The sequence below is a fragment of the Streptomyces sp. BBFR102 genome (genome assembly GCF_051397025.1).
Taxonomy (GTDB): domain Bacteria; phylum Actinomycetota; class Actinomycetes; order Streptomycetales; family Streptomycetaceae; genus Streptomyces.
The window spans coordinates 2,763,532-2,820,672 of the sequence record NZ_CP195757.1 but is presented as its reverse complement, the minus strand read 5'-3'; the positions used below and the strand labels follow the sequence as shown (position 1 = coordinate 2,820,672).

Here is a 57,141-nt window from a genome sequence, read left to right as displayed (position 1 = left end):
ACGAGGCGGCGAAGCAGCGTGAGCGGTGGATCGACGGCTCCGTCGCCGTCACCACCGCCCTCCTCTCCGGCAGCGACGCCGACGAGGCGCTCACCGTCGTGGCGGAGCAGGCGCGCCACCTCGCCGACGCGCGGGCCGGTTTCGTCCTGCTGCCCACCGAGGAGGGCGGGATGGAGATCGTCGCCGCCTCCTCGCGCGCGGAGGAACCCCACGGCGCCCTGGGCCTGGTCATCCCCGCCGACAGCGAACTCGTCCGCGAACTGCTCGCGGGCCGCCCGGTCCTCGTGGACGACGCCACCAGCGACGCCCGCGTACGCACCGAGGTCGGCGCCGGGTTCGGGCCCAGCATGATGCTGCCCCTGGTAAGCGATGGCCGGGTGCTGGGCGCCCTGGTCACCCCGCGCTCCATCGGAGCCCGGCACTTCACCGAGACGGAACGGACCCTGGCCGGCCAGTTCGCCACCCAGGCCGCACTCGCCCTGCGGATGGCCGAGGCTCAGCGCGACCGCGAACGCCTCGCCGTCCTGGAGGACCGCGACCGGATCGCCCGCGATCTGCACGACCTGGTGATCCAGCGGCTCTTCGCCACCGGCATGATGCTGGAGACGGCCCAGCGCCGCTCCGACGCCCCCGCCGTCCAGGAGCGACTCGGCAAGGCGGTGGACGAACTCGACGTCACCATCCAGGAGATCCGCACCGCGATCTTCGCCTTGCGGCAGGGGCCCGCAGACGCCCCGACCGGGCTGCGTACCCGCGTCCTGCGGGAGGTCAACCTGGCCGCCGTGCCGTTGGGCTTCATCCCGGCGCACCACTTTCTCGGGCCCGTCGACACCCTCGTGGGGGAGACCACCGGCAAGAACCTGGTCGCCGCCCTCCGCGAAGCGCTCTCCAACGCCTTCCGCCACTCCGGTGCCGGCCGCATCGAGGTGGTCGTCGATGCCGGGCGCACCCTGTCCGACGGAACACCGGGAGTCCGCCTCACCGTGGCCGACGACGGGATCGGCATCACCGACGGCGGACGCCGCAGCGGCCTGCGCAACCTCAAGCGGCGCGCCGAATCCCTCGGCGGCTCCAGCTGGTACGGCCCCGGCATCGGCGAGGAGGGCGGCGGCACCTCGGTCATCTGGGAGGCCGCCCTCTGACGGCCGAGCCCGGCCCGCCGCCCCACCCTGTTCAGCGGTACGCGCCTGCTCCGTACGGGGCACGCCGTCCCTCGCCCGTACGAGTCCGGTGGGAGGGCGGGCGCTGACGCGGGAAGCGATCCGGGCATGAGCTCCCGAGACCGCCGCCACCTGTTCCTCCCGGTCCTGTGTGCGCTGCTCGCCCTCGGGTACCTCGCCCCGCACGATGCGAACGGCGCCACGCCACCCGATCCCGGTGCCGAGGTGGCGCGTCTCTACGAGGAGGCGTCCGCCGCCACCCAGCGGTACGAGGCCGGGCTCCGGGCCTCCCGCGCACAGCGCCGGGAGGCGAGACGGCTGGAGAAGCGCCTCGCCGAGGAGCGCCGCCTGCTCGCCACCTACCGGGCCGACCTGGGGCGGATCGCCAGTGCCCAGTACCGCGCCGGTGCCGGGCTGCCGTACACGGCGCGGCTGCTCCTGGCGGACGATCCCGAGGCCCTGATCCGCAGTCAGCACGCCGCCAGCCAGGCCGACCTGGCGGTCACCAACGCCCTCGGCCGCACACAGCGGGCCGAACGGCGGCTGGCGGCAGGCGAACGGAGCGCGGCCAAGGTCTCCCGGGCGCTGGCCCGCCGCGCCGACGAGCTGGGCAAGCTCAAGACGGGCATCGAGCACCAGCTGCGCGAGGCCCAGCAGCGGCTGGAGCGGCAGGCCGAGACCTCGGTGACGGCCGGCAGGTGCCGGGGAGCCGTCCGCCTCGGCAACGCCGGCAGCCCCGCCCGTACGGCACGGCCGTGGATGACGCCGGTCCGCTCCTACACCCTCTCGGCCGGTTACGGCGGAGAGGGCGCCCGGTGGGCCAACCGGCACAGCGGACAGGACTTCGCCGTCGCCACGGGGACCCCGATCCGCGCGATCGGCGCCGGGCGAGTCGTCCGGGTGGGCTGCGGTGGCGCGTACGGCATCGAGGTCGTGGTGCGGCACGACGGCGGTTACTACTCGCAGTACGCGCACCTCTCGGCGCCCGCCGTCGACCAGGGGGAACGGGTCCAGGCCGGGGACTGGATCGGGCAGTCCGGCAGCACCGGGAACTCGACCGGACCGCACCTGCACTTCGAGATCCGCCTGACCCCCTACTACGGGTCGGCGGTCGACCCCGGTCCGTGGTTCGCGGAGCGGGGCGTCGTCCTCTGACGGGTGCCGGGCGAGCGGGCGCCCGGGTCAGCTCCCCGCGAGGATGCGCTCGATGACGAGGGCCACGCCGTCGTCGTTGTTGCCGAGCGTGGCGCCGGTGGCGGCGGCCTGGACGTCGGGGTGCGCGTTGCCCATGGCGTACGAGGAACCGGCCCAGCTCAGCATCTCGATGTCGTTCGGCATGTCGCCGAAGGCGGCCACCTCCTCGGGGTGGATGCCGCGTTCGGCGCAGCTCAGCGCCAGGGTGCTGGCCTTGGAGACGCCGTGGGCGCTGATCTCCAGCAGCGCGGTGGGGCTGGACCTGGTCACCGACACCAGGTCGCCGAGGACCGCCCGCGCCTGGGCCAGGAACGCGTCAGGGGCCAGCTCGTCGTGGTGGGCGAGGAGCTTGAGCACCGGTTGGGGCGTGCCGCCGGCTGGCTCCGCCAGGAGTTTCTCGGCGGGAGCGACGCCCTGCGCCGGGTCCAGGTGCAGCGGCGGGTAGCTCGGCTCGTGGAAGAGGCCGCTGGTGCGTTCCACGGCGAAGCTGGTGCCGGGTGCGTGGGCGCGGAGGGACGCCACGACCGCGAGCGCCGTCTCCTCCAGGAGCGGGCGGACCCGGACGAAGCGCGGCCGTGCGCTCTCGTCGTCGCCACCGAGGTCGACGACGGCGGCACCGTTCCCGCAGATGGCGAGGGCGTCGGCGTGGGCGTGGTCACGGACCACCCCCATCCACCGAGCCGGCCGCCCGGTCACGAACAGCACGCCGATCCCCGCCCGCTCCGCGGCGCCGAGGGCGGCGCAGGTCCGTGGGGAGATGGTCTTGTCGTCGCGGAGCAGCGTGCCGTCGAGGTCCGTGGCGATCAGACGGATCGGGACGGACGGGGCGGCCGGGGTCCGTGGCAACGGCGTCGCTGAGGTCACTCTTCGATTGTGACGCATATGCCAGCACGCGTGTGCGGACCTCCGCACAGATGAGTGCTTTCGATCGGTCGGGCACCCGGATGGCTGAAACCGGGCCGGAGCCGTTCGTCAGCCCCTCCCAGCTCCGCGACCCGCTCGGTGCGCAGCGTGACCTGACACGGACGTATCAGCCATGGGGCCGGCACACCGAGGTACGCGTGCCGTCTGCGGGGCTTCTCCCCCGCGAACTCAGTGCCGTCCCGCGTCGAGCAGTTCGCGCAGGCGGTCGCCGATCACGGACCCCCCGGGGCGCGGCTCGCTCTCGTAGTACCAGGGCTTGCGCCGAGGCAGCAGCGCCTCACCGTGCTCGCCCCAGGTGAATCCGGGGCCTTCTCAGCAGCTTGCGGAACACGGTGTCCGTCGTCTCCGGGTGAGCGGCGGCCAGCCGACGGATCGGCAGTGGCGTGATCGACTTCTCGCGCAGGTACGTGCGCAGCAGAGCCTGGTGCCGACTGCGGCCCGGGAGGGCGGGGTCGGCGAAGAGGTCCCGCCGCATCCCGTAGTCGGCGTAGAAGTTGAGCCCGTCGATCCGGGCGTAGATGACGCCGCGGTGGCGACACCCCGACGCCGACGTGGCGTGCCGGAATGTGCGTTGCCGGTCAGAACAGCGGCGGCGGGGGGAAGCCCGCGTATCGTCGGGGCATGCGTCTGAGCACGGTGATCCTTCCCATCCATCGATGGGCCGAAGGACGGAAGACCTGGCAACGGGCCGAGGACCTCGGCTTCTATGCCGCGTACACCTACGACCACCTGTCGTGGCGGTCGTTCCGGGACGGTCCCTGGTTCGGCGCGCTGCCGACGCTGACCGCCGCGGCGACCGCCACCCAGCGGCTGCGGCTGGGGACATTGGTGACCTCGCCGAACTTCCGGCACCCGGTGACCCTCGCGAAGGAGCTGATCTCCCTCGACGACGTCTCCGGCGGGCGGGTCACCCTCGGGATCGGTGCCGGTGGCAACGGCTTCGATGCCACCGCGCTCGGTCAGCAGGCGTGGACGCCGAAGGAGCGCGCGGACCGCTTCGCCGAGTTCGTGCCGCTGCTCGACCGGTTGCTGACGGAGGACGCCGTCTCGCAGCGCGGCACCTTCTACTCCGCCGACGAGGCGCGCAACGTCCCGGGCTGCGTCCAGCGACCCCGGCTGCCCTTCGCGGTCGCCGCGACCGGGCCGCGCGGGTTCAGGCTGGCGGCGCGGCACGGGCAGGCATGGGTGACGACGGGCGACCCGAAGCTGTACGAGACCGGGACCCCGGAGCAGTCGGTGCGGGCGCTGCGCGGCCAGATGGAGCGGCTCGGGACGGCGTGCCAGGAGGCCGGGCGGGAGGTGGCCGGGCTGGAGAAGATCCTGCTCACCGGGTTCACGCCGGAGCGGGCGCGCCCGCTGGACTCCGTCGACGCCTTCGTGGAGTTCGCCGGGCGCCACCAGGAGCTGGGCTTCACCGAGATCGTGGTGCACTGGCCGATCCCCGACTCGGACTTCGCTGCCGACCAGCCCGTCTTCGAGAAGATCGCCACCGAGGCGGTCGGGCAGCTCTCCTGAGCCCGCACGGCGCGCGCGGAGGCGTGCGCCGTGCCGCCTCTCACCTCGCAGGGTACGGACGGCGAGGAGGAAGCTGGGCGGCTCAGCCCTGTCCCGCCCACGAGCCCGTGCCGATGGGCACGTCCCTGCAACTGTGCGTAATTCCATGGCGTATTGAGGTTTGATCCACAGTGAAGGTGCGTTATCCACAGCCGCTGCCGTCAACCCTGTGGATAACTCGCCGCGTCTGTGGGGAACTTCGAGCAGAACCAGCGTGAGGGGCCGTCAGGAACGCTTGGCAGCCGCCCTGTTGCCTCAGCTGCCGCGCCGGTCCGGCTGCCAGGACGCGACCGTTCACCACGACGCTCACACCGGTGGGTTGAACCGTGCGAAGGCCCGGGCTCCCTTCGGGGAGAGGCGGGCGAGCAGGCGGCTGACGCGGGCCTCCGGGGTGACCGGGACGACGGCGCCGTTGTCGAGCACCGCGCGCAGAATCGCGTCGGCCACCTTCTCCGGCGGGAAGTTGCGCATGGCGTAGAGCTTGGTGGCGCGCCGTCGGCGCCTCGCCTCCTGGTTCTCGCTCGCTCCGGCGAAGCGGGCGGTGCGGGTGATGCCGGTGTTGACGATGCCGGGGCAGACCGCGGTGACACCGATGGAACGCGGGGCCAGTTCGGCGCGGAGGCTCTCGCTCAGCGTGAGGACGGCGGCCTTGGAGGTGCTGTAGGCGGGCAACGTCTTCGAGGGGAGGTAGGCCGCGGCGGAGGCGAGGTTGACGATGTGGCCGCCCTGGTTCCGCTCGGCCATCTGGCGGCCGAAGAGGCGGCAACCGTGGATGACACCCCAGAGATTGACGTCGAGGACGCGCCGCCAGTCCTCGGGTGTGGTGTCGAGAAGCGGGCCGAAGAGGCCGACACCCGCGTTGTTGACGAGGACGTCCACCGTGCCGTACTCGGCAGCGACCTTGGCGGCGAACTTCTCCATGGCCTGTTCGTCGCCGACGTCCACGGTCTCCGCCCAGGCGCGGGGGGCCCCGGCCGCGAGGGCCGCGCGCGCCGTGCCCGCCGCTCCCGCGCCGTCCCGGTCCGCGACGATGACACGGGCACCGGCTGCGGCGAAGGCGAGGGTGGTGGCCCGCCCGATCCCCCCGGCGGCCCCCGTGACCAGGATGAGCTGCCCGGCGAACCTCTCGGCGTAACGGGCCGACGCGGTCCGCCGGCGGGCGCTGCCGCGGGGCCGGCCGCCCTCGACCAGGGTGAGGGTGGTGGCCCGCCCGCTCTGGCGCACGGCCTCCCGGCTGTCGACGAACTCGCCGATCCACGCGGCGAGCTGGTCGGGGCGGGTACGCGGCACCCAGTGCTTGGCCGGGATCGTGCGCCGGACGAGCTGCGGAACCCAGGACTCCAGCTCGTCGTAGAGCCGCTGGGACAGGAAGACGTCGCCCGTCGGCGTGATCAGCTGTACCGGCGCGTGGGCGTACGGGTCGGGGCGTGGGTGGCGCAGGCGGGCGCGGACGTTGTCGCGGTAGAGCCAGGCTCCGTGGGCGGCGTCGTTCCCCAGGGAGGAGGTCGGATAGGCGCCTGCGGGAACCTTCTCCAGCCGCTCCAGGATGCGGGGCCAGTGCGTGCCGAGGGGGCCGCGCCAGGCCCGCTCGGGGAGGACGGGCGTGTGCAGCATGTAGACGTACCAGGACTTGGCGCCCTGGCTGAACAGCTGCGCCAGGCGGCGCGGGGTGGGTCGGCCGGCGCGCTTCCTGATCCAGTGCCCGAAGTGGTCCAGGGAGGGGCCGGAGAGCGAGGTGAAGGAGGCGACCCGGCCGCGGGTGCGCTCCACGGTGGTGAACTCCCAGGACTGCACGGAGCCCCAGTCGTGGCCGACGAGGTGGACCGGGGCGTCAGGGCTGACGGCGTCCACGACGGCGAGGAAGTCGTCGGTGAGCTTCTCCAGGGTGAAACCGCCGCGCAGCGGCCGGGGCGCGCTGGAGCGGCCGTGGCCGCGGACGTCGTAGAGGACGACGTGGTAGCGGTCGGCGAGGCGGGTGGCGACGCCGGACCAGACCTCCTTGGAGTCCGGGTACCCGTGGACCAGGACGACGGTGGGCCTGCTGGCGTCGCCCAGTTCCGCCACGCACAGCTCCACACCGCCCGTCCGCACCCGGCGCTCACGCGCTCCGCTCAGACCCCCCATGGCCCTGTACTCCGTCTCTCTCGTCCGTCGCGACGGGTGGAATCCGCACCGTGGCACCGACGAATCTGGCAACCCGGGGTGGTCCCGTCAATAGGTGTGCACCGGCTCTGTGGACACCTCTTCCAACAGCCGACCGCGTTCACACACGTGTGCTCCGCGCTCCGTTCCGCGACCCGGACGCGCTCCCGTACCCGGGTACGGCTCCCCTACGGGCTCGTAGTACCGGAGTCTGACGCGAGGACAGCCCCGTGGTCTGACGACCCCTGTGGCGCGTGCCACTACGTTCGAGGGGTGACTGTGATCGCGACCGAAAGCCTGAGCAAGCGGTACCCCAAGGTGACCGCGCTTGACCGGCTGACCATGGACGTCGGGCCCGGAGTGACCGGCCTCGTGGGGTCCAACGGTGCCGGGAAGTCCACGCTCATCAAGATCCTGCTGGGCCTGGCACCGGCCTCCGATGGGCGGGCGGAGGTGCTGGGCCTCGACGTCTCCACCCACGGCGGCGCCATCCGCGAGCGCGTGGGATACATGCCGGAGCACGACTGCCTGCCACCCGACGTCTCCGCCACCGAGTTCGTCGTGCACATGGCGCGGATGTCCGGGCTACCCCCCACCGCCGCCCGGGAGCGCACCGCCGACACCCTGCGTCACGTGGGGCTCTACGAAGAGCGCTACCGCCCCATGGGCGGCTACTCCACCGGCATGAAGCAGCGCGTGAAGCTGGCACAGGCCCTGGTCCACGACCCGGACCTGGTCTTCCTGGACGAGCCGACCAACGGCCTCGACCCGGTCGGCAGGGACGACATGCTGGGCCTGATCCGCCGTATCCACGCCGACTTCGGCATCTCGGTCCTGGTCACCTCCCACCTCCTCGGAGAGCTGGAGCGCACCTGCGACCACGTCGTGGTCATCGACGGCGGCAGCCTGCTCCGCTCCAGCTCCACCCGCGACTTCACCGGAGCGACCACCACACTGGCGGTCGAGGTCACCGACACCGAGGCGCATCCGGACGGCACGGCCGCGCTGCTGGCGGCGCTCCGCGCCCGGGGAGTCGCGGTCGGCTCGGGCGGCGTTCTCCCCGGCTCCGGCCACAGCCTGCTGCTGGAGGAGGCCGACGACCAGACCCGCGACCTGGTCCGGGACCTCGTCGTCGACCTCGGCCTCGGGCTGGTCCGTATGGAGCAGGGCCGCCGCCACATCGCCGACGTCTTCCACGCGGACGCCGACGGCGGCGGGCAGCGCGCGCAGCACGATCCATCAGGGCCTCCGCCCGCCGCCGGCCAGGCGCCCCCGGCAGTGGAGTCCCTCCGATCCACGGCGGGAGGCGGTCGGTCATGACCGTGGACAGCACGCAGATCCACAACATCGGCTACCGGAAGTACGACGGCCCGCGCCTGGGCCGTGCCCATGCCCGGCGCGCCCTCTACTCCCAGAGCCTGCGCGGTGCCTACGGCCTCGGCCGCTCGGCCAAGTCCAAGGTGCTGCCGATGCTCCTGTTCGCCGTGATGTGCCTCCCGGCGGCCATCATGGTCGCCGTCACGGTGACAGCAGGCCTCAAGACCCTCCCGGTCGACTACACCCGCTACGCCATCGTCATGCAGGCCGTCATCGGCCTCTACGTGGCCTCGCAGGCGCCCCAGTCGGTCTCCCGCGACCTGCGCTTCAAGACGGTGCCGCTCTACTTCTCCCGCCCCGTCGAGCGCGTCGACTACGTCCTCGCCAAGTACGCGGCGATGGCCTCGGCCCTCTTCCTGCTCACCGCCGTCCCGCTCCTGGTGCTCTACGCGGGCGCGCTGCTGGCCGAACTCGACTTCGCCGACCAGACGACGGGATTCGGCCAGGGCATGGTCTCGGTGGCACTGCTCTCCCTGCTCTTCGCCGGAATCGGCCTGGTGGTGTCGGCGGTCACGCCGCGCCGCGGCTTCGGGATCGCCGCCGTCATCGCCGTCTTCACCATCACCTACGGCGCGGTCTCCACCGTCCAGGCCATCGCCTTCCAGCAGGGCGTCACCGACGCGGTCGGCTGGATCGGCCTGTTCTCCCCCATCACCTTGATCGACGGAGTGCAGACGGCGTTCCTCGGAGCCTCTTCGGCCTACCCGGGCGGAGCCGGACCGTCCACGGCGGGCGGGGCCGTCCATCTCCTTGTCGTCCTCGGCATCATCGCCGGCTGCTACAGCCTGCTGATGCGCCGCTACCGGAAGGCCGGACTGTGACCACCCTGAGCATCGACCGCGCCTCCCGCTGGTTCGGGAACGTCGTCGCGGTCAACGACATCACCATGACGATCGGCCCCGGCGTCACCGGCCTCCTCGGGCCCAACGGCGCCGGCAAGTCCACGCTGATCAACATGATGGGCGGCTTCCTGGCCCCCTCCACCGGCACCGTCACCCTCGACGGCGACCCGGTCTGGCGGAACGAGTCCGTCTACCGGCACATCGGGATCGTCCCCGAACGCGAGGCGATGTACGACTTCCTCACCGGCCGGGAGTTCGTCGTCGCCAACGCCGAACTCCACGGCCTCGACGCCGCCTCGGCCGCCCGCGCCCTGGCCACGGTCGCCATGGAGTACGCCCAGGACCGCAAGATCGCCACCTACAGCAAGGGCATGCGCCAGCGGGTCAAGATGGCCTCGGCGCTGGTGCACGAGCCCTCCGTGCTCCTCCTCGACGAGCCGTTCAACGGCATGGACCCCCGCCAGCGGATGCAGCTCATGGAACTGCTGCGGCGGATGGGCGAGGAGGGCCGCACGGTGCTGTTCTCCTCGCACATCCTGGAGGAGGTCGAGCAGCTCGCCTCGCACATCGAGGTGATCGTCGCCGGACGGCACGCCGCGTCCGGGGACTTCCGCCGCATCCGGCGCCTGATGACCGACCGGCCGCACCAGTACGTGGTGCGCTCCAGCGACGACCGGGCGCTTGCCGCCGCGCTGATAGCGGACGCCTCCACCTCCGGCATCGAGGTGGACACCCAGGAAGGGATGCTGCGCGTCCAGGCGGTCGACTTCGGGCGGTTCACCGAACTGCTGCCCAGGGTGGCCCGGGACCACGGCATCCGGCTGCTGGCCGTCTCGCCGTCCGACGAGTCCCTCGAATCGGTCTTCTCCTATCTCGTCGCGGCGTAAGGAGCCTTCAGCGATGTACGACCCCACGGTCGCCCGGCTCACCTACCGGGCGCTGCTCGGCCGCCGCCGGGCCCTCATCCTCTTCGTCCTCCCCGCGCTGCTCCTCGTCATCGCGGCGGCGGTGCGGCTGCTCACCGGAGCCGACGACAGCACGGCGCAAGCGGTCCTCGGCGGGTTCTCGCTCGCCGTCATGGTGCCGATCATCGGCGTCATCGCGGGTACCGGCGCCATCGCGCCGGAGATCGACGACGGCTCGGTGGTGTACCTGCTGGCGAAGCCGATCAAGCGGCCCACGATCATCCTGACCAAGCTGATCGTCGCCGTCGGCGTGACGATGGCGTTCTCCGCCCTGCCCACCCTGGTCGCCGGCTTCATCCTCAACGGCAACGGGGGCCAGCTCGCCGTCGCCTACACGGTCGCGGCGCTGGTCGCCTCCATCGTCTACGCGGCGCTCTTCCTCCTGCTGGGCACCATCACCCGGCACGCCGTGGTCTTCGGCCTGGTCTACGCCCTGATCTGGGAGGGGCTCTTCGCCTCGCTCATCAGCGGAGCCCGCACGCTCAGCGTGCAGCAGTGGGCCCTGGCGGTCGCCGAGAAGGTGACGGGCGGGGCCACCATCGCCTCCGACGTGGCGCTGCCGACCGCCGTGATCCTGCTGGTCGCGGCGACCGTACTGGCCACCTGGTACGCGGGCCGGAAGCTGCGGAGCCTCACGGTGGCGGGGGAGGAGTGACCGGGGCCGGCCCCCGCGCCGCCCCGCAGGTGGCCGGGGCGCGGGAGGTCAGCCGGTGAGCAGGCGCTCCAGGACGACGGCGATGCCGTCCTCGGCGTTGGAGGTGGTGACTTCGTCGGCGACGGCCTTCAGCTCGCGGTGGGCGTTGGCCATGGCGACGCCGTGGCCCGCCCAGCCGAACATCGGGATGTCGTTCGGCATGTCGCCGAAGGCGATGGTCTCGGCGCCCTTGGTGCCCAGGCGCCGGGCGGCCAGCGAGAGCCCGGTGGCCTTGGAGAGCCCCAGCGGCAGCAGCTCCACCACGCCGGGGCCGGCCATCACGACGCCCACCAGGTCACCGGCGATGCGCAGCGCGGTCGCGGCCAGCTCGTCGTCGTCCAGGGTGGGGTGCTGGAGGTAGGCCTTGCTGATCGGCTCGGCCCACAGGCCGGCCCGGTCGGTGGAGGGGACCGAGACGAGGGGGCCCTCCTGGACCCGGTAGCCGGGTCCGACGAGCACGTCGCCCTCCAGGCCGTCCCGGGCGGCGGCGAGGTGCAGCGGACCGGTCTCCGCCTCGATCTTCTCGACGGCCAGCACGGCGAGGCGGCGGTCCATCGTCAGCGAGGTGAGGAGCCGCCGCTCCCCCGCGTGGTACACCTGCGCGCCCTGGCTGCAGACGGCGATGCCGTTGTAGCCGAGGTCGTCCAGGACGTGGCGGGTCCAGGCGACGGAACGGCCGGTCACCACGATGTGGGCGGCACCCGCCGCGGTGGCCGCGGCGAGTGCCTCACGGGTGCGTTCGGAGACCGTGTCGTCGGGTCGCAGCAGCGTTCCGTCCAGGTCGGTGGCGACGAGCTTGTACGGGAACACGGGGGCGGGACGGACGGGGGTCACGTGGCGAACGGCTCCAGACTGGGTGACTACTGCGGGTCGAGGGTTTCGCGTCCGCCGAGGTAGGGGCGGAGAACCTCCGGCACCCGCACGGAGCCGTCGGCCTGCTGGTGATTCTCCAGGATGGCGACGATGGTGCGCGGGACGGCGCACAGCGTGCCGTTGAGCGTCGCCAGCGGCTGGACCTTCTTGCCCTCGCGCATCCGCACGGACAGGCGGCGGGCCTGGAACTCCGTGCAGTTGGAGGTGGAGGTCAGCTCGCGGTACTTGCCCTGGGTCGGAATCCAGGCTTCGCAGTCGAACTTGCGCGAGGCGGACGAACCGAGGTCGGCGCTGGCCACGTCGATCACCTGGAAGGGCAGTTCCAGGCTCTGGAGCCACTGGATCTCCCAGTCGAGCAGGCGCTGGTGCTCGGCCTCGGCGTCCTCCGGCTCGACGTACGAGAACATCTCGACCTTGTCGAACTGGTGGACGCGGAAGATGCCCCGGGTGTCCTTGCCGTACGTACCGGCCTCGCGGCGGAAGCACGGGGAGAAGCCGGCGTACCGCAGGGGCAGCTTGTCGGCCTCGATGATCTCGTCCATGTGGTACGCGGCGAGGGGGACCTCGGAGGTGCCGACGAGGTAGAAGTCGTCCTTCTCCAGGTGGTAGACGTCCTCGGCGGCCTGGCCGAGGAAGCCGGTGCCCTCCATCGCGCGCGGGCGCACCAGCGCCGGCGTCAGCATCGGGGTGAACCCGGCGGCGGTGGCCTGGGCGATGGCGGCGTTGACCAGGGCCAGCTCCAGCAGGGCGCCGACGCCGGTCAGGTAGTAGAAGCGCGAGCCGGAGACCTTGGCGGCGCGCTCGACGTCGATGGCGCCGAGCGCCTCGCCGAGCTCCAGGTGGTCGCGGGGCTCGAAGCCCTCGGCGGCGAAGTCGCGGATGGTGCCGTGCTTGGCGAGGACGGCGAAGTCCTCCTCGCCGCCGACCGGCACGTCGGGGTGGACGAGGTTGCCCAGGCGGAGCAGGAGCTGCTTGGCCTCCTGGTCGGCGTCGTCCTTCTCGGCGTCGGCGGCCTTGACGGCGGCGGAGAGTTCACCGGCCTTCTTCAGCAGCTCGGCCTTCTCGTCACCGGTGGCCTTGGGGATGAGCTTGCCGAGCGCCTTCTGCTCGGAGCGCAGCTCGTCGAAGCGGACGCCGGACGACCTGCGCCGTTCGTCGGCGGAGAGCAGGGCGTCGACGAGCGCGACGTCCTCTCCACGGGCACGCTGGGAGGCGCGCACACGGTCGGGGTCCTCACGAAGCAGGCGAAGGTCAATCACGCCCTCCAGGCTACCGGGGTCGTCCAGCGCCCCACGACCCGATAAGGCTCGCCGTGCGAAACGTCCCCCTTCGCCCTCGGCGGCGAGGGGCGGGGGCCCCGGGGCAGTGTGACGCGTAAGGCGGCAGGGAGCCCCGGGAGCCGGCCGGCGCGGATTCTCCGGTCCCGCACCCCTTCGTTTTCCGGAGTCCGAAATCGTGGAACTCCGGAAACGGCGGAGTCCAGGACCGAAATCCGTCCGAGGCCGTCTGCGGACGGTACGGGGAGGGTCGGGCGAAAAGCGGTGCCACCTGGCGTTCGCGCCGCCGGCCCCGCCGGGCGCGTCGGTGAGGGCCCGACTGCCGCGCGAAAACGCCCACTTGAGGTCTCCGTTCCTGTTGTTGTCCACAGGAATGGCTCAACGGTAAAAGTTATCCACAGGCTGTGGGATTGATCTGTGGACACCGGAACGCCGGCTTCCGGAAGGGATGAACCGGCCGCGGGATTCCCGGATCAAACCTCGCGCACCCGCGCTTTCGAGTGGAAATGGGTCGTCCCAAAGGGTTGATCGCAAGAATTGACGTGACGGGGCCCTCTTTTGCGCGCCGTGAAACCGTCGGAGTCGGTTCACTCGCTTGTCGACGATGTCGCACTCACGTGTCGACTTGTCCCCAGGTCGAGACCCGAGCCTGTGGATAACTCTGTGGACAAGAAGAACCGGCAGGTGAGGGACGCTGGACGTGGCCACACCTCTGGTGAGGGACGGCTCAGAACCGCCCGTCCTGGCACCGGTTCAGCCAGTCGGCCGCCGACACGTACTGCTCGTCCGACGTGCCGGGACGCAGCGGCGCCAGGTCCTCGGGCCGGACGCCGGCGCGCGGGTAGGACCCCAGAAAGCGCACGTCGGGGCTGAGCCGCTTGAGCCCCATCAGCGCCTCGGCCACCCGGCGGTCGGAGATGTGCCCCTCGGCGTCTACGGCGAACCAGTAGTTCCCGATACCCGCGCCCGTCGGACGGGACTGGATCAGCATCAGGTTGACTCCGCGCACCGCGAACTCCTGGAGCAGTTCCAGCAGCGCACCGGGCCGGTCGGGGCCGAGCCAGACGACCACCGAGGTCTTGTCGGCGCCGGTCGGTGCGGACGGCCGGGCCGGACGGCCCACCAGGATGAAGCGGGTCTGCGCGTTCTCCGCGTCGTGGATATCGGTGACCAGCGGCTCCAGGCCGTAGGTGGCGGCGGCGAACTCACCGGCGAACGCCGCGTCGTACCGGCCCTCCTGCACCAGCCGGGCGCCGTCCGCGTTGGAGGCGGCCGACTCCCACTGCGCCTCGGGGAGGTGCGCGGTGAGCCAGTTGCGGACCTGGGCCTGCGCCGCCGGATGCGCGGTCACCGTCTTGATGTCGGCCAGCTGGGTGCCCGGCCGTACCAGCAGGGCGAAGGAGATCGAGAGCAGTACCTCGCGGTAGATCATCAGCGGCTGACCGGCGGCCAGCTCGTCGAGGGTGGTGGTGATGCCGCCCTCCACCGAGTTCTCGATCGGTACCAGCGCGGCTGCCGCCTTCCCCGCACGGACCGCGTCCAGGGCGGCCGGCACGGAGACCATCGGGGTGAGTTCCCGGGTGGCGGCCTCGGGGAGCTGACGGAGCGCGGCCTCGGTGAAGGTGCCTTCGGGGCCCAGATACGCGTAGCGGGTGGCTGACATGTCCGAAACCCTAGTCTCCCCGGGGCCGCCGATCGTGGCGGCGACCACCCAACGGACAGCGCGCTCCGTCTCGCGCGCCTGCCCGCACGGTCACCCTTCCAGCAACTCCTGCCCGACGTACCCGCCCTCCGGCGCCCCGCCCGGGACGGCGTACAGGCCGCTCGCCTCGTGCCGGATGAACGCCGAGAGCGCGTCGCCGCGGTCGAGCTTGCGCTGGACGGGGACGAAGCCGCGCAGCGGGTCGGCCTGCCAGCACAGGAAGAGCAGCCCGGCGTCGGGCACGCCCTTGTCGTCGACGCCGTCGTGGTACGAGAAGGGGCGCCGCAACATGGCGGCCCCGCCGTTCTGGTCGGGACGGGTGATCCGGGCGTGCGCGTTGAGCGGGATGACCAGCTCCCCGTCCTCGCCGACCCGCTCCAGGTCCGGCTCGGTGGTCTCGGTGCCGCCGGTGAGCGGTGCGCCGTCGGACTTCCGCCGCCCCATCACGGCCTCCTGGCCGGAGAGCGAGAGCTGCTCCCAGTCGTCGAGGAGCATCCGGATACGCCGGAAGACGACGTACGAACCGCCCGCCATCCAGGCCGGGTCGCCGTCGGCGGGGACCCGCACCCGGGCGGCGAAGTCCTCGTCCGAGGGCGAGGGGTTGTTGGTGCCGTCGACCTGGCCCATCAGGTTGCGGGTGGTCATCGGCTTCTCGGTGGCGCCGGGGGAGCGGTTGAAGCCGTCCGCCTGCCAGCGGACCCTGGCTGCCCGCCCGGCGTCCTTCTGCACCGCGCGCAGCGCGTGGAAGGCGACCAGGGCGTCGTCCGCGCCGATCTGGACCCACAGGTCGCCGTTGCTGCGACGGGCGTCGAGCCGGTCCGAGGAGAACTCCGGAAGCGGATCGAGCGCGGCCGGCCGCTGCCTCTCCAGACCGGTCCGGGCGAAGAAGCTGTGCCCGAACCCGAAGGTCAGGGTCAGCGCGGACGGCCCCGCGTCCAGAGCGATGCCGGTGTCGTGGCCGCCGGCCGGGGCGGGCTCCCCGGCCATCAGCCGGGCCGCCGTCTGCGACCAGCGCCGCAGCAGTGCCCGAGCCTCCTTGCGCCCCGCCCCGGGAGCCAGGTCGAAGGCGATCAGGTGACCCCGGGCGTGCAGCGGGGTGGTGATGCCGGGCTGATGTTCCACGTGAAACATCTCGCGCCGGGAGCCCACCTCGGCCAGCGGTGTGACGGTGTCGGAGGGAGCCGCCGCCGTGTAACCGGCGGCGGCTCCTGCCACGCCGAGAGCGAGGCCGGTCGCCCCGGCGGTGCCGAGCAGGCGCCGCCGGGTCACCGGACGCTGGAGAGGGGTGTCCGCCATGGTGGTTCAGCCGATCCTTGCGTTCTTGCTCACGGTCACCTGATCGATGTCGGAGGTCCGGACGGTGACCGCGACCGTCCAGCGACCCGCCAGCGGGATCTGCACCCCGGCGGCACTCCAGTGTCCTTCGGAGACGCGCTCCAGCGGAGCGGTGAGGGGACCGAGGTCCTGTGCCTTCAGGGTCAGTGCCACCTTCACCTCCGGGACGTCCAGCGGCTCCTCGCCCGGGTCCTGGACGTAGACGTGCAGCGCGTTGTCGCCGCTGCGCCCCGGGTCGACGTCGAGCAGCACGGTGCCCTTGCCGTCCTTGCCACCCGTGTCGAACGGCATGGTGAGGGAGACCGGGCCCTGCCGCTGGGCGGCGGAGGCCGAGGTGCCGGCCGCCGCCTCCTCCTCGGTACGGCCCGGCTCGGTCGTCGTCAGCACCGTGGTGACCGCCAACACGACCACCGCGATCCCGGCCTCCAGCAGTACGGAGCGCCGCAGCCCCGCTCGCTCCGGGTCGCCGTCCCGCTGCTTCTTGCGAGCGGCGGACGAGGCGGCTTCCCGCTGCCGGCGCAGCTGAGCCTCCCGCGCCGGGTCGGCCTGGACGGGGACCCGCGCAGCCGGGGCGGACTGTGTCCCGGGCGGACCGGCGGCCTCCGCGTCATCGCCCTGGGCGACCGCCAGCCGCCCTCCACCGTCGTCGCGCGCGGAAGCTTCGCCCGTCGGCGCGACGGCCTCCGTACGCTCGCCGCTGTCGGTGTCCGTTGCCCGGCGCCCGTCGTCCGCTGTCGCGCCCGCGGCGAGCGGCTCCGCCGCGACCGACGACCTCCCGCTCTCCGCCTCGGGCCCCGGATCGCCGGCGCCCTCGGACACCGCACCGAGCCGCCCCGTCCACCGGCGGGACAGACCCGCCACCGCGACGAGCAGGGCGACCAACCCGATCTTGACCAGCAGCAATCGCCCGTACGAGGTCCCGGTCAGCGCCGACCAGGAGCCGACCTGGCGCCACGTCTGGTAGAGGCCGGTCAGCGCCAGTACCACCACGGACCCGAAGGCCACCCGGGAGAACCGCCGGACGGCCCCGCGCTCCACGGACGGCGCCCGGTACAGCGCGACCAGCAGCGCCGTCAGCCCGCCGAGCCACGCCGCGACCGCGAGCAGGTGCAGTACGTCCACCGGCATGGCGATGCCCGCCTGCGGCCCGGTCGACGCGTGCTCGGACAGCGCCCAGGTCGCCGCGAGCCCCACCGCGACCACGGTGCCGCCGATCGCCAGCCCGAAGGTCAGGTCGCGCCGATCCTTCGGGTCCTCGTGCCGGGCATAGGCGCCGAAGAGGACGGCGACGAAGAGCGCGGCGGCGGCCAGCAGCAGCAACCGGGAGACCAGGGCCGCCCCGGTCCTGGTCTCCAGGACGCCGCCCAGCACCTCCAGATCGAAGACGTCCGCCAGCTTGCCGGAGCCCGCGTAGGGCCCGCGCAGCAGCAGCATCGCGAGGGTCGCCGCCGTCAGCCCGACCCAGCTGAACGCCACCAGCCGCTGCGTCGGCCGCACCCCGGCCCCGCGCGGCCAGCAGACCAGCACGAACGCGGCCCCGCCCACCAGCAGCGTGAACCCGCCGTACGAGAGGTAGCGGGCGATGCCGTAGAGCGCGCCGACGGCGCCGCCCCCCGCCGCCTGGTCGGGAACGGCCGCGCTGGTCTCGGAGGGGGCGCCGACGGAGAAGGTGAACGCACCGGCAACCGGGTGGCTGTCGGCCGAGACGACCTGGTAGGCGACGGTGAAGGTGCCGTCGGGCAGCCCGGCGCGCAGCTCCACCGCGTACTGCGCGCCGCCCGAGCCGAGTGACCGGGGAGTCTGCCCGGTGTCCACGCGGTTGCCCGCGGGGTCCAGGACGCGGATGGCCTCCTCGTCCACGGCGATCTGCTCGGAGAAGGTGAGCGAGACCTCCTTCGGCGCCTGCTCGACCACCGAGTCCTGCCGCGGGTCGCTCCCGGTCAGCGCCGCGTGGGCCCCGGCCCTCCCGGCCCCGGCCAGCACCGCGAGCCCGGCCAGGACCAGGGCGAGGAGTACGGGCAGCAGCCGGGCGGCCACCGCGCTCCGTGGCGCGGCGCCCTCTCTGCGGAGGCCGGTTTCCGTGCAGGTCATCAGCGGTCAGCTCCTCACTGTGCCGTGGTGCTCCTGAGTGGTCCCGCTCTTCGCCGGATGCGCCGTGCCGTGCCCCTGCCCCGACGCCTTGGCCGGGTTGTAGGTGGCCTCCTTCACCGGGAGGGAGACCGCGATCTCCCCCGACTCGCTGAAGTGCAGGGTGACCTCGACGGAGTCGCCGACCGCCGGGCGGCCGGTGAGCTGCTCGAACATCAGGTGGTTGCCGCCACGGCTGAAGTCGAGGGTGCCGTCGGCGGGCACCTCGAACGCGTCCTGCTCGCGCATGGTTCCGTCCTCGGTGCTGTGCAGCGTGACCCGCTCGGCGGACGGGCTGGTCACCGAGGTGAGCTGATCGGCGGTGCCACTGTTGGTGACGGTGAAGAAGCCGGCGGCCATGTCGGCGTTGACGGGTCGCGGCATGAAGGCGCCGTCCACGGTCAGCCGCGGTCCCCCCGACGCCTCGGCGCCGCCGTCCGAGCAGCCCGCCAGGGAGGCCGCCGCGGCCAGGGCGAGCGCACCGCCGAGCAGCCGGCGCCTCACGGCCTGGCCCCGGTCAGGAGCTTCGGCAGGTCCGCCTGGTAGTCGTCGGCGGTGGCGTCGTCGCCGTACAGGACGTACCCGGAGTCGTCCTTGGGCGAGAAGGCGATGACCTGCTTGCCGTGCATCGAGACCCGCTTGCCGTTCTTGTCCTCGGTCGGCTCGTCGATGGAGATGCCGATCGTGCGGGCGCCGCCCTGGATGGTGGCGAAGTCTCCGGTGAGCCCGATGAAATCGGGGTCCTGGCCCTTCAGCCAGGAGCCGAGCACCTCGGGGGTGTCGTGCTCCGGGTCGGTGGAGACGAAGACCACCTGGAGTTTCTCCTGGTCGGCCTTGGGGAGCGCCTTCTTGGCGATGGCGATGTTGCTCATCGTCAGCGGGCAGACGTCCGGGCAGTTGGTGTAGCCGAAGTAGATGAGGGTGGGCTTGCCCGCGGTCCGCTCCCGCAGGTCGAACTTCTTCCCCTGGGTGTCGGTGAGGACGAGGTCCGGCTTCTTGAACGGCTGGTCGAGAACGGTGGCCGCCTTCTCGGTGGCGGCGTCGGTGGAGACCGACGTGACCGGCTTGTCGCTGTCCGCAGAGCCGCCACAGGCGGTCAGTGTGAGCGCGGAGGCCGAGAGGAGGGCGGCGGCGAGCAGGGTCTTCTTGCGCATGGTGATGTCCCAGGGATCGGGTGCGGTGTGCACCGGGTGACCGTTCCACGGCCATGATCCCGGTGCACACCGCAGGGTTCAGCTGGTGGTACGCCGACGGCCGGAGAGAACGCCGAAGGCGACGCCCGCGAGGCCGACGAGAATGCCGACGATCGCGAGGACGCGGGCGGTGGAGTCGCTGGAGCCCTCGGCGGCCTGCTCGGACGACGCCTTCTCGGCATCATCACCGTGGCCCGAGCTGGCCTTTGCCGCCTTGTCGTCCGAGTCGGCGCCGTGACCGTCACCCGAGGCTGCCGTCAGAGCCAGCACCGGGGCCGGGGACTCCGGCTCCTCGCCCTCCGTCGGCTCCTCGATCCAGCGCACGACCTCCTTGCTGTCGTACGTCTGGATGGCCTTGAAGACGAGCTGGTCGGCGTCCTCGGGCAGCGCGCCGAGGGAGACCGGGAACTGCTGGAAGGTGCCGGGCGCGACCCCGTCCTCGTCCGCGGTCCAGGTGACCTTCGAGACGGCCTCGGTGATCTTGTTGCCGTGGCTCTCCAGCGGCTTGTCCAGTTTCTCCTTGGTGACCTTCACGTCCCAGCCGGGGACCGGCTGCGGCATGACGGAGGTCAGCGGGTGGTCGGCCGGGAAGTTGATCTCCAGCTTCACGGTGGAGGAGTCGTCCCGCTCGTTGGGGACCTTGAAGTTCACCGTCGCGTAGCCGCCCTGGGCGGCCTCGCCCTGCGGCTGCACACCCACGTGGGCGGCGGCGGTACCGGTGAGCAGGGCGACCCCGGCGGTCGCGGCCACCGCGAGGACGGAACCGCGCGCGGCCCAGCGGCGGCGCGAGCCGGCGGCGACGGTGGGCACGTTGTCGACAGACATGAAGGAACTCCACTTTCGGCAGTGGTGAACGGGTGAGGCGGTACGTGTCCGGCGCCGGTGCGCGCGGACCTCGCGGCCCCCCGTCCCGTCCGGGCACACCGTGGATGTGCGCGCGGGCGTTGCGGAGTGCCGCGTCAGACTGCGAGTACGTACACCTCGGCGGCGGGGGGACCCCGCCTGCCCACCGAGTGCTGGAGTTCGGCCGTCCGGAGCCGGGGCGGCTCGGGCGGTGCCAGATGCCGGGTCCAGGGCGCGCGGCCCGCGCCGAGACCCGCGCCGAGTGCTCGGACCAGGCGCAGGGCGGTGCGCAGCGCGCGCACCGGCGCCCCGTGGGCACGGAGTTCGTCGCGGCCGAGTGCGGAGAGCCGCACCAGCCGGAAGAGCGCGAGGTCACCTCGGCGCAACAGCCAGCCCGCGACGAGCGCGGCCAGCAGGTGGCCGAGGAGCATCGGCAGCGAGGGCAGCAGCCCGGCGAGCCCCGTGTGCTGGTGCGGGGAGGAGCCGTGCGGGTCGAGCCCCGCCGTGATGAGGATCTGCTGCGCCTGGTGCGGGGAGATGGCCCCGCTGTGTCCGCAGGTCAGCTCCCCGGCGCGGGCCACCAGGGTCGCTTCGGAGGCGGCCTGGGCGGCGCTCTGCTGGGCCATACCGAACAGGGCGTGCAGGGCGATCTGCCCGGCGGCCAGTGAGAGGACGATCCCCGGCAGGGAGCGTTCCCGTCCGGCGAACGCCGCCGACACGAGGAAGACCCCGAGGAAGGCGGCGGCCAGGGTCCAGCCCGGAATGGCGAGGCAGGAGGCGAAGACGTGCCCGGCTGCGGACACCACGACGCAGACCGCGGTGAACACCGCGGCCCTCAGGAGCCGGAGACCTGTTCCGGCCCGCGCGTACGCGTGGGGGGCAGCCATGACCGGCTCATCATCGCACCGGCGCCGCCGCGGCGGTACGGCAGGTATCCGCAAAGTCCGGGTACCTCAGCTTCTCGGACCAGTGATGCGGGCGTATGCGCAGGTACCGCCCGCGGTCAGGCGGGTTTCACGTGAAACACGGACAAGCCCGTACCGACGGAGCCACGCCGTGTTTCACGTGAAACGCGACCCCGATGGATGTTTCACGTGAAACACCGCGAGGGTCGTCGTTTCACGTGAAACGACGACCCTCGCCAGGGGCGGCCCGGGTCAGCCCTTGAGCTGGGTCATCCAGCGCTCGACCTCGTCCGAGGTGCGCGGAAGAGCGGCGGAGAGGTTCCGGTTGCCGTCCTCGGTGACCAGGATGTCGTCCTCGATCCGGACGCCGATGCCGCGGTACTCCTCCGGCACCGTCAGGTCGTCCGCCTGGAAGTACAGGCCAGGCTCGACGGTGAGGCACATACCGGGCTCCAGGGTGCCCTGCACGTAGGTCTCGGTCCGCGCGACCGCGCAGTCGTGGACGTCCATGCCGAGCATGTGGCCGGTGCCGTGCAGCGTGAAGCGGCGCTGGAGGCCCAGTTCCAGTACCCGGCCGACCGGGCCTTCGAGGATGCCCCACTCGACGAGGCGGGTGGCCAGCACGCGCTGCGACGCCTCGTGGAAGTCCCGGTACTTGGCGCCGGGACGCACGGCGGCGATGCCCGCCTCCTGAGCCTCGTACACGGCGTCGTAGATCTTCCGCTGGAGCGGGGAGTACGTGCCGTTGATGGGCAGGGTGCGGGTGACGTCCGCGGTGTAGAGGGTGTGCGTCTCCACGCCGGCGTCGAGCAGCAGCAGGTCGCCGGAGCGGACCTGGCCGTTGTTGCGGACCCAGTGGAGCGTGGTGGCGTGCGGGCCGGCGGCGCAGATGGAGCCGTAGCCGATGTCGTTGCCCTCGACGCGGGCGCGGAGGAAGAAGGTGCCCTCGATGTACCGCTCCGAGGTGGCCTCGGCCTTGTCCAGGACACGGACGACGTCCTCGAAGCCGCGGACGGTGGAGTCCACCGCCTTCTGGAGCTCGCGGACCTCGAAGGCGTCCTTGACCAGCCGGGCCTCGGAGAGGAAGACCTTCAGCTCCTCGTCGCGCTCGGCGGTGACCTTGTCGGCGAGGGCGGCCTCGACACCGGCGTCGTAGCCGCGGACCACGCGGACGGGGCCGGTGGCCTCGCCCAGGGCCTCGGCCAGCTCGCGCACGTCCTTGGCGGGGAGCCCGAGCAGCTGCTCCGCCTCGGTCAGCGAATGGCGGCGGCCCACCCACAGTTCACCCTGGCCGTCGAGCCAGAACTCGCCGTTCTCCCGGTTGGAGCGGGGGAGCAGGTAGACGGTGGCCTCGTGGCCGGACGCGGTCGGCTCCAGGACGAGGACGCCGTCCTCGGTCTGGTCGCCGGTGAGGTACGCGTACTCGACCGAGGAACGGAAGGGGTACTCGGTGTCGTTGGAGCGGGTCTTGAGGGTGCCTGCCGGGACGACCAGGCGTTCGCCGGGGAAACGGGCGGAGAGGGCGGCACGGCGGCCGGCGGTCTCGGCGGCCTGTTCGATCGGCTGGAGGTCGTGCAGTTCGGTGTCGGCCCAGCCCTGCGTCATGTTCTCGGCGAGCTCGTCGGAGAGTGCGGGGTAGAGCCCGTTCTTCCGCTGCTTGATCGGCTGCTCGCCGGACTCCGCCACGGCCTCATCGATTTCCTTCGGGGTCTCCGAGAGTTCCTCGGCCACGGCATTCCTCCTGGGTGTGACATGGGATGTTCATCCATCGTATGTCCGTTCCAGGCGGCACCGAAGGGGCGTGCGGCTGTTGCTCCCGTCACCGGGGGGCGCCGGCTCCGGCGCCCCGTCCCCGCGTCAGTCGAAGCGGACAGCGAGCAGGACCACGTCCTCCTCGCTGTCCTCGATGCCGGTGCCGGCGGTCTCCTCGGGGAGCAGGGCGCCGAGGACGTGATCGGCGACGGCCCCCGGGTCCTCGCGGCGGCCCTTGGGGACGGAGGCGGCGGCCGAGTGCAGCCGGGCGAAGGCCCGGTCCATCGGGTCGCCGGTCCGGCGCAGCAGCCCGTCGCTGTAGAGGAGGACGGTGTCGCCGGCCAGCGGCCGCAGCTCGACGCTGGGCGCCTCCCAGCAGGCGAGCATGCCCAGCGGCGCGGAGAGGGAGGTCTCCACGAACTCGGCGCCGCGCTCGCTGACGACCACCGGCGGGCAGTGCCCGGCCCCCGCCAGTACGAGCCGCCGCTCTCGCGTGGGCCCGCCGGCCGGCCCGCAGTACCCGAAGAGCGCCGTCGCCGACCGGGCGGGCTCCGTGAGCCGCAGCAGCAGCTCAAGGTCGGAGAGGACGGCGACCGGGTCCTCGCCCTCCATCACCGCGTACGCCCGCAGCGAGGCGCGCAGTCGGCCCATGGCGGCCACCGCGCTGGGGCCGGAGCCGGTCACCGAGCCGACGGCCAGTCCGAGGGCGCCCTCGGGGAGCGGCAGCGCGTCGTACCAGTCGCCGCCGCCGCGCGGCCCGGTCCGGTGGCGGGCGGCGAGCCGCACCCCGGCCACCCGGGGGAGGCGGCTGGGCAGCAGTTCCTCGCGCAGGGTGGCGACGGTGGCGCGGGCCGCGTCGAGGGCCAGCAGCCGGGCCAGGTGCTCCCCGGCCTGGCGGAGGTAGAGCCCGGCGAGGTGGCGGCGGCGCTCGTCGGGCTCGGCGGGCTCGTCGTACAGCCAGACCACGGCGCCGAACCGCCCCTCGCTCCGGGTCTCCAGGGCCGCCGCGTAGCTCGCGGCCCAGCCCAGTTGGGCGGCTACCTCGCGGTGGCGTGGGTCGGCGGTGCGGTCCGCGGCGAGGTCGGGGTGGCAGATCTCCCGCCGTCCGCCGGGCGGTTCGTCGAGCAGCCGCCCGTGGCAGGAGGCGGCGCGCGGCACGGTCTCGATGTGGCCGAGGTCGGCGCGGCCGAGTCCGAGCCCGGTGAAGGCGGCGCGGGGGCCGCTGGCGCCGCCCGTCTCCAGGGCGGCGAGGCCGCGTCGCGCGCCGACGAGCGAGGCGCCGGCGTGCAGCAGTTCCCTCAGGGCGGCGTCGACGGTGGGGGTGGCGATCAGCCGTTCGGTGAGTTCGTGCAGCGTGGTGAGGTCGGAGACCCAGCCGGCGAGGCGGTCCTGGATGTCTGCAGAAGGGGGCGGGGCCGACGCGGCCTGAGGCTGCGGAGAAGGCGCGACAGTCTGCGCGGGGGTGGGCACAGCGGAACCGATTCCGGCCACATTGGGAAAGTGCGGGGCTGTCATGTTCTACGGTTTTCCGGCCGGTGCGTATTGCTCAAAAGCATCGCAAACCCCCAGGTGATTCCGCGCCGCCGACAATGGTCCACATCTACACGCAATGAAGACGGGATGTCCAGCATTGTCCTGTGGGGGTGCCCCAGGTTCCTGCGGCTGGCGCGGGCCAGGGGCCACCTGGACCAATAGGGCGAACTTGGCTCGAAAGCGTCAGCGGGAACCGCATATTGCGGTCGACTGACTTCGTTCGTCCGAGGGGTGCAGACAGTCCCCGGGCGAATGCTTCGGGAGGACGCGTCACAACGGCCGTGCCGGGTACGAACACCGAGAGGGTGTGGACCGGGGGCAGGCAGGGGCCCTGAGGGAACCTGGCGGCCACCCCGGGCGTCCCAGTCGACAGCGACCGCGCCCCATCCTCCCGCGGCGGAGGCGACAGGAGTCTCCGGTCCGGAAGTCGCGGTTCCGGTAAGCGCCAGGCGTCGCCGTCCTCCGCCTGGTTCCACGCACGGCCCCACGGGGCGCCCCCTGCCGCAGGCCGGGGATGTGATGCGCCAGTTTGTACGCACGGTGAAGTGACGCACGTCCAGTGTGATGACCCTCGGCGTTCAACGGAAAGGAACGAGCGCTCATGCGCGAGATCCTCGGAAGGCGACGCAAGCTCCGGTCCCGGCGCACCCGCGGGGGCGCCCCGGCGGCCTGTCCCGAACCGCCCCACCCGACCGACCGGCCCGACCTGACCGCTGTGGCGGTGGCGGCGATCCACCGGCACTGGCCGGTCGTCCCCGGCGCCCGGCCCGACCCCGCGAGCCCGAACGGCTGCGGCTGCCCGGACCCCGCGTGCGCCCTGCCCGGCGACCACCCGGCCGACCCCGGGCTCCTCGCGGCCACCACCGACGAGCGCATGGTCCGCTGGTGGTGGAACGAGCGCCCGGCCGCCCCTGTCCTCCTCGCCACCGGGTGCGGCGCCAGCGCGGTCAGCCTGCCCGCCGTGGCCGCCGCCCGCGCCCTCGCCGTCCTCGACCGGGCGGGCATCGTCACCGGGCCCGTCCTCGCGACGCGGGACCGCTGGGCCCTGCTGGTCGCCCCGTACTCCCTGCCGCGCCTCGGTGAGCTGCTGTACGCCAAGGACCACGTCCCCGGCTCGCTGCGCTTCCACGGCGAGGGCGGCTACCTGCTCCTGCCCCCCTCGGCCAAGGGCTCCGGCCGGGTCCGCTGGGAGCGTCCGGTGGAGGAGGCCCCGGGTGGCCCGGTCCTGCCGGAGATCGGCGTCGTACTCGACGCCCTGGTCGACGCGCTTGAGGAGACCGGCGTCAACGCCTCCGACCTGTAGCGGGTGACCGCCCCGGACCATCGGAGACCGGCCCCTGTGCGGTGCGGCCGAAGAGCGGCGGCGCCGGGGCGTGGGCGCCAACTGCCCCCGGGGCGCGGAGCGGTGATGGTTCTGCGGAGCGCCGCCCCGGGTCCTGCGGGCGTGGTGTGTGTGGGGGAGAACGCGGCGGCTTCGGCATCGCGCGTCGGCGCGGCGAAGGGCCCGGCCCCGTCCGGATGGCGTCCGGACATGGAAGTGCCCGGTTGCTGGCGACGGGGGATGCACCAGCAACCGGGCTACTCGAACCGTAACAAGAGATCGCCGGTTAGCAAATTCGATCGGGCCGCCCCGCAAGCCGATTTCCCTGCGCAAACGGGCGGGTGTGACAGGAGTCACCGCCCGTACGGCCGCCGGACGGGCGAAGTCCGGCGCGTGCGGCTGACGGGGGCCCGCCACGCGCGGGCCCCCCGTCAGCCGCCCCTCAGTTGAGCGTGACCTGCCGGTTGGTCAGGCCGCCCCGGGCCCGGCGCTCCTCGGCGGTGAGCGGAGCCTCCTCGGCGAGCGCGGCGGCGAGCCGCTCGGCGAAGGCAGCCGCCGGCTTCTCCACGTCCTCGGCCTCCATCCCGGTGGGCAGGTCCCACACCGGAACCGTCAGCCCGTGGGCCCGGAACGACCCGACGAGCCGCGTCCCCTCACCGAGCGAGGAGGCGCCCGCCGCGTGCAGTCGCGCCAGCGCGTCCAGCAGCCGCTCCTCGCTGTGCGGCATGACCCACCGCAGGTGGTTCTTCTCCGGCGTCCGGCACCAGTACGCCCACTCGACGCCGGTCAGCCGGGAGGTCGGGATGGCGGCCTCGTTGGCCCGCTCCAGCGAGGCCGCGACCTCCGGCGAGGACTGCCCGGCCCCGGCCTCCGGCACCCAGAACTCGAACCCGCTGCGCACCTGCGGCTCGAACGGCGCCTCGGGGTCCAGCAGGTCCTGGAGCCGGGGCCGTTCGGCGGCGGAGGCGGCGGACTGGGCGGGCAGCCGGCGTACCTCGACGGGCGTCCCCGGCTCGGCCTCCAGGGCGCGCAGCAGGGTGTCGGCCAGGTCGCGGCTGAGGTCGCCGGAGGGGGTGTCGTTCTGGAGGCCGAGCAGGACGGAGCCGTCCTCGCGGCGCAGCGCGGGCCAGGCCAGCGGCAGCACGGTGGCGAGCGTCACCGAGGGCACGCCCTCGGGCAGGCCGTCCTTCAGGGTCAGTTCGACGGTGGCGGCGGGCACCAGCTCACGCAGCGCCACCCAGTCCCCCTCGCCGGCCAGCCCCTGGAAGGGGCGCTGCACCAGCTCGGTCACGGCGTGCGAGGCGGCCCGCCCGTGACACGCCTTGTAGCGGCGGCCGGAACCGCAGGGGCAGGGTGCACGGGCTCCGACGACCGGGATCTCCCCGTCGGCGAGCTGTGCCTTCTTGCCCGGCTTCTGCGGACGCTTCTTGGCCATCGGATCTCTCCCCGGTACGGCTCGTCTGGTACGGCGCGAGCCTAGCCGCTCCCCCGCCGGGCGAAGGCGGCCTCGTCCGGGCCGTCACCCCCGCGTGCGCGCCGCCGGGCAAGGCCGTACCGGCGAACGCCCGCAGGGGCCCGGGGGCGCGTTCAGGCCAGGTCGTCGAGCGCGCCCAGGGCCTCGGTGAAGTCGAGCTCCGCCAGGGCCGAGACCGGCGGGGCGGCGATCCGCTCCGCGAAGTCCTCGCGCCGGTGCCCCGACGAGAGGAGGGCCCAGACGGTGAGTTCGCCGCAGGCGCCGTCACGGACGCCCCACTCCTCGGAGAGGGCCGTGATGATGTTGAGCCCCCGGCCGCCCTTGGCCGTCACCGACGGGGTGGACGGGACCGGGCGGGTCGGGCCGCCGCCGTCCGTGACCTCCACCGTCAGCCTGCCGCGGTCGTCGACCCGCCAGGCGGCCCGTACGTCGCCGTCCCCGATGGGGGCGTCGTCGAGCGGACGGCCGTGCCGGCAGGCGTTGCTCAGCAACTCCGACAGGATCAGTACGGCGTCGTCCACGGCTGAATCCGATACTCCGCTCATCCGCAGCTGCTCGCGCATGCGGCGTCGCGCCTTCCCCACGCCCGCAGGGCCGTGAGGAACAGCCATGCTCGACGACGTGGGCACTTCTTGTGCCACCACCAACGCCACCCCCGGACCTCCTTTGCCCCACGCCAGAGGGTGAATGCCCCATTGCATCCGACCGGAAACCGGCCAATCCGCTCCCGGTGACGCATTCGGCGGGCGCGGCCACGCAAAGAACGCGCCGGTGCACTCCCCGTGAGGACAATCAGAGAATTGTGGTGACGTTATGGGAGGCTAACGCCCGGTTTGCGCAGCTGGTGGACCGGCCCGGAAGCGAAACAACCGCTTCCGCCATCGTGTCCCCTTTCACACTTTCGCTCCCCCCTCGCGGGCGTGTGAGCAGCGGTTCCGCTTTGCAGCAGCGCACACCCGGCGCGCGAAAGGTGCTCCGCGCCCTCCCGGATGTGCGCCTCACGCGCCCCCGGCGGAGGGGGCGGTGGCAGCCCGGTCGAGTCGGTGGAGAGGGAAAGCGGCAGGGGCGGTTCTCAGCCCCGCCCGAGCTGCTTCAGCACCGCGCGCGGCCGGTTGGTGATCACCGCGTCCACCCCCAGCTCGGCGCAGAGGGCGACGTCGGCCGGCTCGTCCACGGTCCAGACGTGGACCCGGTTGCCGGCCCGGTGGACCTGGTCGACATAAGAGGGGTGCCCGCGCAGGATGCGCATGCTCGGCCCCGAGATGCCCACCCCCGGCGGCAGCCGGCCGTCCCGGTGGCGTACGCCGACGAACTGCATCAGATGCACCGTCGGCAGGTGCGGGGAGGCGGCGCGGACCCGGTGGAGCGAGCGGGCCGAGAAGCTCATCACGCGTACCGGTGACGCGGCGGACGAGTCCGGCGCGTCCAGACCGAAGCGGTGGAGCAGGGCCAGCAGCCGCTCCTCGACCTGCCCGGCCCAGCGGGTCGGGTGTTTGGTCTCGATGGCCAGCTCCACCCGGCGCCCCGCGTCGCTCACCAGCTCCAGCAGCCTTTCCAGGGTCAGCACCGAGGTGCGCTCCGCGTCCCATTGCGGCCGCTCGCTCACCGGCGGCACCGGAACGGCGGCGTCCGGCCCCGCACCCGGACCCACGGGGCCGACCCGGGTGGTGTCCTTCCAGGAGCCGAAGTCGAGGGCGGCCAGCTCGGCGAGCTCCAGGGCGGAGACGGCGCCGCGCCCGTTCGAGGTGCGGTTGACCCGGCGGTCGTGGACGCAGACCAGATGCCCGTCGGAGGTCAGCCGCACATCGCACTCCAGGCCGTCCGCGCCGTCCTCGATCGCCTTGCGGTACGCGGCCAGGGTGTGTTCCGGCACGTCCGCCGAGGCGCCGCGGTGGGCGATGACCTTGATCGGTTCCCGGGGTGTGGGCATCACCCGGTCATGGTGTCACCGCCGGCGGGCAGACGCGTAAAAGAAGCACCCGGCGCCGGTCTCCGGCAGGGTGGAGGAGCGTGGCGGGAACTTTCCCCGGCGCGCGCCCGTTTTGCCGGAAGTAAGAGGATGGCGGTGGGTGCACAGGGTCGCCTTACGGCGCCCTGACGTCCGGTGGGAAAAGCTGACTGCGAACATCTGGACAGTCGGGCCGTACCGGGCCGCGACCGTGACCGATCGCCGTGGACCGAGGAGAACCAGCTGTGAGCACCGAGAACGAGGGCTCAGGGACCGAGGGCGCCGGGGCCGAGGGTGCGCAGGTACCCCCCTCCGTGCCGCCCGCCCCGTCCGTACCCCCCGCCCCGGTGGACCCCGCCAGGGGTGACGCGCAGCAGCCCGCGGCCGCCGGGGACTGGCCCCCGCCACCGCCCCCGAACGCCCCCTCCCCCTATGCCGAACCGCCCGCCACCCCGGCGTACGCCGGCGGCGGTTCCTACGCGACCCCCGGCGGCGCCCCCGCCTGGGGCTCCTCCTACCAGCCGCCCGCTCCCGCCAAGGGCCGGCGCCGAGGGCTGGTCGCGGCGGTGCTGGCGGCGGCACTGGTCGCGGGCGGCGTCGGCGGCGGCATCGGGTACTGGGCGGCCAGCGACGGCGACGCAGGCTCGGGTTCCACCACCGTCTCCGCCTCCGACACGCCGACGAGCCTCAAGCGCGAGGCCGGCTCGGTGGCCGGCGTCGCCGCCAAGGCACTGCCGAGCGTCGTCACCATCGACGCCCAGGGCGGCGACGGCGAGGGCGGCACGGGCACCGGCTTCGTCTACGACAAGCAGGGCCACATCCTCACCAACAACCACGTCGTCGCCTCCGCCGCCGACGGCGGCAAGCTCTCCGTCACCTTCTCCAACGGCAAGCAGCACGAGGCCGAGGTGATCGGCCGCGCCGAGGGCTACGACGTCGCGGTGCTGAAGCTGCGCGGCAGCGACGGCCTCGCCCCGCTGCCGCTCGGCAACAGCGACAAGGTCGCGGTCGGCGACTCCACGATCGCCATCGGCGCCCCCTTCGGTCTGTCCAACACGGTCACCACCGGCATCATCAGCGCCAAGAACCGCCCGGTCGCCTCCAGCGACGGCGGGAACTCCAAGAGCTCCTACATGAGCGCTCTCCAGACCGACGCCTCCATCAACCCGGGCAACTCCGGCGGCCCGCTCCTCGACTCCGGCGGCGCCGTCATCGGCATCAACAGCGCCATCCAGTCGGCGGGCAACGGCATGGGCGGTTCCGGCCAGGCGGGTTCGGTGGGCCTCGGCTTCGCCATCCCGATCAACCAGGCGAAGAACGTCGCCGAGCAACTCATCAAGACCGGCAAGCCGGTCTACGCGGTCATCGGCGCCTCGGTCTCCCTGGAGGACAACCGCATGGGCGCCACCATCTCCGACGAGGGCCCCGGCGGTCAGCCCGCCATCTCCCCCGGCGGGCCCGCGGCCAAGGCCGGTCTGAAGCCCGGTGACGTGATCACCAAGCTGGACGACACCGTCATCGACAGCGGCCCCACCCTCATCGGCGAGATCTGGACCCGCCAGCCCGGCGACACCGTGAAGATCACCTACGAGCGCGGCGGAAGGACCGAGACGGTCGACGTCAAGCTGGGCAAGCGCGTGGGCGACGACTGAGCCGTTACTCTTGTCCCCGCGCCACCACGCCCGACGGGCGGCCCGTGGCGCGGGGTGGGTTGCCCGAGCGGCCTAAGGGAACGGTCTTGAAAACCGTCGTGGCAGCGATGTCACCGTGGGTTCAAATCCCACACCCACCGCAGAGGTTGAAGAACGTGGGCAGCAGAAGGGGTGTCTCCGGTGGGAGGCGCCCCTTCCGTGTGTGCGGGAGCGGTCGGCGCCAGGTTGGTGGCCGTGGCGGGCCGTTGGGGGCGCATGGCGGGTTTAGAAGGAACTGATCACACGTGAGGGGGAAGTGAGGGGTCTCGGGCGGTTTCCGGCGGTGGTGCTGGGCAGTTCTGGTCCAGCAACCGCAGCGCCTCCGGGCAGTCGGCCAACTGGCCGGGGGGACAAGGCACTTACCGGGGCAACCCGGGCTATGGAGGAACACATGGCAAGCATCCGCACCGCTCGCGTTCTCGCCGCCGTCGCCGCGCTTCCGCTGGCCGCGGCCCTCTGCACGGGGGTCGCCGTCGCCGACAACGGCTCGTTCGCGAACGACGGAGCGAACGCCGCCGTGGCGACGGTCGACGGCAGCGGGGTCGGCGACGACAACAGCGGCAACTCCGCCACCACCCAGCAGCAGGCCGTCGGTTCGGGCGCCTCGAACGAGAACAACTCCGCCCAGGTCGACGACTCGGCCTTCACCGTGATCGACCAGTCCGACAAGAGTGTCCAGGTGAACTTCACGCAGCTCTGGTAAGCCCCCTCCCAGGTTCCGTGGTCCGTACGGGGTCGAAGGCCATGGGTGACCTGCCTGCGCGGCGGTGCGCGACGCACCGCCGCGCAGTGGTGTGTGCGGGCACGGGCGCGGACCGCCCGCGAGCGGGCGCACGAGCTGGAGGCGCGGGGCGGGCCCCAGCACGTCCCGCGCGCGGGCGCGACCCGGGAGCCCGCGTATGAGGTGTTTCGCCACCCCGGATGGATGAAGCGGGGGCGCGCCCCCGCCGTGTCGCGCCCGGGGCGATTTTCACTCATCACATGAGACGCCGAATGATGATCAGAAGATGGGTCGCACTGGCGGTGGCGGTGGCCTCCGCCGCGGGTGCCGGGGCGACGACCGCGTACGGCGACACCGCCGACCCGCCGCCGACGCCGGAGCAGATCCTCGGCGAGCCGGCCCCCGGGGCCCCCGAGGTGGACGCCGCCCCCGAACCGTCCCTGCGCCCCCTCCCCGCCCCCCAGGGCCGGCAGGCGGCCCAGGCCCAGCCCGTCCAGGCCCAGCCCGTCCAGGCCCAGCCCGTGCCGGGCGTACCGGAGTTCCCGGCCTCCTGGCAGCTGCCGGAGGTCGGCCAGGAGCTCCTGGCGGAGGCGAACGTCTTCCGCGGCAAGGCGTTCGACACCTGCCACGCCCCGTCGGTCGGGGTCCTCCGGAACTGGCGCGCCTCCGACTACCGCGGTGTCGGGGTCTACTTCGGCGGGCGCGGCCGGGCCTGCCCGAACCAGCCGAACCTGACCCCGGGGTACCTGCGGGAGGCCGACCGCATGGGCTGGAGCTTCCTGCCGATCTACGTCGGTTCGCAGTCGCCCTGTGTCGTCGCGTCGAACAAGCAGAACGTCCGGATCACCGGCGACCCCGTGGAGCGGGGCGCGCAGGAGGGCGCGGACGCGGTCGCCCGCGCCGCCGCCCTCGGCATGGAGCGGGGCAGCGCCCTCTACCTCGACATGGAGGCGTACGACCACCGGAAGGCGGACTGCGCCTCGACCACCCTTGCCTTTGTCCGCGCGTGGAACCGTGAGGTCACCGGCAGCGGCTACCTGCCGGGCTTCTACTCCAGCGCCTCCTCCGGCATCACCCACCTGGAGAGCGAGCGGCGGGCCGGTACGCGGGACCTTCCGGCGGCCATCTGGTTCGCGCGCTGGCAGCAGCGGCCGGACCTCTGGGGCGAGCCCGTCCTCGCCCGGGACGCGTGGGCGCCGGACGCCCGCGTGCACCAGTACACGGGCAACGTCACGGAGACGCACGGCGGCAGCACCCTGACGATCGACCGCAACCAGGTCAGCGCCCCGGTGGCCCGTATCGGCTGAACACCGGGCGGACGCGGGGCCGTCCGGCCTCCGGGACGGCCCTGAGCGGCCCCGGGCGGGCCCTCCACCTTCAGGAGGTGCGCGGCGGGCCCGTCCTACACCCACAGGGGGACGGGGCTTCGGGACCTGTGGGCGATCCGCCGCCGGGGCCGCGCTCCTAGCGTGGAGCCATGACAGTGACCCAGGTGTCCGTCCGCACCGGCACGTCGACGTCGGGCGGCGCCTCCCCGGCGCGCTACCCGTCCTTCGCCTCCTACGTCGAGGCCCGCCAGTCCGTGCTGCTGCGGACCGCCCGCTCGCTGACGCCGAACCCGAACGACGCGGAGGACCTCCTGCAGACCGCGCTGGCCAAGACGTACGTGGCCTGGCCGCGCATCGAGGACCACCGGGCGCTCGACGGGTACGTGCGCCGCGCCCTGGTCAACACGCGGACCTCGCAGTGGCGCAAGCGCAAGGTCGACGAGTTCGCCTGCGAGGAACTGCCCGAGCCCGAGGTGCTCCCCGGGGTCGACCCGGCGGAGGCGCAGAGCCTGCGCGACGCCATGTGGCGCGCGATCCTGAAACTGCCGACCCGTCAGCGCGCCATGGTCGTCCTGCGGTACTACGAGGACCTCAGCGAGGCCCAGACGGCGGCGGTACTGGGGGTCTCGGTGGGGACCGTCAAGAGCGCCGTCTCCCGCGCGCTCGGCAAGCTGCGCACCGACCCGGAGCTGACCGCCGCCCGCTGAACGCGTGCGCCGGGGCCCGGAGCCACCCGGTACCGGTCGACACGTCGCCCTCGTCCTCGGCTGCCCTGTACAGCACCCTTCGCTCGGATTTCAAGACCCCCGGACTAGTGACATACCAAGCGGTATGGGCCGAGAATCAGGCCAAACCTACTGCCGCGTAGCGCCCCCGGGAGGACGCCGTGCTGAGCACCATGCAGGACGTACCGCTGACCGTGACCAGGATTCTCATGCACGGCATGACGATCCACGGAAACTCGCAGGTCACGACATGGACGGGAGAGGCCGAGCCGCAGCGCCGCTCCTACCGTGAGATCGGCGAGCGGTCCGCACAGCTCGCCCACGCCCTCAAGGACGAGCTGGGTGTCCGGCCGGACGACCGGGTCGCCACCCTGATGTGGAACAACGCCGAGCACGTGGAGGCGTACTTCGCCATCCCGTGCATGGGGTCGGTCCTGCACACCCTCAACCTGCGGTTGCCCGCCGAGCAACTGGCCTGGATCGTCGGCCACGCGGCCGACAAGGTGGTCATCGTCAACGGCTCGCTGCTGCCGCTGCTCGCCCCGCTTCTGCCACACCTGCCCACCGTCGAGCACGTCGTGGTCTCCGGCCCCGGCGACCGCTCCCTCCTCGAAGGCGTGGCCCCCCGCGTCCACGAGTACGAGGAACTGCTCGCCGGCCGCGCCACGCACTACGACTGGCCGGAACTGGACGAGCGCGCCGCCGCCGCGATGTGCTACACCTCCGGCACCACCGGCGACCCCAAGGGCGTCGTCTACTCCCACCGCTCGATCTACCTGCATTCCATGCAGGTCAACATGAGCCAGTCGATGGGGCTGACCGACGCCGACACCAGCCTCGTGGTGGTTCCCCAGTTCCACGTGAACGCCTGGGGCCTGCCGCACGCCGTGCTGATGACCGGCGTCAACATGCTGATGCCCGATCGCTTCCTCCAACCCGGTCCGCTCGCCGAGATGATCGAGGCCGAGCGGCCCACCCACGCCGCCGCCGTCCCCACCATCTGGCAGGGTCTCGCCGCCGAGCTTGCCGCCAAGCCCCGCGACGTCGCCTCGCTGACCCAGGTCACCATCGGCGGCGCGGCCTGCCCGCCCTCGCTGATGGCGGAGTTCGACCGGCTCGGCATGCGCGTCTGCCACGCCTGGGGGATGACGGAGACCTCGCCGCTCGGCACCATCGCCCGGCCCCCGGCCCACGCCGTGGGCACCGAGAAGGAGATGGCCTACCGCCTCAGCCAGGGCCGTTTCCCCTCCGGCGTTCAGGCCCGGCTGTCCGGACCCGGGGGCGAGTACCTGCCCTGGGACGGCACCTCCGCCGGTGAGCTGGAGGTCCGCGGGCCGTGGATCGCCGGTGCCTACTACGGGGGCGCGGACGGTCAGCCGCTTCGCCCCGAGGACAAGTTCAGCGCCGACGGCTGGCTGAAGACCGGGGACGTCGGTGTCATCACCCCGGACGGCTTCCTCACCCTCACCGACCGCGCCAAGGACGTCATCAAGTCCGGAGGCGAGTGGATCTCCAGCGTCGAGCTGGAGAACGCGCTGATGTCCCACCCCGACGTCGCCGAGGCCGCCGTGGTGGCGGTCCCCGACGACAAGTGGGGGGAACGCCCGCTGGCCACGGTCGTCCTCAAGGAGGGCGCCACCACCGGCTTCGCCGAGCTACGTGAGTTCCTCGCCGGCTCGGTGGCCAAGTGGCAGCTGCCGGAGCGGTGGACGGTCATCGAGTCGGTTCCGAAGACCAGCGTCGGCAAGTTCGACAAGAAGGTCCTGCGCCGCCAGTACGCCGAGGGCGGGCTGGAGATCACGACGCTGTAGCCGGGCGGACACGGAAGATGGGGCGGGGTCCGCGGACCCCGCCCCATCTCGCTGTCTCTCCGGTCAGCCGTCCGCCCGGCTCAGTTGGTACCGATCTTCGCCAGCAGGTCGACGATCCGGGCCTGGACGTCCTCGCTGGTCGACCGCTCGGCCAGGAAGAGGACGGTCTCCCCGGAAGCGAGCCTCGGCAGCTCCGCCGGGTCGATCCCGGCAGCCGTGTAGACGACCAGCGGGGTGTGGTTGAGCCGCCCGTTGGCCCGCAGCCAGTCCACGACCCCGACCCGCCTGCGGCGGACCTGCATCAGGTCCATCACCACGAGGTTGGGGTGCATCTGGGTGGCCAGGTTGACCGCGTCGGTGTCGGTGGTGGCCCGGGCGACCTGCATGCCCCGGCGCTCCAGCGCCGCCGTCAACGCCAGCGCGATCTCCTCGCGCTCCTCGATGAGCAGGACCCGCGAGGGGTGCTGCTCACTGTCGCGCGCGGCGAGCGCCTTCAGAAGGACGGCCGGATCGGCACCGTACGCCGCCTCGCGCGTCGCCTGTCCCAGACCCGCGGTCACCAGGACCGGGACCTCGGCGGCCACCGCGGCCTGGCGCAGCGACTGGAGGGCGGTCCGGGTGATCGGCCCGGTCAGCGGGTCCACGAAGAGCGCGGCCGGGAAGGCGGCGATCTGCGCGTCCACCTCCTCCCGGGAGTGCACGATCACCGGACGGTAGCCGCGGTCGCTGAGCGCCTGCTGGGTGGAGACGTCGGGCGCCGGCCAGACCAGCAGCCGCCGGGGGTTGTCGAGCGGCTCGGGGGGCAACTCGGCGTCCTGCGGCTGAGGCTGTGGCTGGTTGGCCACCTCCACGGCGCCGTTGGGCCCGTCGAGCGGCTCCGGACCCTCGGCCCCCGCGTCGGGCGCGCCAATCGCATACGAGCGGCCCTGAGCGGGATAGCCGTCGGTCTCGGGTGTGGGCGCGGGCGCCGGTGCCGGTGCCGGTACGGGCCCGCCGGGCGCGGGAGCCGCCTGCTGCGGCGGCGTCTGCGGGGCGGGCTGCTGAAGCGCGGGCGGCGCCTGCGGGGCGGGCTGCTGAAGCGCGGGCGGCGTCGCGGTCTCCTCGGCCGCCGGAGGCGTCCCCAGCTTCCGGCGGCGGCCGGAGGCGGGCGCGGCCGGAGGCGGCGGATTCTGCGGAGGCTGGGCCGGGTTGTTCAGCGGGCGGCGCTGCGGCTCGGCAGGACGGCCGGGGGCCGCGAAGGGCACCCCTTGGCCGAGGGTGCGCACGCTGAACGCCCGGTTCTGCGCGGAGACGGCCTGCTGCTCGGGGGACTCCGCCGGGAGCGGCTGGGCCACGCGCTGTGGCTGCGGGGCCGGTACCGCGGCGGATGTTTCACGTGAAACAGGGGCGACCGGAGCCTCGTTGGATGTTTCACGTGAAACGGGCGTCCCGCCGCCTCCCACCTCGGCGGGTGACGTTTCACGTGAAACCGCTTCGGGCTGCGCCTGGAGGTCCGGGACGCTGCCCGTCTGCGGTCCGCTGGTCGGCTCCTGTGCCTCGGCGGGAGGAGCCGCCTCGGGCAGGGGCACGGAGCCCGTCGCCGTCGTGGGCACGGCCCAGCCGTCGGCGGCGGGCGGGGGGACCGGGGTGCCCCCGGCAGGCGTCGCCTCCGGCAGCGGGGCGGAAGCGGCCGGCAGCGGGTGCGGCTGTGGCGGGGTGTGGTCGAGCGCGGGGTGCCCCGCCGGCCCGTGCGAGGTCTCCGCCGACGGGAGTGCCAGCCCGGGCCCGGACTCCGGGGCCGGAGCCTCGCCCGGCGGCTGTCCGGGCCCGTCGGCCAGGGCGCGGCGGGCCCGCCGGGGTGCGGGGGCCTGCTGGTCAGGCGACGCCTGCCGCGGCTGCTGGGGGGCGGGCGCGCCGGGGTAGGACGCGCCGGGCGGAGCCTGGACCGGAGGAACAGCGGGCTGCTGGACGGGCACGCCCTGCCGCACCGGGGGCTGCCCCGGGGCGGGCTGCTGCGGCGGGAGCCCGGAGGCCGGGACGTCCTGCCTCACTTGCGCGCTCGGGGTGCCCGGCCCCGAAGTGGTCTGGTTCCCCGGGGCTCCGGGGGCCGCCGGCGTGCCGGACACGGGCGGGAGCGGCATGGAGGAGGTGGGGCCGTCCTGCGGCGCGGCGGGGAGCTTCGGCGGAGTGAGCGGGTGCTGTGGCTGCACGGCCGCCGGGTCCGGAGCGGGGACGGCGCCCGGAGCCGATGCCACCTGCCCGGTTCCGGGGGCGGTCGGCGGTACCGGCGAGCCCGCTGCGGGGGCCTGGAGCGCCTGGCCGGCGGCGAACGGCGGCGTCAGCGGGCCTGAGGCCGGGGTCTGGGGCGCGGGCCGTCCGGGCTGGTCCGGCCGGGCCGTCTCCGCCGGGAAGCCGGGCGGGACCGGTGCCTGCGGAGCGGCGGGCTCCGGGAACCCCGGCGCCGGAGGCATACCGGCCATAGCCGCACCCCGCCCGGCCGGACCGGCGGGCCCGTCCGAGGTCGCGGAGCTTGCCGGAGGGGCCAAAGCTTCGGCGGGAGCGGCCGGAACAGCGGGGGCCGGAGGCGGAGTTACCGGGCTCGCGGCGGTGTCGGCGGCCATCGGGGCGGGCGGCACCGGCACACCGGGGGCCGCCGTGACCGGCGGCACCGGCACACCGGGGGCCGCCGTGACCGGCGGCACCGGAGCCGAGGAGGTGTGCGGGCCGCTCGGCTGCCCGGGGAGCGCCGTCCCGGTGGACGTGGCGGTCGGGCCGGCGGGCGGGGCGGGCGGCGGGGCCATGGGTGTGGTGGGCGCGGCGGGCGTCTGGGGGTCGGCCTGGCCGGACGCGGGCGCACCGGCCGACTGCCCGGAAGGCGTGCCCGGGGCCGGAGCGCTCGGGGCGCTCACGACGGGGGGCGGCGCGGCGGCCGGCGCCTGGGGGTTCGGCGTGCCCGGCCGGGCGGGCTGACCGGAGGCGGACGCCCCGGCCAGAGGCACGGGCACAGCGGCGCCCGGCAACTGGGCCCCCGCGTCCAGGGCCTGCGCGTCGGGGGCGGACGGGGCGAGGGGCACGGGCCGCTCGCCCCGCGTCTGCCCGCCGACGGGCGGCAGGGCGGGCAGGGCGGAGGGCGTGGCTGCCGGCCGCTCGGCGGCGGCTCCCCGCTGGTCGTCGGGGGCCTGGGTGGGGCGCGGCACGGCGGCGGTGAGTCCGGGGCGGACCCCCGGGGCGATGACGACTGCTCCACCCGGGCCGGTGGAACCGGAGGGCGGCAGCGCGGGCTGAGCGGCGCGGCGCCCGGTCGGGGGCACCCCCTGCGGAGGCACCGTTCCTCCCAGCGCGCTGGCGGAGGCGGCGGTACCGGCGGCGTGCTCGGCCGCGGTGGTCACCGCTCCCTCGGAGGTCGGGGCGGTCTCGTCCTGGGGAGGGGCCGCGCGGCGGCGCCTGCGTCCGGTGCCGCCCTCGGTGGCGCCGGTGGGCGAGGGCAGGGCGACCGCGCCGCCCGGGGCCGCGTCGCCGTCCTGCCCGGTCAGTACCGCCTCGACCGGTGTCTCGTCGGCTGCCCGGCGACCGCGGCGGCGACCGGTGGGTGCCGCGGGGACCTGCTCGGGTGCGGCGGGGGTCGCGTCGCCGGCGGCGCCGAGGAAGGAGTCGACGGAGGAACGCGGCGCGGCACGCCGGCGCCGGCGCCCGTGCGGCCGCTCGGCTCCGGCGTCCGGGGTCGTTCCCTCGGACGCCCGCGCGGGCGTCTGCCCGGCGGGCAATTGGCCCTGCTGCGGGGCCGCCACCGCCCCGGCGCCCTCGCCGAGGGGGATGTCGAGGATGTAGGCGCTGCCGCTCATACCGGGCATGGCGTGGGTCTGGAGGACGCCGCCGTGGGCCCGGACGATGCCGCGCACGAGGGGCTCGTGCACCGGGTCGCCGCCCGCGAACGGGCCGCGTACCTCGATGCGTACCACGTTGCCGCGCAGGGCAGCCGCGACGACCACCGTGGAGTCGATGTACCCACCGGCCATCGCCTGCGGGGTCTGCCGGGCGTTGCCGGTGGCGTCGATGCCGGCCACGTCGGCGATGAGGTGGGCCAGCGCCGTGGCGAAGCGGTGCGGGTCGATCTCCGCCTCGATGGACGGGGCGTGCACGGCGAACTGCGCCCGGCCCGGCCCGATCAGCTCGACGGCGCCCTCGACGCCCGCCGCGATGACCTCGTCGAGCAGCACCTTCTTGCGGTCCAGGCTGTCCTGCCCGGCGTCGAGCCGCTGGTAGCCGAGGACGTTGTCGACGAGGGTCGTCATCCGCGCGTACCCGGCGGAGAGGTGGTGCAGGATCTGGTTGGCCTCGGGCCAGAGCTGGCCCGCCGGGTCGGCGGCGAGCGAACCCAGTTCGCCGCGCAGGTGGTCGAGAGGGCCGCGCAGCGAGTCGGAGAGCACCGCGAGCAGCTGGTCGTGGCGGGCGGCGAGCGCCTCGTAGCGGTCCTTCTCCCGCTCACCGAGGGCCGCGTACCGCTCCTTCTCGGCCTCCGCAAGCGTCTCGTACCGCTCGGCGGAGTCGCGTTCCAGCGTCTCGTACCGCTCGGCCGACTCCCGCTCCAGCGTCTCGTACCGCTCGCGGGAGGTGCGTTCCAGTTCCTCGTACCGCTCGCGCGAAGTGCGTTCCAGCTCCTGGTACTTCTCGGCGGAGGAGGTCTCCAGCCCCTCGTAGCGCCGCTCGGCGGCGGCCTTCTCCTCGGCGTGCTCGGCGAGGAGCGCCTCGTGTGCGCGGCGGTCGGTGAAGGTGACCACGGCGCCGACCAGTTGGTCCCCGTCGCGGACGGGCGCGGTGGTGAGGTCGACGGGCACCGGAGAGCCGTCCTTGGCCCACAGCACCTGCCCCCGGACCCGGTGCTTGCGCCCGGAGCGCAGTGTGTCGGCGAGCGGCGACTCGGCGTACGGGAAGGGCTCGCCGTCGGCACGCGAGTGCAGGACCAGCGTGTGGAACTCCCGCCCGCCCAGGTCCCCCGCGCGAAAGCCGAGGATCTGCGCCGCCGCCGGGTTGACCAGGACGACCCGCCCGTCGGTGTCGGTGCCCACGACGCCCTCGGCCGCCGCCCGCAGGATCATCTCGGTCTGCCGCTGCGAACGCGCCAGCTCCGCCTCGGTGTCGACGGTTCCGGACAGGTCCCGGACCACGATCATCAGCAGTTCGTCGCCGGTGTACCGCTGGTCCCCCGCGCTGGTCCCCAGCTGCGAGGGGGCACCCCAGCCGGACTCCCGCCCCTCGGCGAGGCCGGCGCTGGTCACCTCGACGGGGAACTCGGTGCCGTCGGTACGCCGGGCGGTCATCCGCGTCGGCCGGGTGCGGCCCTGATCGTCGACGGTGTCCGGGCGGCGCATCGATCCGGGGATCAGCCGTGAGTCGAACTCCGGGAGCAGATCGAGCAGTCCGCGCCCGACCAGTGCCGTCCCGGGGGCTTCCAGGCGCTCCAGGGCGATGGTGTTGGCGTTGACGACCGTGCCGTTGCAGTTGACGAGCACCAGGGCGTCGGGGAGCGCGTCGAGTATTGCTGCGAGGCGAGCAGCGCCTCGTGATGGCCTGCTGCTCACGACGACGGTTCCTCCCTGATCACTGCGGTTTGCCGACCTCTCGGGTCATCCTGGCCCCGGGTCCGCAGCCTGTCACGGGAGGGAGTCTACGGGCAGACAGGGCCCCGGGTGCCGGATGGGAGGGAGGTCGCACGGAGGAGGTGTGTGCCCTGTGCGCGGGCCGCGTCATGATCCGGTCGCAGGCAGAACGGGCACGAGCCGGTTCCACCGCGCGATCCGGCACCCGTCGGTACGCGAGAACGACGCGTCCACGGCCCGCCCCCGCCACGTCCCCTCGACGCGCGCCGTCGCGGGCCCGCCGTGCTGCATGGTGCACATCGCGTCCGGCGGGACCGGCGCGAACGGGTCCTCGCCCTCCGCGGCCAGTTCCGCCAGCCGCCCGCACGCCCCCGCCACGTCCGGGTGGTCGCCCCCGGTGGGCCGGCACCGCAGGACGAACCTCCCGTCGCCCGCCCCCGCGTCGCGCACGGTCACCGTCAGCCGGTCCTGCTCGGCGCCGAGCCCGGGCCCCGCGCCGAGCCCCGGCGCCCCGATCGGCGGCGGCACGGGCCCGCCGGGACCGGCGTGCGCCTGCGCGGCGAGCGGAACGGCGCCCAGCAGGGCGGCGGCTGAGGTGGCGAGGGCGAGGGCGGTACGGCGCAGCAAGGGGGCTCCAGGTCGTCCGGTGCGGATCGCCGGGGGGTCCGGCGCCCTGCCTAACGCCCCACCGCCGCCGACGTTCCGCTTCCGTACCGCGCCGTGAATGCTTTGCCCTGCGGGCGTCGCGCCTAGTACCTTGGGTGGCGATTGGTGACGGGCCACCTGGCTGTGTCATCATCTGGACGCACCTTCGCCACGCGGGGGTGTGCTGGAGGCGTCGCCTAGTCCGGTCTATGGCGCCGCACTGCTAATGCGGTTTGGGGTTTACCCCCCATCGAGGGTTCAAATCCCTCCGCCTCCGCGTCACCGAAGCCCCGATCGCCCAGCGGTCGGGGCTTCGTCGTGCGCGGGACGTCCGGGCGCCGACATCGATCGCGCCCGAGGGGTTGCCTTCCGGCGGCGGAGGGAAGCGGAATCGGAGCGCTGGGCCCCGTCCGGTGCTCCGGAGCCGCTCCCGGACTCCGGCCACCTCGCCACCCCACCCCCACCCGTCTGGACGTTTCCGCAGGTCAGAGGGGGTGGGCTAATCGGATTTCGCCTCACGGCGCAGGTCATGTAATGTTGTCCACGCAACGCCGACCGGGGCGAAAAAAACCCGGGAAGCACAAGCACTCGTAGCTTAACGGATAGAGCATCTGACTACGGATCAGAAGGTTGCAGGTTCGAATCCTGCCGAGTGCACACAGGTAAGAGGCCCCCGGATCACTCCGGGGGCCTCTTGCGTTGGGCCGTACAGCAGCGAAGTACGGCAGCCGTGTCAGCCGGTACCGCCCCTCGCGTCGGACAGGGGGCCGATCGCGGCGCGTACGTCTTCCTCGCCCGCTTCGGCGTAGACCTCCGTCGGCATGGCGATCGGGGAGTGGCGAAGAATCCGCTGGGCGATCTTCGGGTGCACCTTGAGGGCGACCAGGAGCGGGCTGCACGTGTGCCGGGTGAGGTAGAGCCGCACGTATCCCTCGTACGAGAGGCACGGCGACGGGGCCGAGTTGGGGCTTCGCGATCGACTCCAGCCAGTGGGCGAGGAGGAGCGCGGCGGTGCGGTGCCGCGTGGCGGCCGGTCCCTTCTTCGGCTCGGCATGGAGGTTCAGCCACCTGTCGTGGGCCTCTTCGCGGGTCTTGCCGTACCGCCGGCGCGAGCCCGCAGCGGACAGGAGCTGAGGCGAGTGGTGGGCTTGGGGAGTTCCGTCCGGGCCGACCGTGACGTACGGGCGGGGCCTGCGACGGTCGGTGGGGCGGGGGACCGAGGTGTCGGTGCTCGGGCGGCTCTGGCCAGGGCTTCCGTGGGCCACCGCGCGCTTGTCCGAATGGGGTCATATCGTTCAAGGGTGACCTGATCGCGCTGCGCGAGGACGCGCCTTGCCGCGTGGCACGACCGGACCGAGGTCTGCGCAGGAACCGACGAAGGAGCCGTCCAAGTGAAGGCTGCACGCTACTACGACCGCGGTGACATCCGGATCGACGACATTCCGGAGCCCACTGTCCGACCCGGCACGGTCGGCATCGACGTCGCGTACTGCGGAATCTGCGGTACCGACCTGCACGAGTACCTCGACGGGCCGATCTTCGTCCCACCGGCTGGCCACCCGCATCCGGTCTCGGGAGAGTCGGCCCCCGTGACGCTCGGCCACGAGATGTCCGGCGTCGTGTACGAGGTGGGCGAGGGCGTCGAGGACCTGAAGCCGGGCGACCGGGTCGTCGTCGAGCCGTACATCCTGCGTCCCGACGTCGATACCAGCGCGAACAACCCCGCCTACCACCTCTCGCCCGACATGAACTTCATCGGGCTGGGCGGCCACGGCGGCGGGCTCGCGGAGAAGATCGTCGTCGAGCGCCGATGGGTCCACCCGGTCGGAGACCTCCCGCTGGACCAGGCGGCCCTCATCGAGCCGCTGTCCGTGGGGTACCACGCGTTCCAGCGCTCGGGCGCGAAGGCGGGGGACTTCGCCCTCGTCGGCGGTGCCGGCCCGATCGGCCTGCTCACCTGCGCGGTACTCAAGGCGATGGGCCTGGAGGTCGCCGTCACCGAACTCAGCCCGCTGCGGCGGCAGAAGGCGTTGGACGCCAAGGCCGCCGACCACGTCATCGACCCCGCCGTCACCGACGTCGCCGAGGAGGTCCGGCGGCTCACCGACGGCAGGGGCGCGGACGTCGCGTTCGAGGCCACCTCCGTCAACGTCGTCCTCGACACGCTCTTCGACGCCGTCAAGCCCGGCGGCGTCATCACCGTCATCTCCATCTGGGGCAAGCCGGCCTCGCTCGACATGCACAAGCTCGTCCTCAAGGAGATCGACCTGCGCGGAACGATCGCCTACGTCAACTCCCACCCGCAGACCATCAAGCTCGTGCAGGAGGGGCGTATCGACTTGGCGCCGTTCATCACCAAGGTCATCGGTCTGGACGATCTCGTCTCCGAGGGCTTCGACACCCTCATCAACCACAACGAGACGGCGGTCAAGGTCCTGGTGGACCCGCACTCCTGACGCGCCGCCGGGCCCGGCCACGTCAGCCGGGTCCGCCTTCCGCCGCTCGCACGGCGGGCGAGGGTCCCCGGGCCGGGGCCCTTCGTGCGCCCCTCGACCGGTTCGGCCGACCCTGTCGGGGGCCGGGCCCGGCCGCCGACCCTGGCGGGGGCCGGGCCCGGCCTCTCGGTCAGTGGTGGTCACTAGCCTGAGCGGGGGTCCGGGTTCGAGGCGAGGTGGTTCGGGGTGTGGCGGTGTACCGGGATGGCATGGCACGAGGGGGAGCCCGTGCTCGGGTGGTGGGCGCCGGGGCGAGGAGAGCGGGGCAGCCGGCTGCGGTTCGGGGAGGCGGTGGCGTTCGGGGCGGTGGGGGTGCGGCGGTGCCTCGGGGTCCGGCGCGGCGGGCGGCGGACGCCGTGTCCGGTTCGGGCCGAGATCGCGGCGGGGAGTACGCGGGCGCAGTGCGAGGCGTGCGCCCGGCTGGACCGGGCCCGGTCGGTGGCGGCGGACACCATGGCGGACGATCCGCGGCCGTACGCGGTGTATCTGGCCTGGTTCGGGCCCGGGATGGCCAAGGTCGGCATCACCCGGGAGGCGCGCGGGGCCGGGCGGCTGCTGGAGCAGGGGGCGGTGGCCTTCTGCTGGTTGGGGCGGGGGCCGTTGATGGCGGCGCGGCGGACGGAGGAGTTGTTGCGGTCGGCCCTGGGAGTGCCGGACCGGGTGTCGTACGCGCGCAAGCGGGCCGTCCGGGGCCGGTCGCCGTCGGCGGCCGGGCGGGCGGGGGAGCTGGCGGAGCTGTACGGGCGGGCCGTGGGGCTGGCCGGATGGCCGGAGGCGTTGGAGCGGGCGGAGTTCGCGGTGGTGGACCAGGCGGACGTGTTCCGGCTGGAGGGAGCGGGCGCGGGCGCGGCGGTGATGGGCGGGTTGCGGGACGGAGCGGTCGTCGCGGGGAGGTTGGCGGCCGCCGCCGGGCCTGATCTGCATCTCGCGCGGGAAAGGGGCCCGGAACTGGTCGTCGACACGCGTCTGATGGCCGGGTGGCGGTTGGTCGCGGCGGGGGGAGGCGGGGAGGCGGTCACCTCGGGGGTGGAGGTCCGCCCGCTGGAGCCCGCGCACCGGCAGGGCGGACTGTTCTGAGCGGCCCCGAGGCGGCGCCGGGCAGGGGCGGGGAGTCGGCCCTGTACGGGAATCTCAGCGGATTCACAGGTTCCGCTCAGTGGCCTCTCAGGGCGCCGGTCCACGCTGCACGGCATGAGCCTGGCGAGGGATGCGGAAGGGAGCGGGGTGGCGCGGTGGGGGGCGGCGCCACCGCAGCGGGCTGCGCGGGTGCTGCTGGTCGCCGGGGGCGGCGACGCGGCCACGCTCGGGGCGGCGTTGCGGGCCGAGGGGTGGTGTGTGGGGGGCGCGGAGTCCGAATTCGTCGCCGCGGCACGGGAGTTCGGGCCCGACGTGGTCGTGCTGAGCGGGATTCCGGCAGATCTGCGGGGACGGCTCGCGCGGCTGGAGGAGGTCCTGCCCGAGGTGCCGGTGCTCTTCGTGAGCGGGGACGGGGCGCGGGCGGTGGCGCGGGTCCGGGCGCTGGTCGACGCGGCCCGCGGCCACGCCCCGCGCCTGGTCGTGGGGGACCTGGTGATGGACGAGGAGGCGCGGGAGGTGACACGGGCCGGGGCGCCGGTGCGGCTCACCGCGACCGAGTTCGAGCTGCTGCGGTACCTCATGCGCAACCCGCGCCGCGTGCTGAGCAAGGCCCAGATCCTGGAACGGGTCTGGGGCGCCGGTGCCGGGGCGCGCGGGAACCTGGTGGAGCTCTACATCTCGTACCTGCGGCGGAAGATCGGCGTCGGCGGGGGCGAGGCGATGATCCACACGCGGCGCGGTGCGGGGTACGTGCTGAAGGCGGCGGGTACGGGCTGAGCCCGGAGCCCGCCGCCTTCGGGGTCAGCGGCGGGTGAGGCGCAGGTCGGCGACGACGGGCAGGTGGTCCGAGGCGATGCCGGTGGGGGCGGTGCGGGCCGACCGGATCTCGGCCCCGGCGCCGACCGCGACGTAGTCGATGCGGCTGGAGGGCGCGGAGGCGGGGAAGGTGGCCGCGCCCGGGTCGGCGTCGCGCAAGGTGTCCCAGAGCGGGGCGAGTTCGGGGGCGTCGGGGCGGGCGTTGAAGTCGCCGAGGAGGAGGGGGGCGGGGCAGCGGCCCGGGCAGGGGCGGCCCATCACGCGGAGCATGTCGGCGACCTGGGCGGCGCGGACGGTGGGGTCGGGGCGGTAGTCCAGGTGGGTGGCGTAGACGTCGAGGGGGACGCCCCGGACGGCGACGGTGGCCTGGAGGAAGCCGGGGGCCGGCTCGGGCAGCGGGTTCTCGCCCTGGGTGGAGAGCCGGGTGATCTCGTGGTTGCGGACGCGGAGAACGGGGTGACGGGAGAGGACGGCGACGCCGAACTCGCGGCGCGGGGGCGTGGGGCCGGAGGCTGCCGCGGGCTCGGGGTCGAGGCTGTAGATCGGCCCGAAAGCGACGTGCATTCCCAGCCGGCTGCCGAGTTCGCGGGCGAGATCACGCCATTGGCTGCGTCGGCCCCAGTGCACGTCCACCTCCTGGAGGCCGATGACGTCGGCGTCGAGCGAGCGCAGCGCCCGCACCTGCCGGTCGAGGTCGAAGACCTCGTCCTCCCCCGCGCCCGCGTGGATGTTGTAGGTGGCGACGCGGAGCGGGACGGGGCGCCAGGTGGCCGGATGGGCGGCGGCGGAGGCGGTCAGGAGCAGCCCGATGGCCAGAAGGAGAGGTACGACATGGCGTCTCAGAGCCAGGTGGATGCGCACGATTGCCTCATTTCCGGGTGGGAGTGAGCCCCGGAAAGGTATCGGGGAGGCAGGGGTTTTACACCGTAGAAGGAGAGCTTTACGGTGTAAAAGTGAGCCCGCCCGCCGAGCAGCGAGGAGCCCCCGGATGACGGCAGCCGCCGAGAGCCCGGCCCCCGTACCAGCCCCGGACGACGCCGGTCCGGCGGACCAGCCGCAGGGGCACCCGCGGCGCTGGCTGATCCTGGCGGTGATCTGCCTGGCCGAACTGGTGGTGCTGCTCGACAACACCGTGCTGACCGTGGCCATCCCCTCGCTCACCCGCGAACTGGCCGCCTCCACCTCCGACATCCAGTGGATGATCAACGCGTACGCGCTGGTGCAGTCCGGGCTGCTGCTCACCGCGGGCAACGCCGCCGACCGGTACGGGCGCCGCAGGATGCTGCTGGCCGGGCTGGTGCTGTTCGGGATCGGCTCGGTGGCGGCGGGGCTGGCCGCGACCTCCGCGCAGCTCATCGCGGCCCGCGCCGGGATGGGGGTGGGCGGCGCGCTGCTGCTCACCACCACGCTCGCGGTCGCCATGCAGATCTTCGCGCCCCACGAGCAGGCGCGGGCCATCGGCATCTGGGCGGCGGTCAACGCGCTGGGGTTCGCGGCCGGTCCGCTCATCGGCGGGTTGCTGCTCGACCACTTCTGGTGGGGCTCGATCTTCCTCGTCAACGTGCCGGTCGTGCTGATCGGGGTCGTCGCCGTGGTGGCGCTGGTCCCGGAGTCGAAGAACCCGCGCGGCGACCGGCCCGACCTCGGCGGCGCGCTGCTCTCCACCGTCGGCATGACCGCGCTGGTCTACGCGATCATCTCCGGCCCCGAGCACGGCTGGAGCTCGCCCACGGTACTGGCCGGGGCGGGGCTCGGCCTCGCCGTGCTGACCGGGTTCGTCCTGTGGGAACTGCGGGTACCGCACCCGATGCTCGACCTGTCGTTCTTCCGCGACCAGCGGTTCACCGGCGCGGTCGCGGGTGCGGTGCTCATCACCTTCGGCATGGGCGGCTCGCTCTTCCTGCTCACCCAGCACCTTCAGTTCGTCCTCGGCTACGGCCCGTTGGAGGCCGGCCTGCGGACCGCTCCCCTCGCGCTGACCGTCGTCGTCCTCAACTTCTCCGGGATCTCCGCCCGCTGGACCGGGCGCCTCGGCACCCCCGCCGCGATCGGCGTCGGCATGTCGATGCTGGCCGTGGGCGTCACCTCGATCGCGCTCTTCGCCGCCGACGGGTACGCCGGGGTGCTGGCCGGCCTGCTCTTCATCGGAGTGGGCTGCGCCCTCGCCAACCCGGCCATGGCGCTGGCCGTCATGAGCTCCATCCCCAGGGAGAAGGCCGGGGTCGGCGCCGGGATCAACGGCACCCTCGCCGAGTTCGGCAACGGGCTCGGCGTGGCCGTCCTCGGCGCGGTGCTCAACTCCCGCTTCGCGGCGCTGCTCGGGGCAGGCGCGGCCGGCTCGTTCCCGGCGGCGATGGCGGCGGCCGGCTCCGGGGGTGCCCGGGAGCGGGTCCGGGACTCCTTCTCGTCGGGCCTGTCCACCAGCCAGTTCGTCGGCGCCGCCGCGGTCCTCGCGGGCGGCCTGCTCGCCGCGTACCTGCTCGGCCGCGCCGAGCGGGGCCCCGAGCCGCAGCCCGCCCCCGCCGAGGAAGTCGAGGAAGGTGCCTCCCGTGCCGTCTGAGCCCCGCCGTCCCGCCTCCCCCACGCACCCGGACGCCACCGGCGAGCCGGCCGCCGGGCCCGGCGTACCCGAGGAGCCGCTGCCGCCCCGGCCCAGCATCTGGCTGGCCGCCGCAGAGGAGCCGCCGAAACCGGCCAGGCCGCATTCCCGCCACGGGCTCGACCGGGAGCGGATCACCGAGGCGTCGGTGCGGCTGCTGGACGCCGAGGGGCTGGCCCGGTTCTCGATGCGGCGCCTGGCGGGCGAGATGGGCGTCACCGCGATGTCCCTGTACTGGTACGTCGACACCAAGGACGACCTGCTCGAACTCGCCCTCGACGCGGCCTTCGCCGAACCGGCCGGGGCGGACGAGGAGCGGGCGGGCGACGGGGAGGGCGAACCGGGCGGCTGGCGCGAGGAGTTGCGCGTCCTGGCCGCCGGGTACCGCGCCCTGCTCGTCCGCCACCCCTGGGCGTCGGCGCTGGCGGGCACGTATCTCAACATCGGGCCGCGCTCGATGGCGTTCTCCCGGCGGCTGCGCCAGGTGCTGGCCCGCACCGGACTCGGGCCGGCCGGGCAGGAGGGCGCGATGGCGGCGGTCTCGCAGTTCGTCTACGGCTTCGGCACCTTCGAGGGCCACTACGTCGCCCGCTCGCGGGCGGCGGGCATGACGCAGGACGCCTACTTCCGCCACGCCATGGGCTCGATCCGCCGGAACCCGGACCTGGAGGGCGACTTCACCGAGCCGGGCCGGCTGCTGGCCGAGCGCGGCGGGCACACCGTGGAGGAGATGCGCGAGCGGGACTTCGCCACCGCCCTCGACCTGCTGGTCGCCGGGATCGAGGCGATGGTGGCCCGGGAGGGCTGACCGGGCCCGTCGGCGCGGGCCCGGCCGAAGCCGCTCAGGCCGGCCGGGCCGGGAAGCCGCCGGTGGCGACCGGGCCCCACCGCTCGGGAGTGATCCGGATCAGCGACTTGCCCTGCTTCAGCATGGCCGCGCGGTACTCGTCCCAGTCGGGGTGCTCCCCGGAGATGACGCGGAAGTACTCGACCAGCGGCTCGACGGAGTCGGGGGCGTCGATGACCTCGGCGGTGCCGTCGACCTGCACCCAGGGCCCGTTCCACTCGTCGCTCAGCACGACGAGGCCGACCTTCGGATTCCGTCGGGCGTTACGGGTCTTGGCCCGCTCCGGGTAGGTGGCGACGACGATCCGGCCCTCCTTGTCGACGCCGCAGGTCAGCGGGGACGCCTGCGGGGTTCCGTCGGCACGGGCGGTGATCAGGAGGGCCCGGTGCCTGGGCCGGACGAAGTCCAGCAGCCCGGCGCGGTCGACCCGGGTGTTGGTGGCGATTGAGGCCATCTTCGACCGGCACCCGGATCTGCGGGGGAGGTGCGCTCAGCCGGGCAGGCCGTCCCCCTGGACGGCCTGGATGTCCATCTCGACCTTGAGCTTCGTGCCGATCGCCGAGATCCCCGCCTGGATGACCTGGTTGTAGTTCATCGCGAAGTCCTCGCGGCGCAGTGCGGCGGTGGCCGTGAAGGCGGCGCGGATGCCGCCCCAGGGGTCGGAGCCGGTGCCGAGGTAGCGCAGGTCGAGGTCGACCGGGCGGGAGACGCCGTGCATGCGCAGGTCGCCGTGGACGGTCCAGCGGTCCTCGCCTACGGCCGAGACGCCGGAGCTGAGGTAGGTGATCTGCGGGTAGTTGACCACGTCGAGGAAGTCCGGGGACTTCAGGTGGCCGTCGCGCAGCTGGTTGCCGGTGTCGATCGAGGCGGCCTGGATGACGGCCTCCACGCGGGAGGCGGACCAGCCGTCCTCCCCGTCGATCTCGATCCGGGCGGTGAAGTCGGTGAACCGGCCGCGCACGCTGGAGATCCCCAGGTGCTGGGCGACCGCGCCGACCGTCGAGTGCGCCGGGTCGACCGTCCAGACGCCGGGCGCGGGCAGCTCCGTACCGCCCTGCCGGGTGAGGGTGATCGTGCCGGCGTCGGCCCGGCCGCCCGCGCCGACCAGCGCGGTGGAGGCCGACGGGCCGTAGCCGACCGCCGTGACGATGACGGTGTACGGGCCGGGGGCCAGTCCGGTGGCCTCCTCGACCAGGCCGTCCGTGTCGGCGTCGGCACGGATGACCTGGCGTCCGGTCATGTCCGTGACGGTGACCACGGCGTGGGGCACTGCCCACCCGTCGCGGGTCTGAATCCGTGCGGTGAGTCCCATCCGGTCTCTCTCCTTGCGCAGTTCGCTGTTCTCGGTGTGCGGAGCCGGTCCGGGCGCCCACCCGTCCCCTTCTCCGCGAACCGCCGCCCTCGGCGCCGGCCCGATGTCCGTGCTCCGTCCTCCGCCCCCGGGCCCGATGCCCGGCGGCCGGCCGGCGGGAAGCCCTGTGCGCGGGTGGCACCTCCGGCGCGGCTACCGCCCGGAGCGAGGCGCCGCCGGTCACTCCCGTACGACTCCTCCGTACCGAAAGCGCCCGCCGCCGGTACCCCATTCGCCCCGAGGCGACCCTTACGGGTGCAACCGCCCCGGGGGCGCGGCCCCCGCCTGGTAGAGCGACGACGGGCCCCGGACGGAAGCGGACCGGCCGTCCCCTGCCGGTCCGCCGCCCTGTCCGGGGCCCTTCCACGGGTCCCGGCGGGCGCCTCCGCTGGGGGCGCCCGCCGGACCCGTGGCCTGTGGCCGCGCCCGGTGCCGCTCGCGAGGAGGGCGCCGGGCGCGGGCGGGTCACTCGCCGGGGTGGGCGAGTTCGATGTCGTGCCCGTCGGTGCCGGGTCCGCTCAGGGTGACCGCGGTGGCCACCGGCGGGTAGCCGGTCGCGATCACGGTGTACTCGCCGCCGTCGAGGTCGGCGAAGCCGTAGGCCCCGTCCTCGGCGGTGGTGCGGGTGGCGACCACGTTGCCCGCGGTGTCGACCAGGGTGACGCGCACCCCGGCCAGCGGGCCGCCGGCGGCCCGGACGACACCCTGGACGCGGGCCCCGGTGTGCAGGGCGACCTCGACGTGGGTGACGCCGGTGGTACCGATCTCGACCGGGAGCGCCGCCGGGCGGTGGCCCTCGGCGTTGACCGTGATCGTGACCGGGCCGGGCACCAGCGCGGAGAAGGCGAACGCGCCCTCCTCGTCACTGGCACCGGTGGCCAGCACGTCGCCGCGCACGTCGGTGACGATCACCATGGCTCCGGCGACCGGGCCGTCGGACTCGGTACGCACCGTGCCGGTCAGGCCGCTGGTCCCGCTGAGCAGGATGTCGTAGCCGAGCGGCTGCTCGCCCACCACGACCGTGGACGCCTGCGGCTGGAAGCCGTCGGCCGAGGCGATCAGCACGTAGCTGCCGGGCTCGGGGGCGTCCAGCGCGTAGGAGCCGTCGCCCTGGGCGACCGCGCGGCCGAGCTGGCGACCGCCGAGCGAGATCAGCGTGACGGTGGCGTGCACCACCGGTGCCTCCTGGGCGCCCCGGACGGTGCCGTGCACGGTGATGCCGTTCGACGCGGGGCCGGTGGCCTCGGCGGCCTGGGCCGGAGCCGGAGCCGGAGTGGCCTCGGCGAGCGCGGCGGTGTCCGCGGTGGCGGCGCCGACGGGGGCCGGCACACGGGCCTCGGCCGGGGCGGCGTTCTCGCCCGCGGCCTGGGCGAGGGCGCCCTGGGTCCGCAGCGGGACCTCCTTGATGAAGATCGCGGAGATCAGGGCGAGGGCCGCGATCGGGGCGCCGATCAGGAAGACGTCCGCGACACCGTGGCCGTAGGCCGACTCGAAGACGGTCCGGATCGGGGCCGGCATGGCGTCCAGGTCGGGGAAGCCGCCGCTGGAGCCGCCGCCCTGGGCCGCGGCGGCGGCCTTCGGGCCGAGCGCGGTGAGGCCGTCGGTCACATAGTCGGTGATCTTGGTGGACATGACCGCGCCGAGCGCCGAGACGCCGACCGCACCGCCGAGGGAGCGGAAGAAGGTGACGACGGAGCTGGCCGAACCGAGGTCCGAGGGGGCCACCTGGTTCTGGGTGCAGAGCACGAGGTTCTGCATCATCATGCCGACGCCCAGACCCATCAGCGCCATGAAGAGCGCGATGTGCCAGTACGGGGTGTCGTAGCGGATGGAGCCCAGCAGGCCGAGGCCGGCGGTGAGCAGGGCCGCGCCGGAGACCAGCCACGCCTTCCAGCGGCCGTTCTTGGTGATGATGACGCCGGAGGCGGTGGAGGAGACGAAGATGCCCGCGATCATCGGGATCGTCATGACACCGGACATCGTCGGCGACTCGCCGCGCGCCATCTGGAAGTACTGGCTGAAGAAGACGGTGCCGGAGAACATCGCGATACCGACGAAGAGCGAGGCCAGCGAGGCCAGGGTGATCGTGCGGTTGCGGAAGAGCCGCAGCGGCATGATCGGCTCTGTGGCCTTCGACTCCACCAGGATGAAGATCAGCGCCAGCAGCACGGAGCCGCCGACCATGACCCCGGTCTGCCACGACATCCAGTCGTACTTGTCACCGGCGAAGGTCACCCAGACCAGCAGCAGGCAGACCGCGGCGACGACGAAGAACGCGCCCAGCCAGTCGACCTTCACGTCCCGCTTGACCACGGGCAGCTTCAGGGTCTTCTGGAGCACGACCAGGGCGATCAGGGCGAAGGGCACGCCCACGTAGAAGCACCAGCGCCAGCCGAGCCACGAGGTGTCGGTGATGACGCCGCCGAGCAGCGGGCCACCGACCGTGGCCACGGCGAAGGTGGCGCCGAGGTAGCCGCTGTACCGGCCGCGCTCGCGCGGCGAGATCATCGCGGCCATGATGATCTGGGCCAGCGCGGCGAGACCGCCCGCGCCGATGCCCTGGATCGCCCGGCAGGCGATGAGCATGGCCGGGTCCTGCGACAGCCCCGCGACGATCGAGCCGATCGCGAAGATGACCAGGGCTATCTGGACCAGGGCCTTCTTGTTGTAGAGGTCCGCGAGCTTGCCCCAGAGCGGCGTGGAGGCCGTCATGGTCAGCAGCGAGGCGGTGACGACCCAGGTGTACGCGCTCTGCCCGCCGCCCAGGTCTCCGATGATCTTGGGCAGGGCGTTGGTGACGATCGTCGACGAGATGATCGCGGCGAACATGCCGAGCAGCAGCCCGGAGAGCGCCTCCATGATCTGCCGGTGCGACATGGGCGCACCGGCCGACGCCGCGGCGGCGCCGCCGTGCTTGGCGGCATGGCTGCCCCGCACACCTTCCGGCGTGGTTGTTGCCATGAAAATCCTTCTTCTGCATCGTGCGCGGATGTACGTCCCCCGACCGGACGGACACGGACGGCGGGCCGGTCCCCCACCGCGGTTGCGGTCGGACCGGCCCGCCGCCCGTGCGTCCTAGCGGGAGGAGGTACGGGCGGTCGGCTGGGCGCTCGGCGCCGGCACGGGCTCGTCGGTGAGCCGGCTCGGGAGGGAGCGGCAGTCGCCGAAGTCCTGGCGCAGGCGGCCGAGGAGGGAGATGAGCTGGTCGACTTCCTCGTCCGACCAGTTCTCCAGGTAGTGGCCGAGTGCTCTGACGTAGCGCTCGGACAGCTCGGTCAGCAGGAGCCTGCCCTCGGGCGTGAGACGGAGAATCCGGGACCGGCGGTCCGACGGGTCCGGCGACCGGTCGAGCCAGCCGCGGTCCGCCACGTGTGCCACATGGCGGCTGGTGACCGACATGTCGACGGCCAGCAGCTCGGCCATCCGGCTCATCCGCATCTCACCGTGCAGGTCGAGAAGGTTGAGTACCGCGATGGAAGCGGGCGGGCAGTCGTACGGCAGGACGCGGGCGAGTCCTCGTTTCACAGCTCCGATGGCGCTGAGCTGACGGGCCAGTTGCTCGTACTGGGACTGAGCAGCCATCGGCTTCTCCTGTTTGTTGCTTAGGGCAACGATAGAACTGGATGGTTGCCGCAGGCAAACGAAATCGGGGCAATCGCGCTAAAGAGTCGGCAAAGGTCTGGGGGTGCGGGCGTAAAGCCCGGGGTCCCTTGGGCAAAGGCCCCGGCCCGCGTCGCGCGGGGGTGCGGTTCCGTCCCGCCGCCACCTGCCGGCACGTCCGGCTCGCGCTCGGTGAGTGGCCGACTGCGGCGGGTGCGGGCGGCCGTCGCCGCGCTTTCGCGCGCGGGCGCGCCAGACCGGGCGAACCGGCCCACATCGCCCGAGGGTTGGGCGGGCGGCCCGGATTCGCTAGTGTCCTGGCTCATGGCACACAACCCCCAGCCGCCGCAGGGTCCCCAGGGTCACGACCCGGCCGGCAGTACGCAGATGTTCCGCGCCTTCGTCGACGAGCCCGGCCCCGCCGGGCAGCAGACACAGGCCGCCCAGTCCTCCGGCCCCCGGGTCGGCCTGATCGTCGGCGTGATCGCCGTGGTGGCGGTCCTCGCCGCGGTCGCCTGGCTCGCCTTCTCCTGATTCCGTGAGCTTCGCCCCTCGCCGCCCGGTGGCGTGCGGGTACGGACGCGCGTCCCTCTTCCTGAGGGGCGCGCTTCTTTGTGCGCGGGCGCGGACCGGGAACGCCGGGGTTCGGGCACGCGACGGCGGCCGGACGTGCGCCTGGGTGGCGTACGGCCGGCCGCCGGGAAGCGGGGTGGAGGCGCGCGGGTGGCGCCCCCGCCGGGTGGTCAGTCCGCGATCAGGCCCTCGCGGAGCTGGGCCAGGGTGCGGGTGAGGAGGCGGGAGACGTGCATCTGGGAGATGCCGACCTCCTCGCCGATCTGCGACTGGGTCATGTTGGCGAAGAAGCGGAGCATGATGATCCGGCGCTCGCGCGGCGGCAGCTTGGCCAGCAGGGGCTTCAGCGACTCGCGGTACTCCACGCCCTCCAGGGCCGTGTCCTCGTAGCCGAGGCGGTCCGCGAGGGAGCCCTCGCCGCCGTCGTCCTCGGGGGCCGGGGAGTCGAGCGAGGAGGCGGTGTAGGCGTTGCCCACGGCGAGGCCGTCGACGACGTCCTCCTCCGAGACGCCGAGCGCCTGCGCCAGCTCGGGCACGGTCGGCGAGCGGTCGAGCTTCTGGGCCAGCTCGTCGCTGGTCTTGGTGAGCGCGAGCCGGAGCTCCTGGAGGCGGCGCGGGACCCGCACCGACCAGCTGGTGTCCCGGAAGAACCGCTTGATCTCACCGATCACCGTCGGCATCGCGAAGGTCGGGAACTCCACCCCGCGCTCGCAGTCGAACCGGTCGATCGCCTTGATCAGGCCGATGGTGCCGACCTGGACGATGTCCTCCATCGGCTCGTTGCGGCTGCGGAAGCGGGCCGCCGCGTACCGGACGAGGGGGAGGTTCAGCTCGATGAGGGTGTCGCGGACGTAGACCCGCTCGGGGCTGTCCTGGCCGTCCGAGTCCTCCGCCGTCAGATCGCGCAGGCGCAGGAAGAGGGAGCGGGAGAGGGTACGGGTGTCGAGCGCGCCCGAGGGCGCGGGGAGGTCGGCCGGGGCCGCCTCCTCGGTCTCCGGGGGCGGCGTGACGGTGTCCGCGGCGCCGGGGGGCGCGGCCGGGTGGCCGGCCTGCGGTGGAACCGTGGGCCGGAACGCGTCTTCCTGACGGGTCGTCTCCGGCGGCAGGACATGCGGGAACTCCGCACGGTCGAGCACGCCGGGGGCACTCTTGCTGAGCGTGAGCACCTTCGAGCTGCCCTGTTCTGCGGACATGCCACCCCCTTGAGGTCGCGGACGGTCGCGGCGACGCCCTCGTCGAGGAGCGCAGCCTCCACCTGAATACCGGCGCTGAGCCTGCGGCAAACGCCGTTCCCGCAGAATGTCACATGTCGGCAACACGCTGTAGCGGTAAATCGACAAAAGGTGGGGGAGTTGGCCCTGGAAACGGGGGGTGTGAGGGGTTTTCGCGCAGCCCGGGCCGCGAATCGAGTCAACCCGTTCCGGTTAGGGATCGATCCTGTTTGCGGACCTCAGCCGCGCGAAGCTCCGGGCCAGCAGGCGTGAGACGTGCATCTGCGAGACGCCCAGCTCCGCGCTGATCTGGGACTGCGTCAGGTTGCTGTAGTAGCGCAGCAGGAGGATGCGCTGCTCGCGCTCGGGGAGCTGGACCAGCAGGTGGCGGACGAGGTCGCGGTGTTCCACACCGTCCAGCGCCGGGTCCTCGTAGCCGAGCCGGTCGAGCAGGCCCGGGAGCCCGTCGCCCTCCTGGGCCGCCTCCAGCGAGGTCGCGTGGTACGAGCGGCCGGCCTCGATGCAGGCGAGCACCTCGTCCTCGCCGATCCGCAGCCGCTCGGCGATCTCGGCGGTGGTCGGGGAGCGGCCGTGCGCGGTGGTGAGGTCCTCGGTGGCGCTGGTGACCTGCACCCACAGCTCGTGCAGCCGGCGCGGGACGTGCACGGTGCGGACGTTGTCCCGGAAGTACCGCTTGATCTCGCCGACCACCGTCGGCATGGCGAAGGTCGGGAACTGCACGCCCCGGTCCGGGTCGAACCGGTCGATGGCGTTGATCAGGCCGATGGTGCCGACCTGGACCACGTCCTCCATCGGTTCGTTCCGGCTGCGGAAGCGGGCGGCGGCGTACCGGACCAGGGGCAGGTTGGCCTCGATGAGGGCGCTGCGGACCCGGCCGTGCTCGGTGGTGCCCGCCTCCAACTCCTTCAGCTGCGAGAAG

Annotated in this window: 45 protein-coding genes, 3 tRNA genes and 1 pseudogene (2 of these 49 cut by a window edge); 22 read left to right on the top strand and 27 right to left on the bottom strand. The window is 73.3% G+C overall.

From position 1 onward, the window contains the following. Together ACSLIC_RS12500 and ACSLIC_RS12495 are read left to right on the top strand one after the other, a co-directional pair. Positions 1-1,142, top strand: the 3' portion of a protein-coding gene (locus ACSLIC_RS12500) for a sensor histidine kinase (RefSeq protein WP_436737737.1). The gene continues 580 nt to the left of window position 1, outside the view; 1,142 of the gene's 1,722 nt are visible here — the last part of the coding sequence; the start codon falls outside the window, past its left edge; it ends in the stop codon at positions 1,140-1,142. Between the two features lie 126 nt (positions 1,143-1,268). Next, positions 1,269-2,315, top strand: coding sequence for a peptidoglycan DD-metalloendopeptidase family protein (locus ACSLIC_RS12495; RefSeq protein WP_436737736.1), 1,047 nt, complete (start codon positions 1,269-1,271; stop codon positions 2,313-2,315). A 27-nt stretch (positions 2,316-2,342) separates the two neighbouring features. Here the strand turns inward: ACSLIC_RS12495 and ACSLIC_RS12490 are convergent, their stop codons facing one another. Continuing rightward, on the bottom strand, positions 2,343-3,236 hold the full coding sequence (locus tag ACSLIC_RS12490) for a Cof-type HAD-IIB family hydrolase (RefSeq protein ID WP_436737735.1): 894 nt from the start codon (positions 3,234-3,236) through the stop codon (positions 2,343-2,345). A 319-nt stretch (positions 3,237-3,555) separates the two neighbouring features. Beyond that, on the bottom strand, positions 3,556-3,753 hold the full coding sequence (locus tag ACSLIC_RS12485) for a hypothetical protein (RefSeq protein WP_436737734.1): 198 nt from the start codon (positions 3,751-3,753) through the stop codon (positions 3,556-3,558). 89 nt (positions 3,754-3,842) lie between these two features. Here ACSLIC_RS12485 and ACSLIC_RS12480 point away from each other — a divergent pair, with 89 nt between their 5' ends. Then, positions 3,843-4,793: an LLM class flavin-dependent oxidoreductase gene (locus tag ACSLIC_RS12480; protein ID WP_436737733.1), complete on the top strand. Its 951-nt coding sequence runs from the start codon at positions 3,843-3,845 to the stop codon at positions 4,791-4,793. 345 nt (positions 4,794-5,138) lie between these two features. On the opposite strand, the gene ACSLIC_RS12475 is transcribed toward ACSLIC_RS12480, so the two are convergent. After that, a complete protein-coding gene (locus ACSLIC_RS12475; RefSeq protein ID WP_436737732.1) occupies positions 5,139-6,956 on the bottom strand; it encodes an SDR family oxidoreductase in 1,818 nt (605 codons plus the stop codon). Positions 6,957-7,253: 297 nt separating this feature from the next. Here ACSLIC_RS12475 and ACSLIC_RS12470 point away from each other — a divergent pair, with 297 nt between their 5' ends. The 4 genes from ACSLIC_RS12470 to ACSLIC_RS12455 are packed head-to-tail and all read left to right on the top strand — an operon-like array spanning position 7,254 to position 10,813. Beyond that, the gene (locus ACSLIC_RS12470; RefSeq protein WP_436740362.1) at positions 7,254-8,294 is read left to right on the top strand and encodes an ABC transporter ATP-binding protein; all 1,041 of its coding nucleotides are present in this window, start codon (positions 7,254-7,256) and stop codon (positions 8,292-8,294) included. After that, positions 8,291-9,172, top strand: a complete 882-nt coding sequence (locus tag ACSLIC_RS12465; RefSeq protein ID WP_436737731.1) for an ABC transporter permease — start codon at positions 8,291-8,293, stop codon at positions 9,170-9,172. Before ACSLIC_RS12470 ends, ACSLIC_RS12465 begins: the two co-directional genes overlap by 4 nt. Continuing rightward, on the top strand, positions 9,169-10,080 hold the full coding sequence (locus ACSLIC_RS12460; protein WP_436737730.1) for an ABC transporter ATP-binding protein: 912 nt from the start codon (positions 9,169-9,171) through the stop codon (positions 10,078-10,080). Before ACSLIC_RS12465 ends, ACSLIC_RS12460 begins: the two co-directional genes overlap by 4 nt. A gap of 13 nt (positions 10,081-10,093) precedes the next feature. Then, entirely contained in the window at positions 10,094-10,813 is a 720-nt protein-coding gene (locus ACSLIC_RS12455) for an ABC transporter permease (RefSeq protein ID WP_436737729.1), read from the top strand. Between the two features lie 48 nt (positions 10,814-10,861). Here ACSLIC_RS12455 and ACSLIC_RS12450 read toward each other — a convergent pair whose 3' ends face one another. From ACSLIC_RS12450 to ACSLIC_RS12400, 11 genes are all read right to left on the bottom strand, one after another. Further along, positions 10,862-11,686, bottom strand: coding sequence for an HAD family hydrolase (locus tag ACSLIC_RS12450; protein WP_436737728.1), 825 nt, complete (start codon positions 11,684-11,686; stop codon positions 10,862-10,864). A gap of 26 nt (positions 11,687-11,712) precedes the next feature. Continuing rightward, positions 11,713-12,984: a serine--tRNA ligase gene (serS, locus tag ACSLIC_RS12445; RefSeq protein WP_436737727.1), complete on the bottom strand. Its 1,272-nt coding sequence runs from the start codon at positions 12,982-12,984 to the stop codon at positions 11,713-11,715. Positions 12,985-13,729: 745 nt separating this feature from the next. Next, a complete protein-coding gene (pheA, locus tag ACSLIC_RS12440; RefSeq protein WP_436737726.1) occupies positions 13,730-14,665 on the bottom strand; it encodes a prephenate dehydratase in 936 nt (311 codons plus the stop codon). A gap of 90 nt (positions 14,666-14,755) precedes the next feature. Further along, positions 14,756-16,000 carry an iron uptake transporter deferrochelatase/peroxidase subunit gene (gene efeB / locus ACSLIC_RS12435; protein WP_436737725.1) on the bottom strand — a complete coding sequence of 415 codons (1,245 nt, stop codon included), beginning with the start codon at positions 15,998-16,000 and terminating at the stop codon, positions 14,756-14,758. Between the two features lie 6 nt (positions 16,001-16,006). Next, positions 16,007-18,076: a copper resistance protein CopC gene (locus ACSLIC_RS12430; protein ID WP_436740361.1), complete on the bottom strand. Its 2,070-nt coding sequence runs from the start codon at positions 18,074-18,076 to the stop codon at positions 16,007-16,009. Between the two features lie 60 nt (positions 18,077-18,136). Continuing rightward, on the bottom strand, positions 18,137-18,670 hold the full coding sequence (locus ACSLIC_RS12425) for a copper chaperone PCu(A)C (protein WP_436737724.1): 534 nt from the start codon (positions 18,668-18,670) through the stop codon (positions 18,137-18,139). Beyond that, positions 18,667-19,320: an SCO family protein gene (locus tag ACSLIC_RS12420; protein ID WP_436740360.1), complete on the bottom strand. Its 654-nt coding sequence runs from the start codon at positions 19,318-19,320 to the stop codon at positions 18,667-18,669. The genes ACSLIC_RS12425 and ACSLIC_RS12420 overlap by 4 nt, the downstream gene beginning before the upstream one ends. Positions 19,321-19,398: 78 nt before the next feature. Continuing rightward, positions 19,399-20,184, bottom strand: coding sequence for a YcnI family copper-binding membrane protein (locus tag ACSLIC_RS12415; RefSeq protein ID WP_436737723.1), 786 nt, complete (start codon positions 20,182-20,184; stop codon positions 19,399-19,401). A 134-nt stretch (positions 20,185-20,318) separates the two neighbouring features. Continuing rightward, complete coding sequence (locus ACSLIC_RS12410; RefSeq protein ID WP_436737722.1) at positions 20,319-21,089, bottom strand: hypothetical protein; 771 nt, start codon at positions 21,087-21,089, stop codon at positions 20,319-20,321. 270 nt (positions 21,090-21,359) lie between these two features. After that, positions 21,360-22,838, bottom strand: coding sequence for an aminopeptidase P family protein (locus ACSLIC_RS12405; RefSeq protein WP_436737721.1), 1,479 nt, complete (start codon positions 22,836-22,838; stop codon positions 21,360-21,362). A gap of 126 nt (positions 22,839-22,964) precedes the next feature. Further along, positions 22,965-24,374: a PP2C family protein-serine/threonine phosphatase gene (locus ACSLIC_RS12400; RefSeq protein ID WP_436737720.1), complete on the bottom strand. Its 1,410-nt coding sequence runs from the start codon at positions 24,372-24,374 to the stop codon at positions 22,965-22,967. Between the two features lie 619 nt (positions 24,375-24,993). Here ACSLIC_RS12400 and ACSLIC_RS12395 point away from each other — a divergent pair. Continuing rightward, positions 24,994-25,695, top strand: coding sequence for a bifunctional DNA primase/polymerase (locus tag ACSLIC_RS12395; protein WP_436737719.1), 702 nt, complete (start codon positions 24,994-24,996; stop codon positions 25,693-25,695). Between the two features lie 460 nt (positions 25,696-26,155). Here ACSLIC_RS12395 and ACSLIC_RS12390 read toward each other — a convergent pair whose 3' ends face one another. The 3 genes and pseudogenes from ACSLIC_RS12390 to ACSLIC_RS12380 all read right to left on the bottom strand — a co-directional run bounded on the left by ACSLIC_RS12390 (position 26,156) and on the right by ACSLIC_RS12380 (position 29,117). Continuing rightward, on the bottom strand, positions 26,156-27,148 hold the full coding sequence (locus ACSLIC_RS12390) for a DUF5926 family protein (protein WP_436737718.1): 993 nt from the start codon (positions 27,146-27,148) through the stop codon (positions 26,156-26,158). Positions 27,149-27,300: 152 nt separating this feature from the next. Continuing rightward, a pseudogene (locus ACSLIC_RS12385) lies at positions 27,301-27,926 on the bottom strand (ATP-binding protein). Positions 27,927-28,259: 333 nt separating this feature from the next. After that, on the bottom strand, positions 28,260-29,117 hold the full coding sequence (locus tag ACSLIC_RS12380; protein ID WP_436737717.1) for a glycerophosphodiester phosphodiesterase: 858 nt from the start codon (positions 29,115-29,117) through the stop codon (positions 28,260-28,262). Between the two features lie 263 nt (positions 29,118-29,380). Between ACSLIC_RS12380 and ACSLIC_RS12375 the strand changes: the two genes are divergently transcribed. From ACSLIC_RS12375 to ACSLIC_RS12350, 6 genes are all read left to right on the top strand, one after another. Then, entirely contained in the window at positions 29,381-30,787 is a 1,407-nt protein-coding gene (locus ACSLIC_RS12375) for a S1C family serine protease (RefSeq protein WP_436737716.1), read from the top strand. A 53-nt stretch (positions 30,788-30,840) separates the two neighbouring features. Further along, positions 30,841-30,927, top strand: a tRNA-Ser gene (locus ACSLIC_RS12370). A gap of 290 nt (positions 30,928-31,217) precedes the next feature. Next, complete coding sequence (locus tag ACSLIC_RS12365) at positions 31,218-31,529, top strand: hypothetical protein (RefSeq protein WP_436737715.1); 312 nt, start codon at positions 31,218-31,220, stop codon at positions 31,527-31,529. 278 nt (positions 31,530-31,807) lie between these two features. Then, positions 31,808-32,854 (top strand): DUF1906 domain-containing protein, encoded by a 1,047-nt coding sequence (locus tag ACSLIC_RS12360; protein ID WP_436737714.1) that lies wholly within the window; start codon positions 31,808-31,810, stop codon positions 32,852-32,854. Positions 32,855-33,024: 170 nt separating this feature from the next. Next, positions 33,025-33,582, top strand: coding sequence for a SigE family RNA polymerase sigma factor (locus ACSLIC_RS12355; protein ID WP_436737713.1), 558 nt, complete (start codon positions 33,025-33,027; stop codon positions 33,580-33,582). A gap of 179 nt (positions 33,583-33,761) precedes the next feature. Next, positions 33,762-35,411: a long-chain fatty acid--CoA ligase gene (locus tag ACSLIC_RS12350; protein WP_436737712.1), complete on the top strand. Its 1,650-nt coding sequence runs from the start codon at positions 33,762-33,764 to the stop codon at positions 35,409-35,411. 80 nt (positions 35,412-35,491) lie between these two features. Here the strand turns inward: ACSLIC_RS12350 and ACSLIC_RS12345 are convergent, their stop codons facing one another. Next, positions 35,492-40,969 carry a PAS domain-containing protein gene (locus ACSLIC_RS12345; protein ID WP_436737711.1) on the bottom strand — a complete coding sequence of 1,826 codons (5,478 nt, stop codon included), beginning with the start codon at positions 40,967-40,969 and terminating at the stop codon, positions 35,492-35,494. A 165-nt stretch (positions 40,970-41,134) separates the two neighbouring features. Beyond that, a complete protein-coding gene (locus ACSLIC_RS12340; protein ID WP_436737710.1) occupies positions 41,135-41,614 on the bottom strand; it encodes an SSI family serine proteinase inhibitor in 480 nt (159 codons plus the stop codon). Positions 41,615-41,818: 204 nt separating this feature from the next. On the opposite strand from ACSLIC_RS12340, the gene ACSLIC_RS12335 reads away from it, so the two are divergent. Together ACSLIC_RS12335 and ACSLIC_RS12330 are read left to right on the top strand one after the other, a co-directional pair. After that, a tRNA-Ser gene (locus ACSLIC_RS12335) sits at positions 41,819-41,909 on the top strand. Positions 41,910-42,216: 307 nt separating this feature from the next. Further along, positions 42,217-42,289 (top strand) — tRNA-Arg (locus tag ACSLIC_RS12330). A gap of 76 nt (positions 42,290-42,365) precedes the next feature. Here the strand turns inward: ACSLIC_RS12330 and ACSLIC_RS12325 are convergent. Then, positions 42,366-42,557: a hypothetical protein gene (locus ACSLIC_RS12325; RefSeq protein ID WP_436737709.1), complete on the bottom strand. Its 192-nt coding sequence runs from the start codon at positions 42,555-42,557 to the stop codon at positions 42,366-42,368. A gap of 466 nt (positions 42,558-43,023) precedes the next feature. Between ACSLIC_RS12325 and ACSLIC_RS12320 the strand changes: the two genes are divergently transcribed. From ACSLIC_RS12320 to ACSLIC_RS12310, 3 genes are all read left to right on the top strand, one after another. Next, positions 43,024-44,088 (top strand): 2,3-butanediol dehydrogenase, encoded by a 1,065-nt coding sequence (locus tag ACSLIC_RS12320; RefSeq protein ID WP_436737708.1) that lies wholly within the window; start codon positions 43,024-43,026, stop codon positions 44,086-44,088. 243 nt (positions 44,089-44,331) lie between these two features. Continuing rightward, the gene (locus ACSLIC_RS12315) at positions 44,332-45,204 is read left to right on the top strand and encodes a DUF2797 domain-containing protein (RefSeq protein ID WP_436737707.1); all 873 of its coding nucleotides are present in this window, start codon (positions 44,332-44,334) and stop codon (positions 45,202-45,204) included. A gap of 114 nt (positions 45,205-45,318) precedes the next feature. Continuing rightward, complete coding sequence (locus ACSLIC_RS12310) at positions 45,319-45,981, top strand: winged helix-turn-helix transcriptional regulator (protein ID WP_436737706.1); 663 nt, start codon at positions 45,319-45,321, stop codon at positions 45,979-45,981. 24 nt (positions 45,982-46,005) lie between these two features. On the opposite strand, the gene ACSLIC_RS12305 is transcribed toward ACSLIC_RS12310, so the two are convergent. Next, positions 46,006-46,881: an endonuclease/exonuclease/phosphatase family protein gene (locus ACSLIC_RS12305; protein WP_436737705.1), complete on the bottom strand. Its 876-nt coding sequence runs from the start codon at positions 46,879-46,881 to the stop codon at positions 46,006-46,008. Between the two features lie 127 nt (positions 46,882-47,008). On the opposite strand from ACSLIC_RS12305, the gene ACSLIC_RS12300 reads away from it, so the two are divergent. Together ACSLIC_RS12300 and ACSLIC_RS12295 are read left to right on the top strand one after the other, a co-directional pair. After that, positions 47,009-48,580 carry an MFS transporter gene (locus tag ACSLIC_RS12300; RefSeq protein ID WP_436737704.1) on the top strand — a complete coding sequence of 524 codons (1,572 nt, stop codon included), beginning with the start codon at positions 47,009-47,011 and terminating at the stop codon, positions 48,578-48,580. Further along, on the top strand, positions 48,570-49,427 hold the full coding sequence (locus ACSLIC_RS12295) for a TetR/AcrR family transcriptional regulator (RefSeq protein ID WP_436737703.1): 858 nt from the start codon (positions 48,570-48,572) through the stop codon (positions 49,425-49,427). Before ACSLIC_RS12300 ends, ACSLIC_RS12295 begins: the two co-directional genes overlap by 11 nt. 34 nt (positions 49,428-49,461) lie before the next feature. Here the strand turns inward: ACSLIC_RS12295 and ACSLIC_RS12290 are convergent, their stop codons facing one another. The 4 genes from ACSLIC_RS12290 to ACSLIC_RS12275 all read right to left on the bottom strand — a co-directional run bounded on the left by ACSLIC_RS12290 (position 49,462) and on the right by ACSLIC_RS12275 (position 54,399). Further along, a complete protein-coding gene (locus ACSLIC_RS12290) occupies positions 49,462-49,920 on the bottom strand; it encodes a PPOX class F420-dependent oxidoreductase (protein ID WP_436737702.1) in 459 nt (152 codons plus the stop codon). Positions 49,921-49,956: 36 nt separating this feature from the next. Beyond that, positions 49,957-50,778 (bottom strand): YceI family protein, encoded by an 822-nt coding sequence (locus ACSLIC_RS12285; protein WP_436737701.1) that lies wholly within the window; start codon positions 50,776-50,778, stop codon positions 49,957-49,959. Between the two features lie 504 nt (positions 50,779-51,282). Continuing rightward, positions 51,283-53,778 (bottom strand): MFS transporter, encoded by a 2,496-nt coding sequence (locus ACSLIC_RS12280; protein ID WP_436737700.1) that lies wholly within the window; start codon positions 53,776-53,778, stop codon positions 51,283-51,285. 114 nt (positions 53,779-53,892) lie between these two features. Then, a complete protein-coding gene (locus ACSLIC_RS12275; RefSeq protein WP_436737699.1) occupies positions 53,893-54,399 on the bottom strand; it encodes a MarR family winged helix-turn-helix transcriptional regulator in 507 nt (168 codons plus the stop codon). A 342-nt stretch (positions 54,400-54,741) separates the two neighbouring features. Here ACSLIC_RS12275 and ACSLIC_RS12270 point away from each other — a divergent pair, with 342 nt between their 5' ends. After that, positions 54,742-54,951 (top strand): hypothetical protein, encoded by a 210-nt coding sequence (locus tag ACSLIC_RS12270; RefSeq protein WP_436737698.1) that lies wholly within the window; start codon positions 54,742-54,744, stop codon positions 54,949-54,951. 209 nt (positions 54,952-55,160) lie between these two features. Here ACSLIC_RS12270 and ACSLIC_RS12265 read toward each other — a convergent pair whose 3' ends face one another. Both ACSLIC_RS12265 and ACSLIC_RS12260 read right to left on the bottom strand, forming a co-directional pair. Next, on the bottom strand, positions 55,161-56,183 hold the full coding sequence (locus ACSLIC_RS12265) for a SigB/SigF/SigG family RNA polymerase sigma factor (RefSeq protein WP_436737697.1): 1,023 nt from the start codon (positions 56,181-56,183) through the stop codon (positions 55,161-55,163). Between the two features lie 231 nt (positions 56,184-56,414). Then, a protein-coding gene (locus tag ACSLIC_RS12260; protein ID WP_436740359.1) for an RNA polymerase sigma factor SigF crosses the window boundary here: on the bottom strand, positions 56,415-57,141 show its 3' portion. The gene runs 164 nt beyond the window's last position; 727 of the gene's 891 nt are visible here — the last part of the coding sequence; its start codon lies beyond the right edge, outside the window; the stop codon is at positions 56,415-56,417.

What these genes read in the sequence shown, in the direction of transcription:
- ACSLIC_RS12380 (WP_436737717.1), bottom strand. Translation starts at nt 29,117, where the DNA reads ATGCCCACACCCCGGGAACCGATCAAGGTCATCGCCCACCGCGGCGCC.
- ACSLIC_RS12415 (WP_436737723.1), bottom strand. Translation starts at nt 20,184, where the DNA reads ATGTCTGTCGACAACGTGCCCACCGTCGCCGCCGGCTCGCGCCGCCGC.
- ACSLIC_RS12300 (WP_436737704.1), top strand. Translation starts at nt 47,009, where the DNA reads ATGACGGCAGCCGCCGAGAGCCCGGCCCCCGTACCAGCCCCGGACGAC.
- ACSLIC_RS12290 (WP_436737702.1), bottom strand. Translation starts at nt 49,920, where the DNA reads ATGGCCTCAATCGCCACCAACACCCGGGTCGACCGCGCCGGGCTGCTG.
- ACSLIC_RS12390 (WP_436737718.1), bottom strand. Translation starts at nt 27,148, where the DNA reads ATGGCCAAGAAGCGTCCGCAGAAGCCGGGCAAGAAGGCACAGCTCGCC.
- ACSLIC_RS12480 (WP_436737733.1), top strand. Translation starts at nt 3,843, where the DNA reads ATGTGCGTTGCCGGTCAGAACAGCGGCGGCGGGGGGAAGCCCGCGTAT.
- ACSLIC_RS12395 (WP_436737719.1), top strand. Translation starts at nt 24,994, where the DNA reads ATGCGCGAGATCCTCGGAAGGCGACGCAAGCTCCGGTCCCGGCGCACC.
- pheA (WP_436737726.1), bottom strand. Translation starts at nt 14,665, where the DNA reads ATGTCAGCCACCCGCTACGCGTATCTGGGCCCCGAAGGCACCTTCACC.
- ACSLIC_RS12265 (WP_436737697.1), bottom strand. Translation starts at nt 56,183, where the DNA reads ATGTCCGCAGAACAGGGCAGCTCGAAGGTGCTCACGCTCAGCAAGAGT.
- ACSLIC_RS12495 (WP_436737736.1), top strand. Translation starts at nt 1,269, where the DNA reads ATGAGCTCCCGAGACCGCCGCCACCTGTTCCTCCCGGTCCTGTGTGCG.
- ACSLIC_RS12420 (WP_436740360.1), bottom strand. Translation starts at nt 19,320, where the DNA reads ATGCGCAAGAAGACCCTGCTCGCCGCCGCCCTCCTCTCGGCCTCCGCG.
- ACSLIC_RS12285 (WP_436737701.1), bottom strand. Translation starts at nt 50,778, where the DNA reads ATGGGACTCACCGCACGGATTCAGACCCGCGACGGGTGGGCAGTGCCC.
- ACSLIC_RS12315 (WP_436737707.1), top strand. Translation starts at nt 44,332, where the DNA reads ATGGCATGGCACGAGGGGGAGCCCGTGCTCGGGTGGTGGGCGCCGGGG.
- ACSLIC_RS12360 (WP_436737714.1), top strand. Translation starts at nt 31,808, where the DNA reads ATGAGACGCCGAATGATGATCAGAAGATGGGTCGCACTGGCGGTGGCG.
- ACSLIC_RS12270 (WP_436737698.1), top strand. Translation starts at nt 54,742, where the DNA reads ATGGCACACAACCCCCAGCCGCCGCAGGGTCCCCAGGGTCACGACCCG.
- ACSLIC_RS12465 (WP_436737731.1), top strand. Translation starts at nt 8,291, where the DNA reads ATGACCGTGGACAGCACGCAGATCCACAACATCGGCTACCGGAAGTAC.
- ACSLIC_RS12400 (WP_436737720.1), bottom strand. Translation starts at nt 24,374, where the DNA reads ATGACAGCCCCGCACTTTCCCAATGTGGCCGGAATCGGTTCCGCTGTG.
- efeB (WP_436737725.1), bottom strand. Translation starts at nt 16,000, where the DNA reads ATGGCGGACACCCCTCTCCAGCGTCCGGTGACCCGGCGGCGCCTGCTC.
- ACSLIC_RS12475 (WP_436737732.1), bottom strand. Translation starts at nt 6,956, where the DNA reads ATGGGGGGTCTGAGCGGAGCGCGTGAGCGCCGGGTGCGGACGGGCGGT.
- ACSLIC_RS12365 (WP_436737715.1), top strand. Translation starts at nt 31,218, where the DNA reads ATGGCAAGCATCCGCACCGCTCGCGTTCTCGCCGCCGTCGCCGCGCTT.
- ACSLIC_RS12485 (WP_436737734.1), bottom strand. Translation starts at nt 3,753, where the DNA reads ATGCGGCGGGACCTCTTCGCCGACCCCGCCCTCCCGGGCCGCAGTCGG.
- ACSLIC_RS12455 (WP_436737729.1), top strand. Translation starts at nt 10,094, where the DNA reads ATGTACGACCCCACGGTCGCCCGGCTCACCTACCGGGCGCTGCTCGGC.
- ACSLIC_RS12280 (WP_436737700.1), bottom strand. Translation starts at nt 53,778, where the DNA reads ATGGCAACAACCACGCCGGAAGGTGTGCGGGGCAGCCATGCCGCCAAG.
- ACSLIC_RS12275 (WP_436737699.1), bottom strand. Translation starts at nt 54,399, where the DNA reads ATGGCTGCTCAGTCCCAGTACGAGCAACTGGCCCGTCAGCTCAGCGCC.
- ACSLIC_RS12410 (WP_436737722.1), bottom strand. Translation starts at nt 21,089, where the DNA reads ATGGCTGCCCCCCACGCGTACGCGCGGGCCGGAACAGGTCTCCGGCTC.
- ACSLIC_RS12355 (WP_436737713.1), top strand. Translation starts at nt 33,025, where the DNA reads ATGACAGTGACCCAGGTGTCCGTCCGCACCGGCACGTCGACGTCGGGC.
- ACSLIC_RS12490 (WP_436737735.1), bottom strand. Translation starts at nt 3,236, where the DNA reads ATGCGTCACAATCGAAGAGTGACCTCAGCGACGCCGTTGCCACGGACC.
- ACSLIC_RS12310 (WP_436737706.1), top strand. Translation starts at nt 45,319, where the DNA reads ATGAGCCTGGCGAGGGATGCGGAAGGGAGCGGGGTGGCGCGGTGGGGG.